A 57,671-nucleotide genomic window follows, 5' to 3' on the forward strand; every position below is an offset into this window, starting at 1 on the left:
CGACGGTCGCCTACCGGAATGGAAATTAGGAATGCGACAAACAGAAACTTCTGGATCATTAACCAGTACTCCGGGACAATTTGTTCCCAACTCCTTAGTGCTGTATCAAAATGGAGAATACGTTTCCCCGAACTTCAAGAGCACGCCCATCTCTAATTTCTTTGCAGGTATTAACAAAACAGATGATGGGTCTCGTTTTGCTGAAAAAGGAGATGCACACCGCGATGTGACTATGGCACGTCTAGCTGAAACCTATCTGGTAAGAGCCGAATGCTATGCGCGTTTGCAACAATATGGTAATGCGATGAATGACATCAATACCGTACGCGCAAGAGCTGCCTGGAAATCTGGTGAAAACAGATCATACTATGTAGATGGGTCTGTTGCATTTGAAAACAACAGTTTGAATACCGGTTCTGCAGCTCAAAACTACATAAACTCTAATTTGAATATCAATACCTATTATTTATCCAATCCGGATATTGATGTAACGACCGAGGCTTCCGATTTAAGTTTAACCTCATTCCCTGACAATTTACCAGATGAAGATGAGGCTGTTTTAAATGCTCTAGGTGTTTCAGGCACTTACGACCGCGCTTTGCATTTTATTCTTAACGAACGTACCCGTGAACTGCTCGGTGAGTGGCAACGTTGGGAAACGCTTTCTAGAACAGGAACCCTTATACAACGCGCAAGAGCTTTCAATAAAGAAGCTACAAATATTACCGAAAACAAACATGAATTGCGTCCTATACCGCAATCTTTTATTGATGGACTGCTCAATGAAGATGGATCTAACTTATCTGCTGAGATGAAAGCAGATTGGCAAAATCCCGGATATTAATACGGTACACTAATGCAAGTCTTATTAAACAGCCAACCTCTTAAAAAGGTTGGCTGTTTTTTTATATGCACCCGTTATCCCTGGCCTCAGATACCCCGATGTTGTTAAGGAAGTATTAACCCATTCAAAACATACGTTCTAGCCTAAAAAAAATGATACTTTTGCCCTCCCTAAATCGTTCAATTTGAATACACAAGATTTTAAGCGTGCTAAAGTATTAGCGGATCTTGATCTGGATTATCAAGAACTCAAAAGTGATTTTCAGGATTTAAGCATATTAGCTGCTAAAGTAGCCGGTACTGAGCTTTCTGAAGTAAATTTCATCGATAATTATACCCAATGGACGGTTGCCGGGTCGGCAGGCGAATTCAGTCAAAAACCCCGGGAAGCCTCTATTTGTAATATTACTATAACCGAAGATCATCAATTTGAATCACGGGTAGATCTGGATCTCAGATTTAAAGACTCCAGCTATGTTCAAAAAGAAGGCTATAAATACTATTATGGTATTCCCCTTAAACTTAATGATGAAATAGCCATAGGAACACTCTGTATTGGGGGAAAAACCATTGAAGACTTAAGTGAAAATCAGGTTGAGCAATTGCATTTGATCGCCAAACAAATCGAGAGCCAAATCCTTTTAAAACAAAAGCTACGCCTTGCACAAAAACAAGCTTTAGAAGAGCGGAAATTAAAAAGACGTTTAGCTCACGATGTTAGGAGTCCGTTAAGTGGTATTGCTCAACTCATTGAACTTACCGATCACTCCAAAGAACATCATGAAGAACTTATAGACATCCTAAATCTCATTGCCTCCAGTACCACTAGCGTGTTACAGCTTGTTGAGGATATATTAAGTGTTGACACAAATAAGTCTCCTTCAAATTTCGAAAGTGACTCTTTTTTCACATTAGAAAGTCTTACCCAAAAGCTGATAGATCTTTACAGTCCGCAGGCGCAGGCTAAAGACATTGAATTGAATTATGAATTTCAGCCCAATGCCTTAAAATTTTCGAGAAACAACTTACTTCCGATGATCGGTAATTTGATTTCTAATTCCATTAAGTTCACAGAAACCGGAGGTCAAATAGACTTAAAATTAGAAATTGAACATACGCAAAACACTAACAATTTAAATGTACTAGTCTCTGATACGGGTATTGGTATGTCTGCACAACAAGTAGATGACATTATCCATAAACAAGTAACACAACGAACGGGTACATCTGGAGAAAAAGGCTACGGTATAGGTTTGGTATTTGTCAAGCAACTCTGCGAGGAATTAGCAGGTAATTTTACTGTTGAGTCTAAACCTGAGGAAGGGACCCGAGTTAAATTAAATATTCCTTTAAAACAGTAAATTACTTCGGGACAAGCATTTCTGTCGACAAAGGCAGGCGCATGAAGCATTAAACGGAACCAGACCTTATTAGAACCAGACCCGTCTCAGCATGCAAGTCTCGATTATTCCGTAAACTGAATGTCATTTCGAGAGGTCACCCTGAGTTTGAAGAGGATTCAGTCAGGAATTCACACTTTAAATTCGCAATTAAAAGTTGCAGGTGGCAGTATATTAAATTCAATACCGGCACAGTATATAACCATCTTTCCTAATCGCCCTCATCCCCGCCCTGCTCCCTTGACTCCTTTCCTAAGGGCGGAGCCGGAGTTGGATTGAGAATCAGTTGAAAACACTACAATCCCTATACTTTAAGGGGTAAATGAATTTCCTGCTCTCGGTTCAGAATAACTGCAGGAAGCTCAACAAATAAACAACAGCGAGCTAAAAATTAAACTTAAAACTTCTAGTCATCCTCCTATACCCTTGTTTTGATACGGCAAAGCATGTCTTTGAGCGAGTTGATGCAGCTGGAAACCTAAAATTCACACTTCGAAGACCTTAGAGTACCGCATAAATAGAACGGAGAACGGAGCTGCTTACTTGTTAATTGTTTAAAATTCGTTTATGCCCTTCAATTCCATCCAGATTTGAACTCATAAAACTGCTGACTGAGACTGCAAACTGATTTCTGGTTTTGTATATCCATGTCGCACTTTACACTTCCTTCCTCCCGCTTGAGAAAGCGCATTAAAAAAAGTTTTCGCAGCAAAATTCAAGCATTCAACTACTAAAATTTAAAATTTGTAAGTAAATAATTGCTACTATCGTAAGAAAAACAATACAACCTCTTAAATATCAGGTATACTTAATAAAAAAAACGATATAAAACATAATTTATTCTAAATAATATCATAATATTTGTTTAAATATAATACGTATAAGACCCTTTAAATAAGTAACCTATGCAAACAACACTACCTTTAAAATGTTTTTCTTTCGCATTTAAAAAATCCCAAAGTTAACTCCCCATTTATTGCTATTCTCCTATCCCTGCATATAAGCAGGGTATACTGCTATGGATGATTGACAGACTCACTAACATTTAAAATTCATGAAACAAAAACTACTTTTTTTAATGCTTGTTCTAATTGGCCTAGTTACCAATCAGAGATTAAAAGCACAAACGCTCACTGCCGGCGATATCGCCTTTGTAGGCTATCATACCGACGTAGATGATGGGTTTACGTTTATAACCTTAAAAGACATACCGGCAGGTGAAGTTATTTATTTCACAGATAAAGGTTGGAACGCAACAGATGCTACGTGGTATGCAAATGACGAAGATCATATTGTATGGACTGCACCCGGCGGAGGCCTCTCTATAGGGACAGTAGTCTCAATTATAGAGACATCCCCTGATACCTTTACCGTTTCTCAGGGAACAGCAGTTCTATCAGGGTCAGATACTGCCTTTAGTCTGCTTGGAGGAGACAGTATATTGGCTTATCAATCCTCATCTGGTGCCGAACCGGCAAATCCAACTTTTATTGCCGGAATATACGGAGATGATAACTATGTACACACTCTTGGGTGTGATGATGCCGGTGGTTGGCATGCTTGTGCTACTTGTACTCATATTAGTGGACCCTGTACTACAACAAGTACAAGTACTACGAGCATACCTGCTGGTTTAATAAATGGAGAAAATGCTCTGGCTTTATTCCCTACCTCAGGAGAAAAGGATAATGCTAAGTATACAGGAACACTTACAGGAAGTGTTTCAACTGTAAGAGCAGCAATAAATGACCATACAAACTGGAATAGTAGTGATGACCCTATTAATATAGCTTCTACTGAATATTCTGGTATTAATATTACCCCAGATGCAACATCTTGCGCTCCTGCTGTGGGAATAACTGATTTTACAGGCTTATACACTACATTCACATCATTGGCTACAGGAACCGGTACTGCTACTGCAACGGTAGAATGTTTTGATTTTACTTCTGAAACGGTCAACCCCAGTCATTCTGCAAGAGTAGGTGGCACCTCAGTTAACGGAAATCAACTGCTCATTATACAAGGTACAGGGACTAATGCGAATCTTGCAAGAGCAATTATAAAATCAAGTGATAATAGTGAGTTCTCGTTTAAGTCCATAAAAGTTCAGCCTTTTGGTTCTTTTACAGACTTCGATATAACGTATACGGGTTATAAAGATGATGCTCTGGTTTCTGGTGCAAGCTTTACCCGTAACAACTTGGTTAGCGGAACGATGTATACTGATACGTTTGCTTCTATTCCGGGATTTTCAAATGTGGATGAGATTAGAATAGAGTTTACGGTCACGGGAACTACCTACCAAAATTTCCGGATTGATGATGTTGAAATTGGTTCGGCAGTTTCTGTTTCTGTTCCCGATGTATCCACTTCTGCAGTATCTTCAATAACCTCTTCAGGAGCCACTTTTAGTGGTGAAGTTAGCGCAGACGGAGGAGCAGCAGTTACCGATCGCGGCTTTGTGTATGCTACCACCGCCAATCCGACCACCTCAGATACGAAAGTACAAGATGGTTCGGGAACCGGAACTTTTTCAGAAGCAATCACAGGCCTATCGGCTTCCACTACGTATTATGTACGGGCTTATGCAATTAACAGTACAGGTACGAGCTATGGTAATGAGGTAAGCTTTAACACATTTTCCGCTTTTCAACTTCCTACGCCAACCGTTTCGTTTGACTCCCCATCAGCATTTACCTCTAATTTTAGTACTGCTCAATCAGGCGGACTGGCTTCATATGCGCCTTCCGGAGGTATTAACAATACCGGAACGTTTAATACGGGAGCGATTACCTCAGCTCAGATCTGGACGTTTCACCAACCCTTTTCCCCTACTCTTAATAATTGGAGGATTGGGGCCTTTATGGAAGGAATCTACATAACCGCAATAGGAGTAACTACTAAAAAGGATGCTCAACAAGATAGCGGGCGTCCTACGAATGATGCGATTACCGCGTACAGGCCGCACATCGCTTTGGGAGGAGGTGATACCGACGGTGGAAGTATAGGCATATATAATACCGCAAATCTCACAACCTTGCAAACCGGAGTCAATTTTAACTCCTCATGGAAATATTGGGATATGGAGGTGACCTACTTAGGATCGTCTCAATATAGCGTTACCGCAAGAATTTTTAGTGCAAATTCTAATGGTACCTTAGCTTCAACTACTCCTCTTGTAGAGCAGACCACGACAGTAACCAATGTAGAACTGGCAAGCGCTGCTGAGGCTTATATATTTATCGGACTGGCATCTGTGGATGTTACTTCAATTGATGATTTCTATACCTCAACGTATATACCACCCACCACTTCGTTACCCACTTTAAGTACCGCTTCAGTATCTGATGTCACCACCACAGGAGCCACTTTTAGTGGTGAAGTTACCACTGATGGCGGCGCAGCAGTTACCGATCGCGGCTTTGTATATGCTACCACCGCCAATCCCACAACCTCAGATACGAAAGTACAGGACGGTTCAGGAGCTGGAGCCTTTGCAGAACCCATCACAGGCCTATCGGCTTCCACTACGTATTATGTACGGGCTTATGCAATTAACAGTACAGGTACGAGCTATGGTAATGAGGTGAGTTTTACTACAAATAGTCCTAACACGCCTCCTACAGCTACTTCCGTAACTTTTTCGGGCACCTTACAAGTAGGACAAACGCTTACCGGAAACTATACCTATAGCGACAGCGATAGTGATTCAGAATCAGGTTCTACCTATACATGGTACCGGGCTGATGATGCTTCGGGAAGCAACAAAACGGCTATTAGCGGGGGCACAAACCAAACCTATACCTTGGTCACTGCTGATGAGGGCAAATACATCAGTTTTGAAGTAACACCTAGTGACGGTACCGATGCCGGTACGGCTTCGCAAAGTAGTCCACAAGGGCCGGTAAACCCTCAACAGTTAAGTTCCCAAACCGTTTTTGATTGGGAAACCGCAACTGATAATGGTACTAGTATCACCCAAACAGTTAATGGCATAACTGCTACGGTTACTAATGCATCAACAAACATTGATCTAGTGTATGGTGAAGGTTTTGCTGGATCTTCAGGTGTTGTCATTTATAATCCCAGTCCAAATCAAGATTCATCAATAACGGTGTCTTTTAGCCAAGCTGTAGACTTAAAGAGTATATTTGCGCTTGATGCTGATGCCTCTGTTGGATCTACATGGACTTTTACACCAAATGGAGGAAGTAATTCTCCTGTTTCAGAACCCATTCCTGCAAACTTAGGAAAAACAGTCGATTTAAATTGGACTAACATCAACTCTGTAACGATCACTAGTTCTCAAGGAAATGAATCTTTTGCACTGGATAATGTTACACTTGCATTACCTTGTACCTCCCCAGATGTACCCACAGTAACTGCTACATCTACAACAGTATGTGATGGAAATGTTGCCACCTTAAATATTTCTGGAGATTTAAACGATGCAACAAAATGGTTCATTTATTCAGGGTCTTGCGGCGGCACTTCTTTAGGTTCAACTAATGGATCTACGTTTACGGTGAGTCCTAATGCTCCTAGTACAACCTACTATATAAGAGGAGAGGGTGGTTGTGTTACCCCGGGTACTTGTGGTTCAATAACGATTAATGTTTTGCCACAAGAAGATCCAAGTTTCTCGTATGCAGCAGCTGCATATTGCGTTAATAGCTCCGATCCTACACCGACCATTTCAGGAGTCACTGGAGGAACGTTTTCGAGCTCTACTGGTTTATCAATTAATGCTTCTACCGGAGCTGTAGATCTTTCTGCCTCTACCCCAGGAACCTATACCGTCACGTATACCACACCAGGAACGTGTTCCGATTATTCCAATGTATCTTTGACCATCAACGCGCTGGACAATGCTTCGTTTAGCTATGCGGCTGCTGCATATTGCGTTAATAGCTCCGATCCTACACCAACCGTTTCAGGAGTTTCCGGAGGAACGTTTTCGAGCACTACTGGTTTATCAATTAATGCTTCGACCGGAGCTGTAGATCTTTCTGCATCTACTCCGGGTACCTATACCGTCACGTATACCACATCAGGAACGTGTTCCAATTCTTCCAATGTATCTTTGACCATCAACGCGCTGGACGATGCTTCGTTTAGCTATGCGGCTGCTGCATATTGCGCTGATGATTCAGATCCTACACCGACAATTACTGGAGCTACAGGAGGAACGTTTTCAAGCACTACTGGTTTATCAATTAATACTTCGACCGGAGCTGTAGATCTTTCTGCGTCTACCCCAGGTACCTATACCGTGACCTATACCACATCAGGAACGTGTTCCAATTCCTCTAATGCAAGTATTAAGGTTGCTAACTTAAGTGTATCTGCGAAAGTGGATGCCAACGTAAGCTGTAATGGCGGAGGGAACGGAAACATTACCATTGAACTTACCGGGGGAACATCCCCCTTTGAATATGTCATTAACGGTACTACGTACAGTAACTTTCCTGATCCAACACTCGCCATTTCAGGACTACAGGCAGGCACTTACCCAATCAATGTAACCGATGCCAATGGATGTACCGCTACTACTTCGGTAACCATTACAGAACCCGTGGCACTAACAGCATCCGCCACAGTAGATGCCAATGTAAGCTGTAACGGAGGGAATGATGGAACTGCTACGGCAAGTGGAACAGGAGGAACTGCATCCTACACCTATTTATGGGATGCCAATGCGGGAAATCAGACCACGGCAACCGCAACAGGGCTTGCAGCAGGAACCTATACCGTAACCATTACCGATGCTAACGGATGTACCGATACGGCTTCGGCGACTGTTACAGAACCGGTAACACTAACAGCATCCGCCACAGTGGATGCCAATGTAAGCTGTAACGCAGGGAATGATGGAACTGCTACAGCAAGTGGAACAGGAGGAACTGCATCCTACACCTATTTATGGGATGTCAATGCGGGAAATCAGACCACGGCAACCGCAACAGGGCTTGCAGCAGGAACCTACACCGTAACCATTACCGATGCTAACGGATGTACCGATACGGCTTCGGTAACCATTACAGAACCTATGACACTAACAGCATCCGCCACAGTAGATGCCAATGTAAGCTGTAACGGAGGGAATGATGGAACTGCTACGGCAAGTGGTTCAGGAGGAACTGCATCCTACACCTATTTATGGGCTGCCAATGCGGGAAATCAGACCACGGCAACCGCAACAGGGCTTCCAGCAGGAACCTACACCGTAACCATTACCGACGCTAACGGATGTACCGATACGGCTTCGGCGACTATTACAGAACCGGTAACACTAACAGCATCTGCAACAGTAGATGCCAACGTAAGCTGTAATGGCGGAGGGAACGGAAACATTACCATTGAACTTACCGGGGGAACATCCCCTTTTGAATATGTAATTAACGGTACTACGTACAGTGGTTTTCCTGATCCAACACTTGCCATTTCAGGACTACAGGCAGGCACTTACCCCATCAATGTAACCGATGCCAATGGATGTACCGCTACTACTTCGGTAACCATTACAGAACCCGTGGCACTAACAGCATCCGTCACAGTAGATGCTAATGTAAGCTGTAACGGAGGGAATGATGGAACTGCTACAGCAAGTGGAACAGGAGGAACTGCAGTCTACACCTATCTATGGAATGACACTGATGCGCAGACCACGGCAACCGCGACAGGGCTTCCAGCAGGAACTTACACAGTAACCATTACCGATGCTAACGGATGTACCGATACGGCTTCGGCGACTATTACAGAACCGGTAACACTAACAGCATCCGCCACAGTGGATGCCAATGTAAGCTGTAACGCAGGGGAAAACGGACAGGCTACGGTATCTGCAGTGGGAGGAACAGCCCCCTATACCTACCTATGGGATGACACCGATGCGCAGACAACCGCAACCGCGACAGGACTTCCGGCAGGAACCTATACTGTAACCATAACCGATGCTAACGGATGTACCGATACGGCTTCGGTAACCATTACAGAACCCGTGGCACTAACAGCATCCGCCACAGTAGATGCCAATGTAAGCTGTAACGGAGGGAATGATGGAACTGCTACGGCAAGTGGTTCAGGAGGAACTGCATCCTACACCTATTTATGGGATGCCAATGCGGGAAATCAGACCACGGCAACCGCGACAGGGCTTGCAGCAGGTACCTATACCGTAACCATTACCGATGCTAACGGATGTACCGATACGGCTTCCGCGACTATTACAGAACCGGTAACACTCACTGCATCCGCCACAGTAGATGCCAATGTAAGCTGTAATGGCGGAGGGAACGGAAACATTACCATTGAACTTACCGGGGGAACATCCCCCTTTGAATATGTCATTAACGGTACTACGTACAGTAATTTTCCTGATCCAACACTTGCCATTTCAGCACTACAGGCAGGCACTTACCCCATCAATGTAACCGATGCCAATGGGTGTACCGCTACTACTTCGGTAACCATTACAGAACCCGTGGCACTAACAGCATCCGTCACAGTAGATGCTAATGTAAGCTGTAACGGAGGGAATGATGGAACTGCTACGGCAAGTGGAACAGGAGGAACTGCAGTCTACACCTATCTATGGGATGCCAATGCGGGAAATCAGACCACGGCAACCGCGACAGGGCTTCCAGCAGGAACTTACACAGTAACCATTACCGACGCTAATGGATGTACCGATACGGCTTCGGCAACTATTACAGAACCCGTGACACTCACTGCATCCGCCACAGTGGATGCCAATGTAAGCTGTAATGCAGGGGAAAACGGACAGGCTACGGTATCTGCAGTGGGAGGAACAGCCCCCTATACCTACCTATGGGATGACACCGATGCGCAGACAACCGCAACGGCTACAGGGCTTCCGGCAGGAACCTATACTGTAACCATAACCGATGCTAACGGATGTACCGATACGGCTTCGGCGACTATTACAGAACCCGTGACACTCACTGCATCCGCCACAGTGGATGCCAATGTAAGCTGTAACGGAGGGAATGATGGAACTGCTACCCTAAACTTAACCGGAGGTACGGCGCCATTTGACTATACTCTTAATGGAATTACCTACGAAGATGTACCCGATCCTACATTTACCTTTAACAACATACCAGCAGGTAACCATACCGTATTTATAGCTGATGCCAATGGCTGTACTACTACGGCTTCGGTTGTCATTGAGATTATAGATAACACGGCTCCTTTGGCATTAGCCAAAGACATTGCAGTAACACTTGACGCAAATGGTCAGGCTTCAATCACCGCAAGCGACTTGGACGATGGCTCATCTGATAACTGTGGTGTCGCGTCATTAGTCATTGACCAAACACAATTCTCGTGTGCAACTTTAGGTGAAAATACGGTAACACTTACAGTAACTGATACCAATGGTAATGTAAGTACGGCTACATCAGTGGTAACGGTAAGTGGATGTACACAACAGGGGATCACCCTTGAAGATAAAACCTTCACGTACGACGGCACCGCTCATGTGCTTGCGGTAACTAATCTGCCCGCAGATGCAACGGTGAGTTATACCAATAACGGGAAAATCGATACCGGTATTTATACGGTGGAGGCTGTAGTAACGAGACCCTATCATCTTGACCTGATGTTATCGGGTACACTTACCATTAAAAAAGCAGCTCAAAGCATCACTTTTGCAGCTATTCCTGCAAAACAATTAGAAGCTGATGTCGCTTTTCAGCTAGAAGCTCAGGCAGATTCTGGACTTCCGGTAAGCTATACCTACAGCTACAGCAGTACAGAAGCGCCGGCAGCGGTATCGGAGAGTGGATATGTAACCCTATACAGCTCGGGAGAAGTACAGATCACTGCTATGCAGGAAGGAAATGCCAATTATGAAGCTGCAGCTCCGGTAACCCGTACCCTTAGCATTACCAGTGAAGATGCTTTTGTGTACAAGGTGATCATCAACGGGCAGGAATACGATAATCCAGAGCAGGAGATCTATTACCTGATTGATTGTAACGACGGAACAACCAGCGTTCCTGTTGTGATAGATACCGAAGCCAATGCCTTGGTTAGTCCGGCACGGGAATTTGCTGTCAATACCCCCACCCCGGGAATCTATCGTCAGGATGTACAGGTAACTTCTCAGGACGGTTCTTCACAAGAAACCTATCGTATTGTAGTAGAAAAACGCTTCAATTTTGAGGACATCATCATACAGAAATTCAACAACGTCCTTTTGGTTAACAACAACCCGGAAACCAATGGAGGCTATGAGTTTACGACCTTTGAATGGTACAAGAACGGGAAGTTAGTAGGAACAGGACCGTATTACTCAGCAGGAGATAATGCCAATGATATGCTGGATCCCAATGCGGAGTATAGGGCCAAAATGACCACGGCCGATGGAACCGTACTACAAACCTGTAACACCACCTTAAAAACCCGAAGCGCTTATGGGATCGTACTGGTTCCAAACCCGGTGCCGGCAGGAAGTCAGCTTACCCTAACCGCCAACTTCCCTAAGGAAGAGCTTAAGGATATGGAGATTATGATATTTAGCACAAATGGAGTGCTTTTAAAGCAAACCCGGGTAAGTGGTGCTACAAATCGTATAGACCTGCCCTTTAGTATTGCGTCTGGCGCGTACATCTTTACATGTACCACCACTAAAGGCCGTCGCGAATCGGTAAGCTTTCTTGTTAAATAACCAGTTCATCAACCTTTGACACCATTAAATCAATGAAAAATAAAATAAAGAATCTCAAACCCGTATCGCTGCTCAGGCTCACCCTTCCCCTCATCATTTTGGGGGGCGTGTTTACTGCCAAAGCACAACACAATCAGGAAATCGCTATATATGCACAAGGTCCTTTTTCCAAGCTTAATTATAAGCTTATGGGCACCGAAAGCGATATGGAATCCAGCTTCGGCGTAGGCCTGGGAATTCAATATGCCTATAACCTCTCTCAAAACTGGAGCCTGGGTCTTGCAGCGCAGTATACGTCTTTTGAAGGAAGGGCTTCCATCGCTAATTTACAGGATGCCTATAGCACCACAGATAATGAGGGAGAGGATTTTGAATTTAGGTATACCGCTACAAACTATGTGGAAAAACAACACCTTAAATATGCAACCATCCCCATTAGCATACGCTATATGACCTCCGGAAGAACGGCACGCTTTTACGCTGCTACCGGTTTCAATATAGGTTTTAATATTGGGGCTAAATATGAGGCCGCTGCAGACCGCCTCGCAACCAGCGGATATTACGAGCAGTACAATGTGGAATTGATGGATCCTAAGTTTATGGGCTTTGGTGACTTTGACTATAGCACCGGAAAAACAGAGCTCAAGGTCAAAAACAGTTATGCCCTGCATCTGGAATCAGGAATACGATTCCCTATCGAAAACGGTACCTTTTACCAAGTGGGGGTCTATCTCGATTATGGCCTAAATGACCTCAATGAAGAAAAAGGTACGGAAAATGCGATAGACTACAACACACAAGAGCCTAAAGCTTTTATCCCAAACAGCCTTTTTAAGGCTACCCGTAAAAGTGATGGAATGCCTTATATAGAAGAGGTCAAAACCCTTTCCTTTGGTATCAAAATACAATACGGACTCGGTTTTTAAGTAAACCACTTGTAATCCTAATAAAGCTAAGAAAGCCCACTCCCACGTGGGCTTTTTTTTATTAAACATCCCTGTTCGTGCGCGAGTGCATCGCGTGGAGCTTGACTCTTGACAGCATCCTAGTGAGATGCTGAAACAAGTTTAGCACGACGATTTTAAAAACCCAAAGGGTTAAACGAATCACGATCCTTCGGTTCAGAATAGGCGTGGGAAGCTCCGAAGTACAGGACCGATAGCGACGCGGAGCTGACAAGCCGGTTTTTGGCCCTAAAACGGCTTTTGAAGGGAGTACGGTAAGCGCTATAAGACTCAATTAGGAATCAAGACCAGTTCAAGAAGATTTGATCTCGATTATCGAGTGGAAAATTTCGAAACGAGGGGCTCTTTTCTTTTGGTGAGCCTACTCTGAGCGATAGCCGAAGGGTTTCTTTGGACAAGACAAACCGACTTTAGGAGGTTCACGAGCTCCCGTAGAAATAATAATCACGCGAGCTAAACCGACTTTAGGAGGTTCACGAGCTCCCGTAAAAATAGAAATCACGCGAGTAAAGAAAATGAATGAAACAAGATTAGAAGTAAGTACTACTCAAATCTGCGTTAGGAGATCAATCGACACTTCATCAGAAGATGTAATTTCCATTCATCTCCCTGTTCTTTTGTTTTGATACATCAATAAATACTCAACACAAAAAATATTCAAATCCCTATGCTTTTAACTAAAAAAAGCTATCTAAAAAGATAGCTTTTTTACCAGAACACTAATGGATCTTTGATAACCAATACAATCAAAGTCCAAATGCTTATTATTGTTTTCAAGAGCTAAAGTAGGCCCTTTAAACCGATCTGCAGCGTAACGGAAAATTAAATAGATTAATGAAAAGTTAATTAGGTTAACAACTTACTAACTGAAAATTGATTGAATACATTATTGATGATCTGATTATAAGTCCTGCCCCAGAATCTATTACATTTGAAGGTAGAACCGGGGTACAACCGTATAGAATGCCTGTTCTAAATCTCAACAATCTAAGTATGCTCAAACGAAGAAAGCTATATATTCTTGTTTTTATAATTGCTATAGTAGGGCTGTTTGTGGTACAAGTCCAATTTTTAAGGATTGGTCTAAACTTAGCCAAAGTGCAATTTGATAAGAAAGTAAGCGAAGCAGGTATCTTGATCAAACGAGATCTTGCAAACCGTAATCAGTTGACTTTTTTAATTGAGCAAGCGCTGTTGCAAGACACGCATTTTTTTACCACATCACCCGATAGCATTACCGATGCCTCTCGGCATTTTTTAGATGATTTTATCAAGCACCGGCTTACCGAAACGGGTATTGAAGCTGCTTATTCTTACCGGTTGTACACCCGCGACAGCACCTATTATATGAGTGCTCCACGATCCTTAGATTCTTCTACACAAGTGGTGAAATATCCTTTTGAACTGACTGGATTTTTAGAAAAATCCTTAGGCAAAGCTGTATTGCTTGAATTAGAATTTCCAGATCTAAATACCTATTTCTTTTTTCAGCTAAACGGACTTACCATACCGGGTCTTGTTTTTACTATAGTGATCATTTTAGTTGTCATTTGGGTATTGCGTTCGTTTTATTGGCAACGCAACATCATAACGACCACAAATGATTTTATCAATAATCTCACTCACGAATTAAAGACTCCCGTTTTTTCAATTGGGCTGGCTTCTAAAATACTAGATCAGCAAGTTTCAGCAGAACACAAAATTTTGGTAAATACCATTCGGCAACAAACAGAACGCTTAAAAATTCATATAGAAAAAGTACTCGAACTGGGAAACCTGGAAGCAAACAAAAAAGTCATTCAGTTGAAACCTACAGACTTTAAACCGCATCTTGAAGCAGTATGTCAATCTTTTAAGGCTATAGCCAATTTGGAGAACATTCCGTTTACCTACAAGATCTCCGGAGAAACCTACCCAGTGCTTGCAGCAACAACCCATCTTGAAAATGCTTTGAATAACATTTTAGATAATGCGCGTAAATACGGTAATTTGCAGGAAATAAAACTTCAGGCCGAACGCACCCCTAGCATCTTGAGTATACGTGTTAGCGATCAGGGCCCTGGGATAGAACCTAAAGAAAAAAATAAGATCTTTAAAAAATACTACCGGGGTACCCAACGCACAGCTCAGGTCTCAAGCGGATATGGCCTGGGACTTTCCTATTCCCTAGAAGTTCTTAAGAAACATCGTGGTAAATTAAAACTAGATTCCATACCCGGTGCGGGTACTACCGTAACCTTGATAATACCCTTAACTGATGCATGATAAAAAACACCTGTTACTTGTAGAAGATGATTCTACCCTAGGCTATTTGTTATCTGAATATTTAAAAATGAACGCTTTTTCTGTTACATGGGTCAAAGACGGTAAAACAGCTTTACATGAAATAGATAAGCAACTCCTGGACTTAATTATTCTCGATGTCAAGCTCCCCGATATGGACGGTTTTGAATTAGCGAAACAAATTAAAGGCTTAAACACTAAGGTACCTTTTCTCTTTTTAACGGCGCGATCTTTAAAAATAGATGTACTTAAAGGTTTTGCAGTAGGAGCTGTAGATTATTTAAAAAAACCTATTGATGAAGAAGAACTGGTTGTGCGTATCCAAACCCTCTTAGCACATTTACATCCAATAGCAGAAGAGGTTCGGGAAACAGGCAACGTTCACTTGGGGTCTTATGTACTTCATAGAGAACAGCAAGAATTGAAGAGAGGACATAAGGTTCAAAAACTGACACATAGAGAAACCGACTTACTGGCTTATCTGGCGATTCATAAAAATGAATTGTGTAGCCATAAAGATATCTTGCTTACGCTGTGGGGTAAAAACGACTACTTTAATAAAAAAAGCTTGAATGTATTCATTTCCCACCTTAGAAAATACTTACAGGAAGATCCTACGATACGGATTGAAAACATACACCGCCGTGGATTTATTTTAAAAGAAGAAAAATCATAGTCTCCGTTTGTAGTTGGAGTTTGCAGTTCCTGTTGTGAGATTTTAAACTTTAGATTTTCTATAAAAGACGATAGAACAAAGACGCTTTAATATAGGAAAGTAGCAATACAAATGACATAGAGCTAACCTGCTGTCCCTTTAAACGTACTACACTGAGTGCAATCGAGGTGCAGTCAAGAAGCTTTTGAAAGTGTAGCTTTTCAAGATTTGATCCCGATCATCGAGCGAATAATTTCGAAGAGACAATATGCTTCTTTTGTTACATTTTTCTTGCATTCGACGACCACAGGAAGAGCAATGCAAAGCTAAACTGAGATTCACGAGTTCCGTAAAAACTAAAAAAGACACAGGCTGAAAATGATCGAACGCGTAAACTGACTTTAAGGATCGTCACGCTCTTCTAGCTGATAGTCTAAAATTTTATAACCTAAAGTACCTTGAGGAGATACTGCTTCTACCAGTATAAGCATCGTTCCGGTATTGTCTGGATTGTAAAATTCAACCTCAGCCATACCGGACTCATCGATTTCTAAATTAGGTTCCCAATAAAGGGTACTGCGAAGATCTGGATTATTAGTATGTAAAGTTTGCTGCGTATCATATTTAGGCGTATAAAATGCTTCCGGTTCAGAAAACACCTGTACCCGCTCTTTTATAATTCCCTTAGGACGTTCTGCAGCAAAAAGTCCATTCCCTCCATAGGTATAAATAGCGATCACGTGACCCCAAACCGGAACTTCAAGTGGACTGGCAAAAGGGTGAACTTCTTGATACAGGGACGAGAAGTTTTTTGCATATTCAATAATTTCAAAGCTTTCAATTTCGCTTACCGGCATATAGGGTATGAGATTATAACTCCACTCCGTTACAGGCTGACCATCTACGATAACCAAAGTAGTTTCCGAAAAATTAACCTCGGCCCGAAGTTCACCATTTTTTCTTACTATATTAATCTTATCAGGAAAGTTGAAGAGCAATACACTGTATAGACCATAAGACCATTTTTTCTCTTTTTCCTGAATCGCTTTACCAGCTATTACAACATCTGGCATACCATACACATCTGCAACCTCTTGCCGTTGTGGTGTCATGGTATAACTACTTACCAAAACGGCATCAAGGGCAATATCTTCACCGCCAAAAGGTGCTGCTTCAAGCAGTACGCGTTGCTTTGCTATCTTTTGCTCTGCAGCCTTTACAATAGTGGTATCTACAAGCGCAAATTGTTCTTGCTGCCGCAGCTCGATGCTTGGTTTTTTAGGCCGGCTTAGATACAGATTATAATCTTTATTTTTACCGCTTTGTTTTGAAGTCTGAATCAAAAGATTTTGATATCCGCCAGATAATGCATCTATAGTAAACCCAAAGCGCCCCAGGCTATCTGAAAGTTGCTCTCTTACAAAAAAGCCTTCGTCAAAGCTCATCAGTGTGAGCTTAACCCCGGCAATACGCTTATGCTTATTAAGTGGAGCACTTACCGTTCCAGAAAGAAGAAGCTCAGGCTCCGGTAAAAATTGACGAGATGCATGGATCGTGTCGTATTTATAGCTGGCCCACCCCTGAGTGAGCAGTAATTTGTCAAGTTCTTTTGCCTGAAGCGTATCATTCTTAAAATAAAAACCGGGTTGTTCTACAGTGCCCCGTAATTCTGATTCTAAGAAAAAGTAAGACAATATGTTTGCTCTGGATTCTGCTTCCTTTCCCAATTGATTCTTATCTACAATCAACACTGAAGCTTTTGCTGGTGTAGGATTATCGTTTTCATCGGTCACGTTCAGTTGCAACTTTAATTTCTCCCGTGGCGCATAACGCAGCTTTTCAGTTTCAATAGCTAACTTTAACGCCTTTTGTCCTTTACGGTTAAAGTAAAGTCGTCTTGCCATTTTTGTGCTATGCTTATCCAACAAGGAAATTTCTAAAATACCAAAAGGAAGTTTAGATACGGGGAATAGTGCAGAAAGCATCCCATCACGCAGAGGCTCTTTCAGTTCATATAAGAGCTGTCCCCTACTCCTTACCTGCAGCACTAGCGTATCGTTTGTAAAGGTATTAGAGAACACATTAACCTGCATACCCCCTCCAAGATCATTAACGGAAAGTGTGCTACCTGAAGCCTTCACCTTTGGCAAAGGTATAAGTAAGCTTGAAGTATCTTGCTGTTCAAGTTTTGCAAAATAACTAAGCGTATCACTAAGTGCTTTTAGCCTAAAGCTTCCCATTCCTAAGGCATTACTCTTAAAATCGGCAAGCTTAACGCCGTTTTGATCGATAACAGTTCCTGAAGTCTTTCTGCTCAAACCATCATACCCTATTGCTTTAAACCCTAGCTCTGAAGATATTCCGGCAATTAAATCACCTCCTTCAGGAAAAAACTGTAAGTCAATTTTTGCAGTGTCTAAAGCCACAGTTTGATATCGTTTTTTGCCAGTATCTGTCAAATAACTAATCGTTAGCAAATCACTATCCGCAGCAAGGGGATATTCAAAAACATAAAGATCACCTTCTTTTTTCCTGATGCTTAAGGTATCAAGTTTTCCGTCTAAATTCACAAATACATCCAGCTTGCCACGGTGCAAACGATCTAGCGCTTCAGGATTTAATAAGGTTTTAAGGCTCCGGGAGCCAGTAACTTCGTCTTGTGTAATCTGAGAACGATAGGATCGTGATGATAACAGATTGCCGGACTGAAATACCGGTATGGGTTTTTGAAATATAAAATCTGATTTAAAATTCTGACTCCATCGGGTATATGCACGAAGCTGATAAGTACCTGCTGCCAAATCTGGATTCAGATGTATAGTACCTGCTCCTATACCTTCGTTTAGCTTAGTAAGCTGTGAAACGACCACCTCTCCTCCCGGATTTATTAAATCAACATAGAGCACACCGCTTACATTAGAAGGATAATGAGCTGCTCCGAGTAATACAACAGCTCTAAACCAAATTTTGTTTCCGGTTGTATACACATCAGCATCTGTTTGCAGGTAGATCTTTTCTGCATATTTTAAGTCATCAACCTGCGCAAAAATAGGTGTTATAAACACCACTAATAAAGCAACGTATAACCAAAATTGATGTAGCCTGTGTTTCATATTCTAATTTAAGAATTCTATATCCTCTAAACTAGAGTTGGATCGCTAAGTTCTCGAAAAGAGTCGAACTCCTTTAAAAGATTTAAAGACAGTTTAAACCCTGTAATTACATCATACTTAAGGATGCACGCTCTTTTCCTCTATAGTTTTAACCAAAATTTTCAGATGTCTACTTTGTAACACTAGTAGTTACAAATGGTGGAACCGTATAAACTTCCTGTCTATTATTGAAAACAATCATTCGAATGCTACAGTATAGCGGCTTTTAAACGGACTTTTACTTAACGGATTAACAGAATGCAACTCTATGAGTTTTAATGAACGTAGTCCCTAGAAATTAATTCATCAGAATCTTTATATAGAAGCCGAGCATCCCTGTCTCACTTTTTACCCGTTTTTAAGTGAATTTGAGGTATTTCTTAAGATTGTAGGCAATGGCTGATTACTCGACTAGTATTAAAAATTTTATTGGATATTGCAACCACTCACCTACTTTTAAACAATAAACCAGTGGTTTTGAGACAGATTGCTCTTAAAGACAAAAACATAGGTACAGGTTTATTTTAAAAGTAGAGCCAAACAGTTCAACCCTACCAATACCTTCCAATGAGATTACGTTCAAAATTCGTTCTAGCGCTCTCCTTCTTACTGTTGAGCATCATAACTATACGTGCTCAAGAGTGTACCTGTGCAAAAACTTTTGAGGAGGTTGTGCAGGTTTATGAACATGATTATGCGTTGTTCCCTATTAAAGTTACCCAAACCAATAAAGAACTTTATACGGCCAACAAAGAGGTTTTTAGACAGAAAGCCGCTCGTGTTACAGCAATAGAAGCTTGTCTTCCCATACTGCAACAATGGCTGCAATTCTTTAGGGATGGTCATACTAGCATCAGTTTTACAGACAACAAGGCTGTTAAAGAAACGCGTAAAAGCATCGTGATGGATAAGAGCGCTTTCCTCAAAGAAGTAAACCACATTAAAAAAAAGAAAGCCTTCCAGAATACAGACCTGTTGGGTATATGGAAATATGGTGTTTACGAAGTGGGCATTCTGCCCCAAAAAAATGCTCCTAACCAATTTACAGGGGTGATCTTAAGCAGTACAAATAAGCTTTGGAAGCCGGGAGACATTAAATTTGAACTCAGCCAGGTTTACGGCAATGCGTATGAGGCGGTTTATTATATGGACGATAATAGCGGACGGAAGTTGAAAGTTAACCTTCAAAACCCAGAGCATTTGGAGTTTATCAACTACAACAAGTGGGTAAAGGTAGGACCGGCAAACCCAAATACGATAACCGATACTGCGCAAACAGAGCGCTACAGTGATTTCCATATACGGATGATAGATGGAAAGATCCCCTACATTCGTTTCCCTAATTTCTATGAGAAAGAACCTGCTTTTGTAGATAGCCTGATCCGAGCCCACCATCAGGAATTGGTTGAGGCAGCTTTTTTTATCGTTGATGTACGGGATAACAACGGAGGCAACGATGCGGTTTACAAGCCTCTTTTTCCGTATATTTTATCGGGACCTATTCAAACACCTAATTATGGCATCTGGATCTCTGAAGGAAATATTAACATGTTCCTAAACGGGAGAAAGCCTGAAGAACTGGAAGCGGAAAACAAAGCAGAATACGATTACCTCTCTTCCTTAAAAGGGACTGTATTCTGGCCAGATGGTGCAGCATATGCTAGTACTTCCGTCCCGGATACACTGTTTGCTCCCCATCAAAAAGTAGCTGTTCTTATAAATGAAAAAACCATGAGCTCAGGAGAAACGTTTGTCTACAGGACACGGCAAAGCGAAAAAGTAATTCTTTATGGTCAAAACACGGCGGGTATAATTGACGGGTTCAATGTGCTAACAAAAACAATAAACTGTTTTGAACTGCACTACCCTTCCTCCATACGGGCGCGGGATGTCGCAGAAAACCCCATAGATCCTTACGGGATGCCACCAGATGTTTATGTAGATAAAAACCTAGATGTTTTAAAATTCGCTATCGAACATATGTCGCTGTTAAGCCATAAAAAACAGTAACCTACTTCGGTGCAAGCCGCTCTGCCAACAAAGGCAGGCCCGCTAAGCATTAATCGGTACAATACATTTCAAAACGAGACCCTTCTCATAGCATGCAAGTCTCGATTATTCCGTAAACTGAATGTCATTTGGAGAGTTCACCCTGAGCTTGACGTAGGGCCAGTCGAGAAATCTTTGCCTTATGCAATACTGAATCCAGTTCAGCATCAAACGGCTTAATTTAAAACGAGTGTTTCCCTACGATTGACATCCCCTGTTTTTAACCTAATTCCATCTTTCACAAGTTACCTACTCGGGTAACTTAGGTGCTCGCGTCCTCAGATCTCCAGAAGTCAATGTGTGTAAAAAAGCTTCTAAGGCATGCATCTCTTCCCGAGTGAGATTTAGTTTTTGAAGGATAGGAGAAACCTCAGGAATTAACGAGTCACGAGGCGTTCCCAGATACCGCTTTTGAACCACTTGAGGATTTCCCAGATTATAGAACTCTACCACATCCCGTAAACTGGGAAAATGCCCGTGATGCATCCAAGGGCCGGTGCGGCCTACTTCTCTTAAAGAAGGGGTTCTGAATTTACCAATATCTGCAAGATCACCGGTAATGGCAAACCTTCCGAAGTCTTCATCTTTAGTTCCAAACAACACCTGCCCGTCATTATGGTATTGATTGTCGCTAAAATAACCGCTGTTATGACAATTGATACAGCGTGCTTTGGTACGAAACAAATGCAGCCCCAGCACTTCTTCATCGGTGAATTGGTCTGGTCTGCCATCGATGAAGCGATCAAACTTACTGGTACGGCTAATTAGCGTACGTTCAAAGGTCGCTATAGCTTTTTGAATAAATTCTAAAGAGATGGTATCCTTACCAAAAGCTTCCTTAAACAAAGGTTTGTAGCCAGCTACTTCAGCAATCTTATCTACAGCCAGATTAAGCTGTTCGTTCATTTCTACAGGATCTGCTATAGGAAAACGCGCCTGTTCTTCCAGACTGCTGGCACGCCCATCCCAGAACAACTCGTGCGCGAAAGCAGCATTTATAATGGTCATTGCATTGCGCTTTCCGTTTTGTCGATCATGCCCAAAAGAACGGGTAATATTATCGGTCCACCCCAATTCTGAATTATGGCAGGAAGCACATGCTATTTGTCCGCTCACCGACAACCTGGGATCAAAGAACAATTTTTTCCCCAAGTCTGCTTTTTCTTTAGAATATGGGTTGTCCTCAGGAAAAGGAACCTCCTCCAAATGCCCTATTTCTTTAAAGTTGGTGATGCTGCTGTCTAAATGGGGTGCAGGCCAGGTTTTCGGATCTCCAGTGGCATACACCTTACGGAGTTGGGCGATAGCGGTATATTCTCCTTTCTCAGTTTCCTTACAGGAATTCAAAAGAAGCAGCGCGAGACACAGTATAGATAGCTTTTGCATAATCAATGATTTAAAGAATTAAAGGGTGATCTCTTCTACGCACGAGTTGCCCGGTAAGTCTGCAGGATCTTCATAACCCCTGTCGTTATAGATATAATATTCTGAGGTCACGGTTCCGCCATACAACGCATCATTGGTTACCCGCAATTCAAACTTCATCTCCCAGAGCGTTTCTGAAACCTGACGGTAGCTTCCACTTCCTGAGATCGCCAATTCAAATAGTTCGCCATCTCTGTTAGAGATCGTTAAAAACTGTGGAATCACAGCAACACTTCCTTGGGTAGTATTGGTTCCTCCTTCCGGATAAAATTCAATAGCCGCCTCAATATTAAAGCCCGGTGATGCGGAAGCATCGGTTGCTTCATTAGCAAACCAACGTTGCAAGTTGAACGGATTGGTCGTTCTGCCTGCCAATGATGAACTGAAACCGATACGGTAGGCATCATAATACACATCATCAGCAGGATCTGGTGTAGCATTGTCAGAACCCAAAATCGCATTTGGATGGTCTGCAGCTACCTCAACCGGTACCGCAAAGGCAGTCCAGGACCTCCAGCTGCACGCGCCATCATTATCATGGTCTATCCAGTTTTCGCCACGTACCAGATAGAAGGGATTGCTCGTATCGTAAAAATGAGACGCCGGATTGGTTGCCAGATCACGATCGGTTTGTATGGGTTTGATCACCAAAAGATTGGCATTACCCGAAATGTTATATGCTGGTTGCTGTTGTAAAGTAATAATGGTCTGAAAATTGACATCTGCAGCGCTCAAATCTTCGTTTAGGGTCAACCTATAGCTGATATAATCACTTCCCTGCCCCATACGGGCTAAGGTATACTCAAATCCATTTAAGAAGCTGAAGATCGCCGCTTCATCTACTTCCTCTTCAATATACCCATTAGGGAATTCCACACGAAAATCCACTGTTTCTCCCACCGTACCTGAGAGGTCAATTCTGCTCGTATTCAGCTGGTAGCTAGTGTTTACCTCGCCTAAAGTCACTTCAAAGCGATCGCCTACTGTAGTATCGTTCCAAGCACCCAACTGAATGTTAGGATCCGAAACACCGGTAAGGCTAAAATCTATAGTCTCCCCTACTGTCCAGCGTCGGTTAAAACGCACCTCGATTGTATCGGTAGGTTGTGCTGCCGTAAAGCTCAGTTCTTCGGGTTGCACCTCATAGGCGGTATCAGGCAAACCACTAGTTACACTATAGCTAGCGGTAACCGTCTCCTCAAGGGCGCGCGCACTCAATACCACAGGGATTTTCAAGGTGCGCAACGAGGTATTCTCATACGTTGCTACTGGTAACATATTACCACTAAGCTCTGGGTATTCCAAAGGTTCATTATTGTTGTTGACCAAAAAGTTAAAGCGTAAAGAAGCCGGGAGCTCCTGATTTTGCTGATTGCTCAACTCATCGTCAGTACATCCTAAAATAAGGCTCAATGCCAATAGGAATAGTAGTTTAGTAGCCTTCATTTTGTATCAAGTTTGCATTGAGGTTAATATTGCTTTGCGGGATGGGTAGTACAAAAAAGTTGGAGGGATAGTTCAGAATACAGGTGGTAGCCAGACAGCCGTCGTTGCGGTTCACAGCGCGGCCCATACGTTTTAGGTCAAAAAAGAGTTGGTTCTCAAAAGCGAGTTCGCGTCTGCGTTCTAAAAATAATTCTTCTTCAAGATTATCGATTTGTACTAAAGCCTGTAGCCCTCCACGCTCGCGAATCATATTCAGGTTGCTCAGGGCGGCATCAGTATTATTGAGTTGGTAAGCGGCTTCTGCTGCGATCAGGTATTGCTCGCTTAAGCGTAAGATGGGATTCCCGGGATTCCCCTGAAACTTCCCGGTGAAATAATAGGGGCGGTCTACCAATTGCTCGTTTTCTAAAGTAGATAACTCCTTAACCACAAAAAGAGCTCCACGTATGTCTTCAGGAGCATACAGGTCAAGCAGATCTTGAGAAGCCACATAATCGGCATAGGTATTCGCACTGCTATACCCATACTGTGCAGACCTACTTCCACCAATAGCTCCATCGGCATCTACAGAAACTGAAAGCTCTAACAAGATCTCAGAAACCGGCTGCAAAGGTTCTTCCCAAGACTCCAGATAGCTTTCTTTAGGCGTAAGTGTTACGCCCGAAGTAGCGATCACCTGCGTGGCGTGGGTATATGCATTTTCCCAGGCGCCTTGTTCCAAATAGACACGAGCCAGCAAAGCTTCGGCACTCATAGCTCTAAAATACGAGTACCCGGGGCCTTCTAAAACAGGGGCATCAGGAAATAGGCTTAGCGCATGTTCCAGATCGGCGGTAATAGCAGTATAGGTCTCCTGCAATCCCAAACGCGGTGCATAATCTAAAGCTTCCTGCAGGGTTTCGGTTTTATAGACGATCCCCGGCGTATTGGCTTCAGGATACTTAATATTCTGTGCATACACCTGCAACAAGGCAAAGTGCATCATCGCCCGTACACTCAACGCTTCAGCAGCAATAGCATCCCGGTCTGTAGCACTCAAATAGGCTACCTTGTCGATGTATTCTAACAGCAAGTTGGCCGCAGAGATCGCCGCATAACTGTTGTCGTAAAAGGATTCCATCTCACTCTCTAAAGCGGTATCGTTAAAATTATACACCTGCTGTACATTAGGGGGTACGCTTAGCGCCCCTTGATTGCTTCCCAAAGCATCCGGTGAGAATTTCAAATTTCCTCCTTGCAGATCAGCATATACGGTGTATTGTTCAAAACGCAGAGTGGTTTCCATCGAAGAGTACATCCCTGCAACGGCTTCCAGCATCCCCTCGCGGGTAGCCAACTGCTCCCCAATAGAAATCTGACTTCCCGGTTGTTGTTCTAAAAAGTCACTACAACCTGCTTGCAGTAACAGGAGGAGCATAAGACTCGTGGTATATCTATTTTTTTTCATCATCATGTGTTTAAAAGCTGGTTTTAACTCCTAGTGAAATCGTGCGTGCCTGTGGATAGGTAAAACGGAATTCGCGAATCCCATTACGTCCCGCCGGCGATTTGTCTTTATACCAATAGGCTACATTAGATACATCGAGAAATACTGAAAGTTGGTCTAACGGAACCTTCAATGTACGCACTGGTATAGTATAGGTCAGGTTGATATTACTCAGTTTGATAAACGTAGCGTCGTACAAATATTTACTCATGTTAGCGGCTATAGGGTTGGTATTGCTCACTAAAGGCTGTAAGGCTGCAGTGTCTCCCGGGCCTCTCCAATAATCAAACGCATTCACGGAAAGATTACGGCTCGTTGTAAAATTATACTGCGAGATCAGTTGGTAATCGGCCAAGTACTCCCCGCCTATTTGGTACGATCCTCTCACGCTCAGGCTCAAACTGTTCCCAAATTGAAAACTGGTGCTGAATCCTCCATAAGCATCCGGCTGACTGTCTCCAATGGGTTGCCAGTTGGCTTCGGTATATAAAGAGCGGTAGGTCGCAAGGTCATAAACCTGATCATTATACCGAATCATATCTCTTCCCGTTGCCGGATCGATACCTGCCCAAACCAGTCCCCAGATCGCAGAGGTGCTATAGCCGATACGTTGTGCAAGAGCACGTGCTGCAGTAGAATAATCACTTCCCAGCCCAACCAAATCGGTTACCTCATTCTTAAGGGTCGCAATATTGAAACTCGTATTCCATTTAAGTTTCTTACTATCTACCCATTGCATACGTGCGCTAAACTCCAGCCCGGTGTTGTACATCTGCGCAGCATTGAGTTGCAGACTACTAAACCCACTTTCTGAAGGAATATCACGCGAGGTGATCAGGTCCCTAATATCGTCGTAATAATATTCTGCAGTAAGCTGTAAACGTCCAAACAGGTTGATGTCGAGCCCAGCATTGTACTTGATGTTACGTTCCCAACTCAACTGCGGATTGGGTGCTGCACTAGGCGTTGCTTCCGTCAGACCATTATACCCCGAATTGATGCGGCGGTTGTACAAGCCTAAAGCACGGTACGAACCAATACGCGAATTCCCGGTGCTTCCGTAACTGGTACGCAGTCTTAAAAAATCTAACCAAGCGGTGTCGTTCAAAAAATCTTCTTTTGAAAGTACCCAACTCAATCCGGCACCGCCGTTGTAGGCCACATTGCTGTCGCTACCAAAGACCGAACTCTCATCTCTTCGGAAATTGGCCAGAAAATAATACTTGCCTTTATAGTTATAATTCACCTGCCCGTAAAACGAAACCCGGGAGTTGTTATTGATATCGGCACGGTATGTTTGGTTACTGAAACGCTCATCTACAGCGGTATCCAGATTATCATCCTGTACCGCATCGGCAACCGCATTAATGCTGTCAGGGTTGGTGAACCCGGTTCCTGAAGCATAATCCAGATCGGTTTTTTCCTCACTCAGTTCGAGTCCGCCCAGGATATCAAAACCGTGATCGCCCCATTGTTTTTCATAGAAAACCTGCGTTTGCCAGTTCCAGCGGGTGCTATTACGCCCATTGATTATGCGACGTCCCCAGCGTGGGTAGGTTTCTCCATCAAGCACAAAAGTTCCGTTCCCTCTTCCGCTTTCATTGGCGCCCGAAAAATAACGGTCTTGCTCTTTGTCTTTATAATCTAAACCGAATAGAGACGAAATCTTTAAGCCTTCGATCACCTGATAATTGATGTTAAAGCTTCCCAGGAGGCCGTAACCGGTGTTGTCATTTCGATTTTGTGCAATGGCAGCTAGCGGATTGGCTACGGTGTTTACACCGAGTAATGCAAAAGAACCGTCTTCGTTATACGGACTCAAGCGCGGTACAAAAGCATACCCATAATAGATATTGGGTTGTGTGCGTTGCTGATAGCTGGGAGAAAGGGATAAGCGGAAGTTTAACTTCCCCAAATCATACCCTAAATTGATGTTGGCATTAACCTGTTTATTCTCATTACCCATTTGTGGCTCATCGATATCCAGATAGGTAACGCTGGCCCGGTAATTAAAGCGTTCTGAAGCTCCCGAAGCACTCAGGTTGTATTTAGTATACACCCCGGTAGTGTTTAAGAGATCAAACCAGTTGGTATTTAAACCATTCTCCAAAAGTAAGGTTCCCCCAGTATTGCGTAAAAATTCGTTGCGCAATTGGGTGTATTGCGAGCCGCTCAAATACTGAATTTGATTGATCGCTTCAGAAACTCCCAACTGCGTAGAAAAGCTGTAGCGGGTCTTGCCGCGTTTTCCTTTTTTGGTGGTGATAATGATCACGCCGTTAGCTCCATCGGCACCATAAATACCCACTGCTGCAGCATCTTTCAAAACGTTGATGCTTTCTATATCTCCAGGAGCGATCTTAGCCAACGGATTGGTAAACGATTCTCCGGCAACCCCTCCCCCATCAAAAAACGCATTGTCGATCCCGGTTTCTTCCGTCATGATCACACCGTCAATAATAATGAGCGGCTGGGTAGAGGTTCCCAATAAGGGATTGTTAAGCGGCGTCAACGAACCCTGTCCGCGAATATCGATACGCACCGGTTCACCCACGCCCGAAGTATTCTCTATCAGTACCCCGGCTACCTGCCCTTCCAGCATTTTATCGATGCTTTCTGAAGCCTGCTCTATGGGTATTTCTTTATCGGTCACGGTGACAATACTTCCTACCACTTCCTCCTTTAGCTTTTGAGTACCGTATGAAGAGGTAATCACTACCTGATCCAGTTCGTTTTGCGCTTCTTCCATCTGAATGTCTAATCGGCTGCGTGATCCTAAAGTCACGAGTTGGGTTTCCATTCCCAGATAGTTTACCTCCAGCTGTACGGCATTCAGAGCAACGGCTTGCACCAAGTACTTAAAGTTTCCGGCTGCGTCGGTCATCACTCCCTTTCGGGTATTTACCACAGTAAGCGTAGCGCCAGGCAAGGGATTGCCATAGGTATCGTGTACAGTCCCGGTAATCATTCGGCTTTGCTCTTGATTTTGTAAAGCCGGTTTTTGTTCTAAAATGATAACCTGCTTACCTTTTATCGTATACCGGTAGGGTAATTCGGAAAAAATAGCATCTAATAATTGAACAAGTTCTGTATCTGTAGGTGCTTTTTGTAAACTGGTGTTTAAAGTAATCTTACTGGTATTATATACAAAACGGTAATCTGTTTGTGCCTCTACCAAAGCTATCAGTTGATCCAGACTTTGAGGAACCTGATCTATTTTAACCTTTATTTGTTGTGCTTGAAGCGTTGTAGAAAAACTCATTAAAAGCATTCCAAAAAAGAACAAGTGGTACGGTAGGCTCCATACCCGTAGTTTAGTTTTTATCATTAGCTATAAATTAATGGTTGGTGTTAGGTTTGGTTAGGGTAATATGTTGACCATGGATCTCATACACAAAATCTGTATCCAACTGAAGTACTTGAAGGAGCTGCTCAATGCCTAAATCAAGTTTTACAGTACCGCTAAAGCTTTGCTGCGCCAACTGCGGATAGTGGTTATGAATCTTTACATTATAATGCCGCTCTAGCCTTTTTAAGATTTCCGTACATGGCGTATTATCCAATAACAGCTCACCGTAAATCCAGGCGATTTCTTGCTCTATATTGCCGGCCTTTTTGGTAAACTCCTGGGTGTTTCGGTTATAAGAAGCCAACTCTCCCGGGATCAATACCATACCAGACTTAAGTTTTTTATTTTGATGAAGCCCTACAGCGCCTTCTTCCAATGCGGTCTCAATAAAACCAGATTCTGCATAAGCCTTGACATTAAAGCGGGTGCCCAATACGGCTACAGTTAGAGGACCGGTATGCACCTGAAAAGGTTTTTGAGGGTTTTTAGCTACATCAAAAAAGCCTTCCCCTGTTAAACGTACTTCTCGTGTTGCTCCAGTAAAGACATTAGGAAACTCCAAAGTACTTCCTGCGTTAAGATATACCTGAGAGCCATCGGCTAACAAAACTTTGTAGGTTTTACCATAAGGTACCGTGATGCGTTGGGGCAAAATCTGTGTGCTGTCGGCATCTTTTTCGTATGTTATCTGTTGCGCAGTTGCTTCTGCTACCTGCATACCGTTAGCAGCAGTAATCAAGACCGGTTGCTCTTTTTCTAGGGTATAAGAGTCATCTTGTGATACCTCAAGTACAATGGCATTTTCTGTTTTGGGTTCAAATGCAGATCGCGAAGCATACCAGGTGAGTGCTCCTCCAAGCAACACTAAAAAGACCGCTGCGTATCTCCAAATTTTAGTCCGGCTTTGTTTTGGTTTCAATTGAGGACGTTGATTCTTTAAAAGGCTGGCATCCATCTGAGCTTCTGAAGTAAGCGCCCAGGCTGTTTTCAGTTGTATAAATTCCTGTCTATTTCGAGGAGCTGCTTCAATCCACGCAAACAACACATCGACTTCTGCTTCTGTTGCTTCATTGTTGAAATATTTATAGAGAATAGCTTTATCCATTGTTTTAAATAGCAGGTTTGATCTAAGTACAACTCAGAATCAGCAAACCCTATGTTAAATTGTGATTTTTTTAAGATTAGTCTAGAAAGAGGGCGATCAAAAAGGCAGGAAGGTAGTCTGAAAGTGCCTCTCGAAGGTGATTTAAAGCCCGTGTCATATGGGCTTCTACCGTTTTGATAGATATATTCAACTCGGTTGCAATCTCTGCGTTCTTTTTATACGCTACCCGCTTCATAGTATAGATAATTTGGGTCTGCTCGGGGAGTTGTTCTAAAAAACGCGAAACATTTTCTTGCAGTTCAGTAAGACTCAAACTGTCGTAATCCAATGCATTCAAGACTTCAAGATTCAGATTCTGTTCTTTTTCAGCCAATGCCACATTCCGGTAGTTCCGCACCACCTTCTCATGTTTGAGTACATTAAGACATTTAGACTTGGCTGCAGTATATAAAAAAGAGGGTATCCCTTCAGGCTTTTGAAGATTTTCCCGATTCAACCAAAGATTTATAAAAGCCTCTTGAGCCATGCTTCGGGCTTGCTCCTCGTCATATACAAACTGTTTACAAAAGCCGGTGACAGCAGGATAATAGCGTTCAAAAAAGTGTGTAAAGGCCCGTTCACTTCCTCCCTTCAATTGAGAGAAAAGCAAAGCTTCAGAAGTATGATCAGGTTTAGGGGACATGACAGATAAACTTAACTGCAAATATACTCATTATTTAGAATGAGAATAAATAATAAAGACTTTTGTACACTAGCCTTTCAACGTACAATCAATATTAGTATTTTTTTTTCAACTCCTTGTTTGGGAAATTGGGCATTGCTATTGCCGCTTGAGACTTGAGACTCTTAATATAGCAAAGTAGCCATACAAGACATAAAGAGCTAACGTATTGTCATTTCGAGAATTCACCCTGAGCGATAGCCGAAGGGGTTCTTTGAAAACAGGTGAATTCAATAACCTGTAATCAAGCCTCATCCTGCCGCATCTTATACTCCAACTTCAGGATCAGCTCTTCCAGAAACTTAGTTCTGCTACCCTTTCGGGCTTTGATTTCCCCATACGTTTTATAAACCCCATCCAGCTTAACATTAAAAAAATCCTCAGAGGCCAATACAGCAAAACAGCCTGTTACTTAACGTATTATTAGGAAAGTCGCATACTATGCTAATTGGTACAGCAGTAGTTATCTGATTTTAGAAGACAGTACGTATTGGATTCCATCCTGTTTGCCTTCGCTTGATCCAGCAAATATTGTGAAGTACACTTCAAAAGTGTGTATTTCTTTTCAGACTATTAATTAGCGTCATCCAAATTAATCGCTTGAAGCGCCAAGATCAATCCAACCGTATATAGCTAATTTTTAAACACTTAAACCAAAACCTCAATTTTTAAGATGTATTTCTAAACAATCTTGATGAGGCCCAGTTTTTTTAAGAAAGCTTAAAAAATACGATATAAAACATTTTATCTGATTTATATGTATTTCATCGATTATTTATTGTTATTTTAGTAAAAAATTAAGAACAACCACATTCTTAACCCTAGTCAACCCCAAATAGAGAATACTTATGAAAGTACTGACACCCCTTAAACTCATCTTTCTAATCTTTATATTCAATTTTCAAAATAATTATTCCCAAACTTCAATAGGTTTGGATACACAATTTGTCAATATGGGTGCTTCAGGCGGCAATCTGAAAAGCGATAAGGGTTCTGTTTCTTTCTCAGTAGGCCAAGTGTTTTTTCATTACTTAAATAATTCTCAAACTACTATATTAGCCGGTGTACAACAACCGGTGGCTTCAGAAGTTTTTTTAGGAACTGAAAAACCAGAACATAATGTGAGTATATTAGCATATCCAAACCCCATAACCGATTTTTTAATACTAGAAATTAAAGATTTTAATAATCCTAATATCACGTATACCATTTTTGACCAAAACGGTTCACGCGTACAACACGAAGTAATTAAAACCGGAAAAACTAAAATAGCATGTCAAAGACTTCAAGCTGCTGCCTATTTTGTAATCATAATGAATAATAACAAACTCATAAAAACATTTAAATTACTTAAAACTTAAAAAAAATGAAATGGATTTTGATAGGTATCTTGTCGCTTTTCATCCTGGTGGAAAGCTATTCCCAAACTCCAGAAAAATTAAGTTATCAGGCCATTGTTCGCGATAGCGAAAACAATCTAATCATAGCGTCGGAAGTTGCTATTAAAATCGATATTCTTAGTGGTTCTCCTGAAGGCAATAGTCTCTATCAAGAAACTCACTATACAACAACAAACGAGAATGGTTTAGTCACTTTAGAGATTGGTACCGGTACAATTAGTTGGGGTGGTTTTGATACAATTGATTGGGGGGCTGATTCACATTTTATTAAAACACAAATAGATCCTACAGGCACAGGAAATTATACGTTAACAGGGGTCACCGAGCTTTTGAGTGTACCCTACGCTTTATATGCAAAACAGGCAGAGACCATAACAGGTACAATCTCTGCGTCTCAGGTAGCTGGTTTAAATACCATCACATTCTCTGAAGATACAGCTTCCGTATTTGATGCTTGGGATCAGGATGTTTCTGATGATTTTGACGGTACGTATGCTAAATTGACTGGAACTCCCGAAATTTACACCAAAACTCAGGTAGACAGCATGAAGATCGCCTGGTTAAAAGAAATTGATGAAACATACCTAACCAGATCAAAAATACTGGATTTCAGAGCTTCTAGAACCATTACTCCCGAAGACATAGGTAACACCATATCGTGCACAGCTAGTGCTACACTAACGATTAGTAAAGGTTTTGACACTATGAAAATTGGAGACTTTATAAATTTAGAAGCACATAACGGTTCGGTATTAACCATCGCTACAGACTCAGGTGTAAAACTCAATTATACATCAGAAAGACCGGGGGTATTGAACAGTTATTCTGGCAATGTCAATTTCGGGTTATTGAGAAAGCAGGGGCCAGACTCCTATATAATTTCGGGACAGCAATGAAAAAAATTCTAGGTATTTTACTAGGTATTTCGTACGCAGCAGTTGCCCAAAATTATTATCCACTCCATAATATACCCAAACCGGCAAACACCTATACCTTAAAGGAGTCTTTAAGAACCAGCGCGGGGGTTTATACCGAAGATGGAACATTGCTTCGAACCCTCTGGAGTAATCTTGAAAAAAAAAGTGGAACTCATCGTGTGGTTTGGGATAGATTGGATGATGAAGGAAAACCGGTAAATGACACTACGACTACTATTAAAATTCTTGCTAATAAGGTTAATTACGAATGGAAAGGCATTATAGGCAACACTTCAAATACACATGGAGGAGACTCCATTTTCAATAATGCGCAAGTCATACAGGGCATGATTCAGGTGGGTGAACAACTCTACTATAACTGTGGTTATAATGAACATGATCCTGCTTTTGAAAAGTTTAAAATTAATAATATCAATAAAAATATCCCGGTACTTTCAAGAATTCATTATGGTTTGGAAGTTCCGTATATCTGTGCAGACGAAAAAAGGATTTTTATAGGAGGTTTAGATATCTGGAATGATCAAAAACCGACAATGGTTTTTGCAATCAATATAGCCGATAATGCTCAGTACGATTTTACCCATGGATCTCAATATACCTTAGCTTCCAACCATAAATATAGATCAGTAATCGGTAGGGTTCAAGGCGAAGAATCTCGAATTACAGGAATGGCGGTTCAGAACAATGGTAATTATTTATTCATAGCAAGAGGCAAGCTCAATAGCATTTCGGTATACGACAAAAATACAGGGCGCTTAGTCAACACCTTTACCGACTTTATAAATCCCAGAGAATTGAAAATTATAGGAAATCAACTTTGGTGTATAAACAATAAGATGATTGAGCAGTACACCATTTTAACCAATGGTTTTCTTGATAATCGTAATATTTTCAACAACACCATTAAAGAACCTTTGGCAATGGCTCTAAATAAAACGGGCAAAAATATTGCTATTGCCGACGGCGAAACCAATCAAATAAAAATTTTTAACTCTGCCGGTTCTCTGATCAAAACTTTAGGTATTTCGGGAGGGTATCGTACAAACCCCAATGTATTAGATCATAAATTTATGCTTATCAACCCGGCACAACCTGAGATGAAAACGTTTCTATGCTATCAGGATGATGGGAAGCTGTGGGTGGGGGATACAGGCAATTATAGATCGCTGCGTTTCAATACCGACTATACTTTAGACGATTTTATAATGTACCAGTGCTGGATAAGGTCTATGGGAGTAGACAGAAGTAATCCCACAAGAGTGTTTGCAAATTATCTAGAGTTCTCGGTGGATATCGAAAAAGGGAACTGGAAATTAGTCAAAAATTGGGCCGGTAATTTTAAAATAGAACAAGATGGGGAATACGACCGTCTAAAGTGGGTGAGTACGCTCAGCAATGGGAAAACATATGCTTTTCAACTTGCTACAAATGCCACTCAATGGGAAGTTGTCGAATTAGCAGACACAGGCTTGCGATATACGGGTATTAAAATTAAAAGAAGAACCCCTACAGCGACCCTGCTCCCAAATGGCAACATTCGCTATTTTGACGGTGAATTGGTCGTAAAGCCCAATCAGCCTCCACTCTACTGGAAAGAACGAAGTTTAACCGGTTTTGATCAAAATGACAATCCGGTATGGGGAGATTTAGAAGAAGTAGCCAATACAGGGATCCTGCAACCCAGTGACCCCATTTACAGGGAAACCATTAGCTGGAACTACCCCCCGAGAAATGATACTGAAAGTAACTTAATAATATCTTTTGAAGGAGGTTCAGCAGCACCTGATTATTCTTCTAACAAGTATCATCTGGGTGCAACGAAAAAGGGGGAAACGGGCTTTAAATGGAAAACAGCTGTAGGAACGGCCAGAAATTATTACGGTCCGTATCCCGAAGACGGGCGATACGATATGGGCAATGGGGTGCAATATCCCGGAGGAGTGATTCTGGTAGAAGGTAAAAATATATTTTGGAATTACCACGGTGAGTTTTGGAAACAAATGCAAACTAATATATTCACACACGTTTACGACAACGGCTTAATGGTTGGGAAATTTGGAGTTACCGGTGCAGACATCTTTAAAGGTAAACGCGTATGGGATCAAACCGGTGTACCTGGTATGGCCGGTAACAACCTTAAGGGAGACATTATTTCTTTAAATGGTGATTTATACATATTGCATGGAGATGAAGGTTGGCACGGTGGTATCCACATTTGGAAAATAAGTAACCTAAACAGTATCAAGGAATTTAACATACCCACTGCGAAAAACTAAACTGAGTCAGTTCCTGACTATTGCTACAGGTGCTGTTTCATAACCCCTTCCGCCTCTATAGCTGATCCAATTGAGTTCTTTCAAATCGTTTCATAATCGTATTGATGGCAAGAAAGTTTTGAGCATAATGTAGCGCATTCCCTTTTAATTGTTGATTTTTCTTCTGAATGGCATTGAGAAGACCATCCCGGAAAGCAATGGGATTCTCAGGCTCAACTACAATGCCCATCTGATGATTGGTTACCACATTGTATAAACCTGTTCCGATATTTGCGGTTATCAAAGCCAGGCCACCTACCGATAAAATATTAGTGAGTTTGGAAGGCATTACCAAATCTCCAGCTTTGGCCTTTTGGATAACCAAATGCACATCTGCTATATTTAGAAATGCATTAAAGTTTTCAAGAGGTTGTAAGGGAAAAAAATAAACATTGGTGATGTTCTCTCGTATGGTCATCTCTTGCAAGCGTAAGCGATAAGGTCCTGTACCGCAAATTATAAATTTAATATCAGGATTTGACTGAACTGTTTTTGCTGTACTGAGAATCATTTCAAGCCCCTGCTTTTCACCAATAGCTCCTGAATACAGAATGATTTTATCGTGAGTTTCAAAACCATAGTTGTTCTTAATCTTTTGTATTTCACTTTCCGAAAAGGGATAAAAGAATGCTGTGTTGGTCCAGTTTGGAAAAAAATAAACTTCTTTTTCAGCTTTTTGTTTGATTTTAGATACCATTCCCTCTGAAATACTGCTAATTACATCCGTTTTATTAAAAATATACTTTTCTACCTTTAACAAACTTTTTATAATATTGGGAGATCGAATCATCCCGAGATCCTGTGCTGCTTCTATTTGCAGATCCTGAATGTGATATACCAATTTACCACCTCTCAATTTTTTATAATAAACCCCTAATAATCCCAATTGAAAACATGGGGCCACTGTAATAATAAGTTGAAATTTTTTACGGAATAGTAAGAGACTCAATTGTAAAAAAGCAGTTATAAAAAAAGAAACATCTACCAGTATGCGTTTGATTCCCGAAGGGTTTTCAGGTACATACATAGGGCATCTATATGTGGTTACACTTCCCCCAGAAGGATGATCTGTTCGTTCTTTAGTAAATTTAAATCTTCGCTTTACGTATGGCTCTTGTACCTCCCAATAAGGATAATAGGGGTATGCAGTGATTACGCTGCAATCATAACCTTCCTGCACGAACCAGTCTATCATTTCCCCACTATATTTACCTATTCCAGTAGGCTCAGGACTAAAATTATAGCCTATTAGTAAAATGCGTTTTGCTCGTGTAACCATTTAATTGTTTTTTTTACGCCTGCTATACGGGTATATGGAGCGTCTCCAGTTATTTTATATAAATTACCTAGTGGCAAAATATTATTTGTAGTCATGTTATTTAATCTAAAACTGCTAATAGGGAATTTAATCCCGGTCTTTATCAACAGATCTCCGGTGAGGGCCGCCAATTTTAATATGAAATAAGGAACTTTCCGTATAGGTCCTTTTCCCATAGCTATCGAGATTTCATTTCCCCATTCGGATATCTGTATTGGTGGATCATCCCCTAAATAATAGGTTTGGAATGCACTGGATTCAGAAATTAGTAACTGATGTATTTGATAGGTTGTGTTATCGATAAATCCATAGGTTTTAGTACAAGCTTTACCAAAATCAAAATACTTTTTCTTAGAAACCACTTTAAAAAAATCTATATAGGGTATACCAAACCATGGCCCCCATATAGAGGTTGGTCGTATTAAGGTCCAGACATAATGAGGGTTCTGTATATTTTTCACGAGCTTTTCTCCTGCAACTTTGCTTTCTCCATAAAGCGTATGAGGTTTATACTCGTCGTAACTTTGGGGAATGTAACCGGGTTCACACACATACATCGACGAAGTGAAGAGGATTTTTTTCAATTTTGGAAGAAGCGCTGCCGCCGCTATAATATTTTGAGTTCCTTCCGTATTAGCTCGATAATATTCTGGCTGGGTTCCATCAAGATCAGTAACCGCTGCAAGATGTATTATAGCATCGGGTTGAAACGCCATCAAGCTTGCTTTCAGCGATTCGAAATCTAAAATATCCACCCCTTTCCAATAGGAGCGATGGGTATCTTTAAGTGGCGGTTTTTTATCAAGATTCTGTACTTCGTAGCCCTTAGAAATCAGACAGTCAATTAAGTTTGTTCCAATAAATCCAGATCCGCCTGTAATGCTTATTTTTTTCATAGTATAATTCTGTCTTTAATAGGGAGTGCAGGAGTACCAACACATATTTTTGCCCCGGGTAAGCTTTTTAAAACACTACTCCGCGCCCCTACGATTGTTCCTTTTCCGATGTGTACTCCGGGTGCCAGATAAACGTCATTGGTAAGCCAACATTCATCTTCAATTGTGATGGGCTTAGAAAAAATATCAAATGTCACTTTATCATATTCATGGCCACCCGTGTTAAAATATACTTTATGAGCAATGGCTACGTGCTTTCCTATGGTGATTTCACCTAGATTATAAAGGACACATTCATCGCCTATCCAGGTATGATCACCTACTTTCAATTTCCAGGGATAGGTTATTTTAACGGTAGATCTTATAAGAACATCTTTTCCAATTTCAGCTCCAAAAAGTCGTAATAAAAACCTCCTCCAAGCAAATAAGAACTGAGGCGACCATTTAAATAAGGTTGCATTTACGATCCACCACAGTTGTACGATGTATTTAGAACGCCCTCTAAAAGATGCGGGCAATTGAAATAATTTCAAATTCTGGTAGTTCATAATATTAGGCAGTAGTAGGAATAATAAGATTTAAAAACCTATGCGTAGTAACAGAAACTCTAAAAAGATCTTCGTAGGTTCTTAGTGCATTTGTTTGCATTTGAGACTTGGTTTCTATTGAGCTGGTAATCCACTTCTTTAACAAAAGATAGGTTCCTTCTGGGTCATCATGTTCAGCAAAACCGCCAGCTCCCCTAACGATTTCCTTCCAAATATTTATTTGCTCAGAAATTAAAACGGCTTTTCCACAAGCAAGAGCTTCAACTACCGCAATACCAAAATTTTCTTGATGACTTGGTAAAATAAATGCTTCACACCCATAAAATGCTCCCCATTTTGACAAACCAGTGAGCATTCCGGGAAACAGTACATGTTCCTCAAGATGTTTTTCCCGAACAAGTCGTATGAGTTGAGTTCCGTAATCTGAATCCTTTCCAGGACCGGCAATAATTAATAAAGGTAGGCTTTGATTTGTTTCATTAAATAATCTAGCATAGGCTTTGATCAACAAGTCTACACCCTTTTTCTCATGAATACGACTTAAAAAAAGAAAGTAAGGTTTGTCTTTGGGTACAGGACATAGTGCAGCAAAGGCACCTCGCATAGATGAAGTAAACGCCGGGGGTTGCTCAACTCCCAACCCTACGACAAGTTCTTGCTTGGGAGAATAACCCTTAAAAGAATGATGTGCCAGCTCTAGTTCTTCTTCACAGGTAAATAGTATTCCATCTAAAGTATTTACTACTTTTTTTTCAATTAACGACCAATACAAAATATTTCTCAAGGCTTTGAGTTTTCGTTCGGGTGCTTGTTGAAAATAAGGGTCGAGCATCCCATGCGGCATCAGATAAAAACGAATTTTACAGTCCTGGTCCATACTAAGCTTTTGGCGGTAACAAACATATTGGGGGTATTGCCACAAACCGTGCACAATAACTACATCAAAACGTCTAATATTTGAAGCCAGCCAAGATTTAATTTTTTTAGAGTAACTCCAAGGATTAACAGTTTCTCCCATTTTATGGAGAGGAAAGCTATCCCTAAAATCAATAGCTGCATCAGGAATATCTGTACTCACTACTTCATTGTGTATGTGCTGCTCTTGAAAGCCTTTTATAAGGGTTCGTATAGCCTGACAAACACCTCCTCTTGTAGGATCCATTTTATCTACAACGTGTAAAATTTTCATGCTTTATAATTGGTGACAAGCGTTTGGTATATATTTTCAATTTGGTCTAAGGCTTCCTGAGTATCAAAGCGTTTAGCGTTACGTATTCCCTGTTCAATGAGTTGCTTACGGGAAGAAGCATCTAAATTTAAAATTTCAGTGACTGCCTTTGAAGATTCTTCAGCCCATTTTGCTATACGATCTTGTTGATCAGGCCTTCGGGGTATATAGCGCGCAGCCAAACCACCCACTTCCGTCATCGGGGCCTCGCCAGTAGTTATCACGGGGCAACCTGAGGCCATTGCCTCTGCAATAGGCCATCCAAATCCTTCTGCTAATGAAGGATATATAAGTAGTTGAGCACAAGCATATGACCAATTTACAGCTTCGTCTGAGGCCGTAGTCCAGAAATAAATTGACGAAGCATAAGGTGAATGTTTTGCTGCATATTTTAATAACTCATCGGGTTCGTGTCCGATTAAAAGTAACGGGAATGATTTAGAATCCAGATCACGCCAGGCGTTGTAAATTTCAATAACGCCTATCCGATTTTTGTACCATTGGTTTCCGCCTACGTGAAGTAAAAAACCTTCAGAAAGATCAAGAGGTATCAATTTGTGCAGCTTGCTTAATAAGCGCGTTTTATCTCCAGGTGCAAATGCTTGATTCAAGCCGTTATAAACCACAGAGGAAGAAGCCGGTATTTTAGCTAAAAAACGGTGAAGATCATTTTGAGTTTTCTGAGATACAGATATAAAATTCGAACCTCTCGTATAACCCTTGTGTATAAGGTATTGATAAAAGCTCCCTAAAATACCTGTTTTTTGATTGGGTATTTCGCTTTTAGCAGATTGTTGTGCTAAAAAATCATGACAGTGAATCACATTTATCCTATTTTCAACCAGAGGAACCCAAGGCCCCAAAGCTTGATCACTAAATACAAAGAGCACCTCGTCATCCAGAGCTCTCAACCGCTTTCGGACGGACTTGGGAAAGAAATAGAACTGATCTATATAACCAAAGTATTTTTTTAGACCAGATGTGGGTGCAAGTTTAAAGGCTTTGGGTACAGGAGACCAGACCGAAACCTCGTGCCCCCGCTCTTTCATACCCTCAGCAAGCATTCTGGTAAATCGTGGCATACTCTGATGGTTTAAAAAATCAGGATGTGAAAAAAAAATGAGTTTCATAAATAAAAAATCAACAGATTACTAAGTATCCTCAGAATTAAAAGAAGCCATCAAAAGACCTCCGCTAAATACAGCAAAACCTAAAGCTGTAGGTTGAGCCCATTGCCCTTGAGGTACGTTCAAAAGAACAAAGCTGAGCATAAACCAAGGTAAACTAGAACCTGCTCTTAAAAATTGATAGGACTTCAGTGTCAGACTTAAACAAAACCCCAATCTAATGAGAATAACCAGAGATCCTAATAAGATACCCAGTTCTCCTATTAGTCTTCCCCATTCTCCTTCCGCGATTAAAAAACTTCGTGCTCCTGTAAGTAAGGTACTCCCTACGTTAGTTCCCATCCCCATTCCATAACCCCAAAAGGGCAAGTTAGGATCACTCGTAAATGAGGTGATGAGATCACCAAGATAACGGTCTATAAGAGTTCCCTCTAGACCGCCCTCAATATCACTTGCAGTATCAAAACGCGAAGTAAAGGCCTCTAAAGGTGCCTTCAGAAGTTCAAACTGACTGATCAAAAAGATAAAGCTGCTAAGAACAAGTCCAATAATAAGTATTGTATAGGAAGGTTTAGATTTATCGATAAGCACAGCCACAAGTGCAAAAACTATGGAAATAATAACCGAAAAGAAAAGACCCCGGCTTATAGAAAAAGGGATAGATGCTGTTAAGGCCAAAGTAGCAAAAATCAACAGGATTCTATTAGCCCCCTGATTAAACCAAAAGTAAAGAACAAATACACTTAAAAAACTAAAAAACAAGGTATTACCATTTGTAAAAGAGAACGTACCTGGAGGTCTAAAGTATCCCAATGCTCCGCTAAATCCCGCTCCATCAGGATCTCCACCTACACCCCTATTTATCCACGCAGATTGTGGACTAAAAAACTGTAAGGTAATTATAATAATCATAGGGATTGAAATCCACAACATAACACGCCCAATCCGCATTACATCCTCTGAATTTAACACCCTACCCATTATAAAAATTAAAGGAAAATGAAGAAGTAGAATACGCGCTCCAAAAAGGATTACTGCAACATTTCCGTGTCCAAAAATTAAACCGGTTCCTATTCCTATTAAGGTGACTACTAGCATTGCCTTTAGATACACAGATGGTACAATCTGATTGTTCTTCCAAGCCACTGCAATAAGCCAAACAGCAACGGGATCACGTATGATTAGTAAGGGCGCTGAAAAACCGGGTAAAAACCACTTCCTTAAACCTCCTTCAAAAATCAACAAAATAAAATAAATCCAGATACCTGTTTTTAGCAACTGATGACGATTTTCTAGGGTTGCAGGTATGGGTAAGTTGCTAAAACGTTCCACGAGAATATAAGGAATATAAACTAAATTGAAGGGTTCTGATCAGATGACAGTAAAGTTTGTGAAAGTGCCTCACCATACACACTCCAAGGACGTTTTCTAGCTGTTTCTAGAGCAGCTGCTCCTACACGTTCTACTTCATCTCGGTTTTCAACAAGGTGCATAATACAGGTTTTTATAGCCTGAGCGGAAGCCGCTTCAATAAGCCAACCATTTACACCATCCTCTATTAAATCAGGGCCTGCCGTACGATCTGTAGTTATTACAGGGGTTCCCTGTGACATCGCTTCAGTAATGACCAATCCAAACCCTTCAAATAATGAAGGAAAAACAAGAACATCTTGTTCGCGCATAAGCTTCAATATGGAGTCATGAGGTAAAGAAGGAATCCAGTTATGGTTTAAAAGCGCAGCATTTAAAGCTTTGCAATTGTCAGTAACTTTAGCACCTACTAAAGTAAGTTCTACCAGCCCCCCTAAATTGGAAACCGCTTCAAACAAATAACTCAGCCCCTTTCGTTGGGATAATCCGCCGACAAATAATAATTTCAAAGGTGAATGTTTTGATTTAATTGGACGGTGTTCAGCGATCGGAGGGAAACCATAAGGTATAGTATGAATAGTACACAATTTACCAGGGTACATCCGTAATGTTTTTGCGGTAAAAGTACTGGCTACAAATATTTTAGTAGCTAGATCCAGTTCATGATCCTTTCTTTGGAGTTTGGCTTCAGAATCGTTGAAATTGAGCAGCGTACTTCCCCATTCTGGATTTTTAATTTGTTCCTCTTTTAAGATTTTATGAGCCGCTCTCCAATAACCGATGGGCAAATCGTAAAAGCAAGATATTCCTTTTTTCTTAGCCTCTGTAAACGAAAGCAGTGCGCCATCTTCATAACAGTATACTCCAAGTAATTGAGCGTTATCTTTTTCAATAATGCGCGATACTTTTTGATCTAAATCACGATAAACCGAATCCACACTAAACATACCCTTTTCATGGACCGTTAAGTTTTTAAGCTTGCCTTTCAGGGCTAGTTGTCGGCCCGCTTCTAAAAAAGGGTACATCCGGGTTAGCGATTCTAATGCCGGATGAAAACTTCGACGTTTAAGTTCTCGAAAAACTTTAATTTCCGAAACTTTATCGAGAATGGTGTTTGGAAATACAGCGATTGTTGTATAAAACCTATAAACCAGATTTTTCTTCAAAAAACCTGCGATCGCCTCTCTAACATTGGCATTCGCAGTGGGATGTGATATTATGATTTTCATGGCTCTATTATTTAAAAATGTATCGCCTTCAGTTTTGGGTAAATCCTGGTTTTTAATACAGGTAAATTCAGTAACCTTTTAAAAAAAGCATTCCAGAAGTAACGCTGTCGTTCCAAAAGAATGCCTAGAAAACAACTGATAATTAGAACACCCCAAAAAGCAACCCACATATCTATACGATTATCTAGCTGAAACCCAAAAACAGCTTTCCATAAAATCAGTAAGGGGTGGTGCAAAACATATAGAGGGAATGTCAAATCCCCCATTTTACGTAAACGCACTGCCCACTTCTCAACCTGAGTAGGACTAGGAGTTAAAGGCATAAAAAGCAAGGCTAATCCTATCAAAAATCCTAAGATATAATCGGTTACAAACTGATTTGAATAATACAAGGGAGGTACCCCAAGTTTAAATGGGATGGCTGGTAAAAAGGCGTATAAAAATCCTGCCAAGAATAAACATAGACAAACGAGACTCCAAGATTTGTAGGGTAGCGCAACGCGATGATTCAGCTTATAGGCAAAGCAACCACAAAGCCATATAGGCATCATCAATATTATTTTAGGGCCCGCTATAACACAAGCCAGCCCTATAAACAAATAGGATCTGTACTTCGTATTTTTAAAAAACAATAATCCAAAAATAACATAATACCAAAACTCATAACTCAAAGACCATAACGGTCTGTTTATAGGTGGGGCTGCAGACCAAGTAGCTGATTCACTCAAATAAAAAAATGATAAAATATATCTGGGCCAAGATGCTCCACGAATATATTCAAAAGAAAGTACGGGATCTAGATATACTACCAATGCCTGAATACAAGCGGTAATTAGTAATGCCGGTATCACCATCGAATACAGCCGGCTCAATCTGGCAATGCCATAAGCCAAAGGTCCTTTGTTTTTAGAATGTGTGGAATACGAGATTACAAAACCAGAAAGCACAAAAAATACCACAACGCCTAAATGTCCAATATTTGCTCCTCCGTGCGGGGGGGTGTAAGTATCTGAAAGCCACTGGTCGGAAGCATGTACATATACAACGGCTAAAGCGGCCAATACTCGCAAAAGATCCAGAAAAAGACTGTTATAGGCAGAAAGTTTAGGTTTACTATGCATAACTACTAGTTAGTTTAAAAATTCGATCCTGTAAAAATCAAGAGGTTTTAAAAAATCTTGTAGCGATGATTTGGCCAAATCTGCACGCAGTTTATAATCCTCGTCATTCATTGCTGCTGCTTCACTCATACAGCGCAGCAAGCTGTTTACGTCTCCCGGTTCTGCGACCAAAGCTGCTGCTCCACCTGCCTCCGGGAGACCTCCATCTCGGGTTACTATGGCCGGAACACCAATATTTCGGGCTTCAATTGGTGTAAGACCCAAATCTTCTTTCGTTTTTGCCGGCGCCAGCAGCCATTTTGAGGATGCCAGTAATTTTTCTTTGGTTGCTGCACTTACAAAACCAGGCATACGCACGTTTTCTTCTAATCCCAATTCATAAATTAATTCATTAACCTGAGTTCGCAGTGGGCCATCCCCTAATAGGGTCAATGGATGACGGTGCTTATCAAAAGTGGCTAGCGCATATGCCTTCAGAATCTCCTCGATTCCCTTATTTTCAATCCAGCGACCTAGAAAAATAAAACCGCTTCTATCGGAGGGGGCACAAAAGCCATCGGGAAGTTTAGAAACAGTGGGAAAAGCATCGCTTGTTCGCAACTTTACATTAGGCTCCCAGGTATTCCATACAAAATGGGAATTATACCATCTTTTGTCGGCAAGCTTTGCAGCATATCCCCACAAAATGGTATGGATATTATTGTCTGTTCGTCTCCAATTGTGAATTGTAAGAATGATTTTTTTTGATAATAATTTTGCTGTAAAGATCACATCAGGAGGTGTATTCTGTACGTGTAATATATCAGCCCAAGAGATGATCTTAATAAGTCTTAAAGAACCTCTGTCTACAAAGTCAACGTGTTTACATCCTTTGGATGCTGCCTCGATTAAATGCGATTCAGCATGGGCGTTTTTTACCAGTTTAAAACACAATCTTACTTCATATTCAGACCAATTTGAAGCAGCCTCAGCAATAGTAATCATAAATGCCTCCATCCCTCCATAAACGCCGTGGGTGGGACCAATTATCAATAATTTATTTCGCTTCTTTTTTTCCATAATGATTGTGTGTAAAAAGCTTTAGGATTCTGCCTTTAGCGCATATAATTTATACAGACCATAATAGTAATGAGTGATTACCTGTACTACGGCTATTGCAATATTGAGCAGCAAAACCCCGTATAGCGTAGTTATGTCTAACACCAGCATTGCAATTATTGTAGAAGAAATACTTATTGCTATATACAGAAACGGATTGATGATCCATCCCCTACTGGAATACAGCGCATAGATAATGCCCGATAGCAGATTTAGACTGCTTCCTATTACTGCCAATACCACTTCATCCTCTAAATCACCATACTTAGCGCCTAGGATCCACAAAATTTGAGATGGAAACCAATAGACAACTCCTATAATCCCTAAAAAGAGAACGACTACGAGCAATAGCGCCTGAAGATACCTCCTCTTCAACAAACTAAAATCGGCTTCTAACCGGGCAAAACGAGGTGCTATTAACATGCCAAACAAAACAGAAATAATATTCATAACCATGGCTAACCGACCAAGTGCACCTATTTGAGCGACAGAATCAGTAGAACCAAAAAGCGATAATAACCATACGGTAAGCTGCCCAGACAAACAATAGAAAATGGCTTCAGGCAAAATACGTTTGGTTTTAGCTACCAAGCGAAGTTTTATTTCTGAATCGGACTGTTGTTCCCAGTCTACAGAAGAATTCGTTATTTTCTTTAGTCTGATATTTCCCCAAACCTGAGGAAGAGTTGAAGCTATAATGGCTATATAGGCAAAAGGGAATAAAAATATCAGGAGAATTAATAACACAAGTCGACCTGCATTTATTGCAAGCTGATTTTTTTGAAGTGGTACTACGTGCTGTGTGAGCTTTGGTGCTATCTCTAGAATGCTATTTGAAATTTGAGAAAAAAATGCAGGTATCAATCCAATCATGATTAGTACACTCATCGTCCACGATGCGCCATTGAGTCTTAATAAATAAATAAGTATGGGAATCCCGATGAGTAAACTTACAAGTCCAAAAATCTTTCGCAATTCAAAAGCTGTGACAAAAACCATTCCCATCTTTTTCTTGTCTTTCCAAACCTTCCCTCCCTCAGACATAACACCTATAGGGATTCCTGCATTGGCAAGAGCGATGATAGTACCCAACATCGTATTGGCTAGAGTATATAAAGCATATTCTTCGGTAGATAACAAACGAATTACCAAAATCCCCGAAGCAAGACTTATGAGCATGATAAATACCTGTGCAGTACCGGATATACTAATGAGGCCAGTCCAATGCTGGGAGCGCGCATAAAGAGGATGGCTTTTGATTTGATTAAAAAAAGAGGAATTCAAATAACTAGATTTGTAAAATTATCACAGCCTGATCCACCCCTCTGGATATAGATCATCTAGAGATATACTCGGATCCTTAAACCATTTTTTAGGAGCTATTACGGTTTTGTCTGTATGCGCATTCAGCCAAGCCCCCCACCAACTAAATGTACTATTGGCTATTATATTTGCCTTACACAAACTCATCAATCTTAAATCATCATATGCATTCTCTCCGGTATTAAAATCTATATAATGATGAGGATGGTTTGGGCTAAGGTTTTCTTTTACCCAGGTTATCGTATCTGAAAAAAAGAAAAATGTGGGATGCTCCATTTTTTCACTCAGAAGCTTTATAGCATTTTGATAATACGCTAAAGAGCAAATCTCATAGTGCTCCTGATGTTGCTTTTTCAAATAATCTCCGCGCCTGATATGTACCGCAACAGAATTAGTCGTATTAATAAGCTTGGCCATCTCAAGATTTTTACCTTCCAGTTTAGGACGTATTTGAAATTCATCGCGCAGCAAAGGTCCTATACCCTCAAAATACTTATAGCTTTGCCAAAATCCCCTCAGACACACATCGTTACCCAAATTCTTAAAATGAGGGTCGTATTCAAAAGAGGGTTCAAAATAGGTTTTTTTGGGATAGATTTTTCTCAATATACGGTATATGATAGAGTCCTTAGTCCATGTATACCTTTTCAGCTCCTTCGGAGTTACAAATGTCTCGTTTATATTAAAGTGCTTCAGTTCATATGCATCCTTCACAGAATCTTTTTGATAGTATGCACTACTCAATTTATGTTCTGTGCCATTCTGTACCGCCAGTGCTTTACCCGCTGCATATTGAAAAAGCTGATTTCCGAGTCTGTCAGATAAAACGGTTATTATCATAGTTTACTTTTAGCTAAACACATATACCCAAGTCTTTTTAAACCTGGAATTGTTAATATTTTAGAACGGTACCATTCGCTACAAAATATAGTGAAAGCATCCTTTCGTCTTCCGGTATTTACAGCTTGAGTAATTGCTATAGGAGCACGTTCACGTAAGCGTTGGTGCCGTATAGCTTCACCAAAACGCGTATCAGCTATAAAATTTCGCAAAATTCTGAAGGACTGGTATCCTGAGTCGTCTGTTAAAGAACTAGACATCGAATTGAGAGCCACTCGATATTTAACCAGGTATTGATTTAAAAAATACATTTTATAACCTGCAATACCTATTCTAAGACCAAAATCATACTCACAACCATTTCCCAATTCAGCATCAAAACCATAAGCCCTAAATTGGATCGCTTCCACTATTTCACGTTTCATCAGGTATCCGTTGTTGGGAAACTGTTGTCCCATTCCAGCCTCTAAAGAGGTGAGTACAGTTCCCTCATACGCTGCACTTCTAAAATAAGAGGTGTTAAAATATTCCGATCTGCTGAGGGATACTTCACCTGTTTCAGTCATTATATACTGTTTTCCAAAAGCGATATCTAGATCAGGATCAGCTGCAAAGAGCTTAACCAATGAATCGAGAGCTATAGGTAATAAAGCATCGTCATCATGCAAGAGTAGAATAAGGTCTCCCAGAGCCGTTTCAAAAAGTCTGTTGGTATTACCTATTTGGCCCAAACCCGGTTTATTGTGTAAATAAATGATGGAAATACGGGTTCCGCGTTTGAGTTCTTCAACTGCCTGCGCAGTACGATCATCAGGGGAGTCATCACTAATGATGATTTCAAAAGGTAAGTAGGTTTGGTCCAGACAAGATGCAATAGCTTCAAGTACCAATACAGGTCTTTTAAAAGTGGGGATTAATATTGAAATTTTAAACATACCAGTTATTTAAAAGAATCCGAATTTATTTTTAGTTTAACTTATTCTATTGGTTTTACCATAACCATAGGTTTCTCCGTGTACCATTTTTACATCGTTCAAAACAATAAATGGTGATTTGATTTTTTTGTTGCTATGAATATCTTCTATCGTTTGTAATTCTTTTTTACTGGTAAATTGCTGTCTAACGACAAAAATACAGACATCACTATAAGGTGCTAAGCCATAAGCATCAGCAACTTTACCTATAGGTGCCGTATCGATTAAAACATAGTCGTAATTCGATTTCAATTCTTCGATAAGAACCTGTATCCGATCACTAATCATGAGTTCTCCGGGGTTAGATGCGAGTGTTCCCGCACCAATCACGTCAAAGTTTTCGACATCCGGTACCGGGATAATTATATCATTTAGAGTCAATACCTCCTGACTCAAATAGTCTGTGATCCCCTTCTTGTTCAGGAGCTTAAGATCCTTCATCAACTGCGGTTCTCGCAGATCAAATCCTAACGCGATCACTTTATTTCCCGCCAAAGCCAAGCTTGTTGCCAGATTGATCGTAAAAAAAGTTTTCCCTTCCCCTTTTTTTCCGGAAGTAACTAAAATCACTTTACTTAGGCGTCCTAGTGTGGCAAACTTCAAATTAAATCTAATGAGCCTGAAAAATTCGGCTATCGGAGTATTCCGTTCGGCGGTGGCCACCACAGTGACTCGTTCCTTATTATGAGCTACTTTACCCAATACAGGGGTAGCTGTACAATGAACTATATCTTCTACAGATTGTATGGTATCATTAAGTTTTTGACGGACGTATATGCCCGAAAAAGGTATAAAGATCCCTAATATAAAAGCGCCTAAATACATCGAAGTCTTGTTAGGTCTTACGGGTTTACGAGTTGCTTTAGGTCGCTCGATAATACGAGAATTGGTTACCGGTGCATTGAGAGACAGAGCGGCCTCTTCCCGCTTTTCCAAAAGAAAGGTATAGATATCGTTCTTGGTACTTTGCTGGCGGTTGATTTGAGTGAGTTCACGCTCCGCCAAAGGAACCTTTCTGATCTGGGACTGAAAACGTTGTGAATTAGATCGAATATTCTTTTGTGTGATCAAAAGTCCGTTTTTCACATTGTTCAAAGCTTCAAGAATATTACCTTTAAGAGCATTGATTTCTCCAGTCATACGCACCACTAAAGGATTGGTACTGGGTGTACTTTGCAACATTTGTTGACGCTCAAGTTGAAGATTATTGAATTTTAAAATTAGATTTTGCAGACTGGGGTCCTCGACAACTAAGGTGCTGGGAATCATCTTCAACTCACTTCCAGACTGAATGATATAAGCAGAAATAGAATTCAAAACGTCCAGCTGGTTCTCATAGTTCGCCAGTTGCTTGTTAGAATCTGTAGCACTTTCTAAATACATCTGAGCGTCAGAATTAACATCGGTCAGATCATTACGCTGTTTATATCCTTCAACGCTTTTCTCGGCATCTGAGAGTTCTTCTGTAAGCTGCATCAACCTAGAATCTATGATCTGTATAGTATTTAAAGCCAATTGATTATTAAAAATCACCGCTTCTTCCATGTAAATGGAAATCAAGGTAGTGAGAAGCTCTTCTGCGCGCTCTGGCAGCGGATCTTGTAATGAGATTTTCAATAAACTTCCTCCTTTTTCACTGGTAGGCATTACGGCCAATTTAGAACTGTAATATTCTGAAGCGGCTTGTATATCTGTAAATGAGAAATTCAGCGATGCATTTTTAAATGCATCTACTGGAATGTTTGGGTTGCGATTCACGACAACGCTTCCTTCACCAAGTGCTATGGGCACACCAAATGTATAAGGCACAAATCTTCCATTTTCTGTACTTAGCTCATAAGTTTTTTCTCCGGTAAATTTCAAAACATAATGACCTCCGGGCTTTGGAGGGTTAAGACTATCTACGTCAAGATGAATGGGTAAGTTCTTTTCATAGACCGCTACATCTTTTAAGTTACCTTCTAGAGAATAGCTTGCATAAATGCCAATCCTTTTTAAAGCTTGCTCCATAAGCGCAGAAGACTTTAATATTCCCATTTCATTTACTAAATCACGCGAAGATTTAAACAAACCCAAATCACTGGCTGATTCAATTTCCGAAACCCTGTTAGTCGCGTTACTATCTTTAATCAGAAGCACACTATCTGCCTGGTAAATGGGTATGGCGTGATACCTGAGGTATAAAAAAACACTAGCTGTGGCTATTAAAAGTCCTAAAACAAATAAATACCAGTATTTTAAATAAGAATACAGAATGTGTTTTATATCCTTGGGTTCTTTTTTTAAAGAGACATGCATAGGTGGGTCTTGAGTGAATTACTTATATAAAATAAAAAGTGTAGCGATAGAAATTGCAGAAAGTATTAATGAAATAGTACTGCGCGTTGTACTGGCCTGCTCTTTTCTAGCTTTAATGGGTTCTACGTAAACTACATCATTAGAATCCAGATAAAAATATGGAGAATCTAAAATTTCCGAATTATTTAGGTTCAAACGTATCAATTTACGTTCCCCCTCAGATTGCTTGATGAGCAAAACATTTTCACGTTTCCCGTAAACGGTCATATCCCCTGCCAGCCCTAAAGCTTCGAGAATGCTTATGCTTTCGGTGGGGACAGTGAATGTGGATGGATTGGCTACTTCTCCCAAAACAGTTATCCGAAAATTCAAATACCGAATGCGAACCTTAGGCTCACTGAGATAGTTTTTAAGCATTTGGGTTAGCTGCTGCTGCGCAGCTGATTTTGATTGCCCCCCTAAGGAAACTGTACCCAATACAGGAAAGGTAATTTCCCCGTTCTGATCAATCAAATACCCGTTGTCTGATAAATCTTGCTGTGAATTTGAACCTTCGTAAAATCGGTTAAAAGGCTTATCTGCTTCAGCATTTAAGCTAGTTACCTGAATACTCAACAGATCCCCGGGTTGCAAGACGGGTTCTGCAGGATAACTGCTTCGCTTTGTTTTCGACACATCTTGAGAAGAAGCATCACTAAAATAAATTAAATTCCGAGAACAGGAAGAAAATAATAAGACCAGAAGTATTGAAAAATACATTCGCATAAATAATGAATATTTGATTTAATTAAGTAAGGTTGGGATATCAATAAGCGTTCACTTCACCACGAAGAGAGTTTATAACGGTCAGGTATATAATTCTAATATCAAAGTAGATAGACCATTTCTCTACATAAAAAATGTCTAAGCGTACCCGATTAACAATATCGGCTTTAGTTATAATCTCTCCACGGTAACCTTTAATTTGTGCTAAACCCGTTATTCCGGGTTTCACCCAATGCCTGACCAGATATTTGTCTACAGAGTTTTCATATTGCAACGTGTGATACTGCATATGTGGACGGGGGCCCACAACACTCATGTGACCGAGTAATACATCTATAAACTGTGGTAATTCATCAATACTCGTCTTTCTGAGCAGTTTACCAATTCTAGTAACTCGTACATCATTTTTTACAGCCATAAGGGTATTGGCAGTGCTGCTTTGCGTCATCGTTCTAAATTTATGACACCAAAAAACAGACTTATTAACTCCGTTACGTTGCTGTTTAAAAAACATAGGGCCTGGAGAATCTAATTTTATAAGAAGGCAGAGCAACGGTGTCAGCCAAGAAAGTATAAATACAATAACAATAAGCGAAAACAAAATATCAAAAATGCGCTTGATCAGTTTAGAGTAAGAGCGCTCCAGGGGAAGCATTCGCATATTGAGTACTGGGACGGTATCATAAAGTTCAATAGACATGGCACGTGTAAATACCTCTTTATTGTCAGGTATAATTTTGAGCTTTTTAAAATTGTTATCCGCAAAATGAATTAACTGTTTAAGTTCGATTTCCGATAACTTTGATACCGTACAGTAAATTTGACTAACATGGTTCCCAAGCATATATAGATAAGCATCTTCAAGTGTACCCAGATAGGTAGGGCTTGTAGAAGGCGAAGCATCAAAATATCCCAAATAATTATACCCCATTAGCTTATCATCAAAAACAGCTCTGATTTTCTTAAGATTTTTATCCCTTCCAATTACAATAACATCAACAACATCCCCTCCTTGCTTCCGGTACGCATCCATATAACCATAAAACAAAATTCGGTAGATGGTTAGCAAGGTATAAATGCAGCATAAAACATTTAAAAGGTCTTTCATAGGTATCTGAAGACGCCCAGAATTGATACCAAAAAAAGCGAAATACGATAATGCGTATATTACATACAGGTAAAAAAGTTTCAAGAGATTTGTATGGAAACGCTCTTTACGTGCGGTAGGATAAAAATTTAAGCTATAGGTAATAATCAGCCAGCTGATATTAAAATACAACAGATCTGTAAGGGTTAAACAGTTAAATGCCGTAAAAAACAACAAAGAACTATTTATCACTATCAAGTGTATAAATACCGATAGGATAATGAATAGCGTGCTTTTTTTCATACCAATTCTAAACAGGAAACAAACTTCACACAAGAGTGAGCCACAAACACAAACCAGCTATTGGAAGCATAAAATCTGTATAAAACAATTACAGAAGTGCTGCAAACAACTTACAGTCGGACAGAAAAAGGAGTTTCTGAATCACACGTTGTCTGTTTAAGATACCACGAATACATACGCTTAATACCTTCCTCAAGACTTACCTGAGCGCGCCATCCCAAAGCATGTATTTTTTTGGGGTTTGTTAATTTCCGCATCGTGCCATCCGGATTATTTGAATTGAATACCAAAACTCCTTGAAAATTGATTTGAGATTGTATGAGTCTTGCCAGATCTTTGATCGAAATATCTTCACCGGTTCCGATGTTGATATGGGTATTACGCACTTCGCTTCCGTTCGGGATGACATCGGTAAAATCTCGGTTTTCCATTATAAAAACGCAGGCGTCAGCCATATCTTCACTCCATAAAAATTCACGTCTGGGCTTTCCACTCCCCCAGACCTCTACGTGAACAGGTCCCCCCTCCTGACCTCCCTCAAAGGGTGAGGAACCACTAATACCATATTTTTTTAAAATATTAAGTATGACTGCTTCAGAATCGGTACCATCCACCCCTTCAATCGGCAGCTTATTCAGATCAGCCCTCAGGCTGTCCCAGTCATTTTGCTCCAGCGCTTTTCCCAGATGCATTTTGCGCATCAAGGCCGGAAGCACGTGAGACTTCTCCAGATCAAAGTTATCATTAGGGCCATACAAGTTGGTAGGCATCACCGAAATAAAGTTGGTTCCGTATTGCAGATTATAGCTCTCACACATCTTGATCCCGGCGATTTTAGCAATAGCATAGGGTTCATTAGTATATTCTAACGTATCAGTCAACAAATACTCCTCTTTCATGGGTTGCGGGCAGTTCTTGGGATAAATACATGTACTGCCTAAAAACAAGAGCTTTTTTACCCCAGCTTTATAAGCCTGATGAATGACATTGTTTTGGATCATCAAATTCTCATAAATAAAATCCGCTCGATAGGTGTTGTTAGCGATAATCCCCCCCACCTTGGCTGCTGCTAAAAATACGCACTCGGGTTGCTCCGTCTCAAAAAAGGAAGTAACAGCCGCAGTATCGCGTAAGTCTAATTCACTGCGCTTCCGGTATACGAGATTGGTATAACCTTTAGCCTCCAGATTTTTTACAATTGCAGAGCCCACCAAACCTCGATGGCCCGCGACAAATATTTTTGAATCTTTATGCATCTAGATCAATTTATAAACTTTAGAAAAATACCACGACCAAATCCCATTTCCAGTCTAATTTAAGATTTAAATTAGCGCAAGCTTCTTATTCAAAATAATTATAAATAGCATACCCTCCGTTTTGAAGGTGCTTATCTTTCTTCATTAAATTCAAATCACTTGTCACCATCTCTTTAACCAAATCTTTCAGTTCGTATTCGGGCTTCCAGCCCAACTTATTGAAAGCCTTAGAAGCATCTCCAATTAACAAATCTACCTCGGTTGGTCTAAAATACATAGGATCAACCGCTAATACTTCTTTGCCTAATTCCAATTGATAATCAGGATGGGAACAGTATTTAATATAAGCTTTCTCATTAACACCTTCACCTTCAAAAGCGAGTTCAATACCTAGCTCTGCAAAAGACATGCGCACAAAATCCCGCACAGGAGTTGTAGTTCCAGTGGCAATGACCCAATCTTCAGGTACTTCGGCTTGTAAGATCATCCACATCATCCGTACATAATCTTTAGCATGTCCCCAATCGCGTTTCGCATCCAGATTCCCTAAATAAAGTTTTTCTTGCAGTCCTAATGCTATTCTTGCGGCTGCACGGGTAATTTTACGTGTTACGAAGGTTTCCCCTCGTAAGGGCGATTCATGATTGAATAAGATTCCATTGCACGCGTACATCCCATAAGCCTCTCTATAGTTTACGGTAATCCAATACGCATACATCTTAGCAACCGCATAGGGAGATCTCGGATAAAAAGGAGTGGTTTCAGACTGTGGCACCTCCTGTACTTTGCCATAAAGTTCTGATGTTGAAGCCTGATAGATTTTTGTTTTATGCTCCATCTTCAATAACCGCACAGCATCTAATATCCGCAGGGTACCCAACCCATCGGCATTACCCGTATATTCCGGCGTTTCAAAAGATACCTGCACATGACTCATTGCTGCCAGGTTATAAATTTCATCAGGCTGGATTTCCTGGATCAAACGAATCAGATTGGTACTATCCGTCATATCCCCGTAATGCAAAATAAAATTTCGGTCTTTAATATGAGGATCCTGATACAAATGATCAATACGATCGGTATTGAATAAAGAAGACCTGCGCTTCATACCATGTACTTCATACCCTTTGTTCAATAGAAATTCACTTAAATAAGCGCCATCCTGTCCGGTTACACCGGTTATAAATGCTTTTTTCATGAGTTAACAGTTTATTGGTTCCATAGCTTCGCATCTTGAGTCCCAGTTCGGGATCAATCTCCAGCTAATATTTTAACAATTCGGTTTAAATAAGTGTATTGAATTCAACTGTTTATTAAGCCAACTAAATGTATAAGGGGGCTATAGGCATTCCAACAATTAACTGTTAATTTATTTAAGGTTTCATCGAGAAAATCGAACATTTCACAGCACTACATCGAATTCGTTAAATTTTATTTAATAATTTTAACACTTAACTGAGTATTTTCTGTTGATAAATAATTGATAATAAGAATATTTAATTTCATTAAGATTCAATAATCGAGAATAAAAGCACCTATACATTTATACAAGCATCATCACGTAAAAAAGCCAACTTGCAACAGAAAAATAGAGTACTTCAATACCGTTTTTAGTGTTTCACTAGTAAAAGAGTTTAGATGTAAAAGAATAACCTCTACATCCTGCAGGTTCCTGCTTTACGAAACTATAGGTAAGCAAGGAGTATTAAATAATATAGCGGTTCCAGTAGTCAAAATACGTAGCTACCACAGGGCTTTTCCAAATGATCGTACCACAACAAGTCTAATTCAAAATACTCTATAATTTAAAACGGATAAGAATAGGTGCTTATCTGTTTAAAAAAATCCATTTAACACCACAGCCGCTATGCCCCGATTTTTTAGAATGATTTCAATAATCTACTTCTTAAAAGCAAATCGTTGTTTTGCTTAGTATATGCACAACTACAGTATTACGAAAGCAGCAGCACGATGCTACTTTTTAATGAGTGAAAAATATAAGTAAATATCCCTCTCGCACTAAAATATTGTATTTCATCGATTATTATTGCACAACATCCCATAAATCAATTTATTTCCTTAAATTAGATTCACAAGTCTTTAGTAATATTAATTCTAAGCATATGCACGTTATACCCGAAAAAAGAGTCTCAGAACTTGAAGATGTTAAGCAGTTTGCGTTATTAGAGGAATTTGAAACGGCAGACCGGTATATCAAAGCAGGTTTTAGCGAACTTCAAAACAACACTTTTGATACTGATCTTTATAGATTTCCTTTTGAACTGGTTGCACAGGGATTAGAGCGATTTATGAAAGCATACCTGTGTATAGCTCATTATCATACTTACCAAAAACTGCCCGACCCTGATTATTTTCAGCTCTTAGGTCAAGACTTAGAAACTTTATTCGAAGAAATCTTAGATACCTATTATTTCAGTTTTGATAAAAAACAGTACCAATTGGATATCGAATTTTTAAAAAACAGTTTAGAGCTTAAAGGCCTGATCAAGATCTTATCAAGTTATGGCCAATTGTCACGTGATGAAAACTTTAAAGTAGTCTTAGGCAATACTACAACTAAACTAAAACCCTCAGAATTATGGTTTGATTACCGTAACAGATTCCTTAAGCAACACAAAAACGAACAATCTGAATTTAGGGAATTGAGTTACGAAGCCCATAAAAAATTGACCCAACACTGTATCATTCTGATCGAAAAATTGTGTGCTGCCCTTTCCCGGCAATTTATATTTAAACGACTCGGTGAAAAAGGATTACAATTAGCTTCAACAATGGTATTTGAATACGGTATGCTGTATCCTCAAGATTATGGCAAAAAAAATTACGGGTGTTCTCCAGAAGAACCTCTTTTAAAACCGCAGGATAAACTGCCTTCTAAATTGATGCGCTTCTTCAAATCTAATGAATAAAATTTATGAGAATTGAGTACACTACATCGGGGCAGGCCAGCGGAACAATACATTTCAGAACGAGAAATGTCCAATAGATTGTAAGTATTGATTATCCCAAAAGCTGAATGTCATTTCGAGAGTTCACCCTGAGCGATAGCCGAAGGATATTTTTAATAAGACCTGTATTCAAGAACATGCAATCAAGTCTCATCCTGCCGCATATTATATTCCAATTTCAGGATCAACTTTTCCAGAAACTTAGTTCTGCTCCCCTTTCGGGCTTTGATTTCCACATACGTTTTATAAACCACATCCAGTTTCACATTAAAAAAATCCTCAAAAGAGGCCACTATCGTACTCAGGTCAGACAAGCCGTGGTTTAAATATTGGGAGGCGTATAACGCATAAATGAGCTCGACTAAGGCGGTTTTTGAACCCGACCAGAGCATCATATGATGCTTCTGAGGTAAATAGACAGCTTCACTGTGCGGGTTTAAGGTCTTAAGTACATCTCGTAGGTAATGAATAAGCCAGTACATCGCCTGCACTTGAGCCCAGAGCATATCGTGCGAACTGCTGAACTCAGCATAGTCATAATGGTACAGCATCGGGGTTATGGGATAATTCTGCTGCGCATGGCGCGTAAAGAACTGATGATCCAGATAGGTATGTTCTTCTTCCATATACCGTACAAAATGCATATTGCGGTTAAAGAACTTATCGATCTTACGCAACTCCTTTTTATAAA

General features: G+C 40.6%; 37 protein-coding genes (2 of these 37 running past the window's edge). 11 read left to right on the forward strand and 26 right to left on the reverse strand.

Annotated elements, in window-relative coordinates:
• The 6 genes from DSM02_RS03695 to DSM02_RS03720 form a co-directional block, all read left to right on the forward strand.
• Window positions 1–844, forward strand: the 3' portion of a protein-coding gene (locus DSM02_RS03695) for a RagB/SusD family nutrient uptake outer membrane protein (protein ID WP_128764401.1). 1,259 nt of this gene lie to the left of the window's left edge; the window shows 844 of its 2,103 coding nt (coding positions 1,260–2,103); the start codon falls outside the window, past its left edge; it ends in the stop codon at window positions 842–844.
• Between the two features lie 184 nt (window positions 845–1,028).
• Entirely contained in the window at window positions 1,029–2,204 is a 1,176-nt protein-coding gene (locus DSM02_RS03700) for a GAF domain-containing sensor histidine kinase (RefSeq protein WP_128764402.1), read from the forward strand.
• Between the two features lie 1,093 nt (window positions 2,205–3,297).
• Entirely contained in the window at window positions 3,298–11,940 is an 8,643-nt protein-coding gene (locus DSM02_RS03705; protein WP_128764403.1) for a SprB repeat-containing protein, read from the forward strand.
• A gap of 32 nt (window positions 11,941–11,972) precedes the next feature.
• The gene (locus DSM02_RS03710; RefSeq protein WP_128764404.1) at window positions 11,973–12,866 is read left to right on the forward strand and encodes an outer membrane beta-barrel protein; all 894 of its coding nucleotides are present in this window, start codon (window positions 11,973–11,975) and stop codon (window positions 12,864–12,866) included.
• 912 nt (window positions 12,867–13,778) lie between these two features.
• On the forward strand, window positions 13,779–15,170 hold the full coding sequence (locus DSM02_RS03715; RefSeq protein WP_240673974.1) for a sensor histidine kinase: 1,392 nt from the start codon (window positions 13,779–13,781) through the stop codon (window positions 15,168–15,170).
• On the forward strand, window positions 15,163–15,864 hold the full coding sequence (locus DSM02_RS03720) for a response regulator transcription factor (protein WP_164918225.1): 702 nt from the start codon (window positions 15,163–15,165) through the stop codon (window positions 15,862–15,864). The genes DSM02_RS03715 and DSM02_RS03720 overlap by 8 nt, the downstream gene beginning before the upstream one ends.
• A 380-nt stretch (window positions 15,865–16,244) precedes the next feature.
• Here the strand turns inward: DSM02_RS03720 and DSM02_RS03725 are convergent, their stop codons facing one another.
• Entirely contained in the window at window positions 16,245–18,956 is a 2,712-nt protein-coding gene (locus DSM02_RS03725) for a hypothetical protein (protein WP_128764406.1), read from the reverse strand.
• Between the two features lie 606 nt (window positions 18,957–19,562).
• On the opposite strand from DSM02_RS03725, the gene DSM02_RS03730 reads away from it, so the two are divergent.
• Entirely contained in the window at window positions 19,563–21,005 is a 1,443-nt protein-coding gene (locus DSM02_RS03730) for a S41 family peptidase (protein WP_128764407.1), read from the forward strand.
• 288 nt (window positions 21,006–21,293) lie between these two features.
• On the opposite strand, the gene DSM02_RS03735 is transcribed toward DSM02_RS03730, so the two are convergent.
• From DSM02_RS03735 to DSM02_RS03765, 7 genes are all read right to left on the reverse strand, one after another.
• Window positions 21,294–22,430 carry a cytochrome-c peroxidase gene (locus DSM02_RS03735; protein ID WP_128764408.1) on the reverse strand — a complete coding sequence of 379 codons (1,137 nt, stop codon included), beginning with the start codon at window positions 22,428–22,430 and terminating at the stop codon, window positions 21,294–21,296.
• Window positions 22,431–22,448: 18 nt separating this feature from the next.
• Window positions 22,449–23,915, reverse strand: coding sequence for a hypothetical protein (locus DSM02_RS03740; protein ID WP_128764409.1), 1,467 nt, complete (start codon window positions 23,913–23,915; stop codon window positions 22,449–22,451).
• Complete coding sequence (locus DSM02_RS03745) at window positions 23,902–25,362, reverse strand: RagB/SusD family nutrient uptake outer membrane protein (protein ID WP_164918226.1); 1,461 nt, start codon at window positions 25,360–25,362, stop codon at window positions 23,902–23,904. The genes DSM02_RS03740 and DSM02_RS03745 overlap by 14 nt, the downstream gene beginning before the upstream one ends.
• Window positions 25,363–25,372: 10 nt before the next feature.
• Window positions 25,373–28,729, reverse strand: coding sequence for a SusC/RagA family TonB-linked outer membrane protein (locus tag DSM02_RS03750; protein ID WP_128764411.1), 3,357 nt, complete (start codon window positions 28,727–28,729; stop codon window positions 25,373–25,375).
• Between the two features lie 10 nt (window positions 28,730–28,739).
• Window positions 28,740–29,855 (reverse strand): FecR family protein, encoded by a 1,116-nt coding sequence (locus tag DSM02_RS03755; protein ID WP_128764412.1) that lies wholly within the window; start codon window positions 29,853–29,855, stop codon window positions 28,740–28,742.
• 76 nt (window positions 29,856–29,931) lie between these two features.
• A complete protein-coding gene (locus DSM02_RS03760) occupies window positions 29,932–30,537 on the reverse strand; it encodes an RNA polymerase sigma-70 factor (RefSeq protein WP_128764413.1) in 606 nt (201 codons plus the stop codon).
• Window positions 30,538–30,820: 283 nt separating this feature from the next.
• Window positions 30,821–30,967, reverse strand: coding sequence for an RteC domain-containing protein (locus tag DSM02_RS03765; protein ID WP_128763320.1), 147 nt, complete (start codon window positions 30,965–30,967; stop codon window positions 30,821–30,823).
• 457 nt (window positions 30,968–31,424) lie between these two features.
• Here DSM02_RS03765 and DSM02_RS03770 point away from each other — a divergent pair, with 457 nt between their 5' ends.
• From DSM02_RS03770 to DSM02_RS03780, 3 genes are read left to right on the forward strand one after another with little or no spacing between them, the layout of a single operon-like run.
• Window positions 31,425–31,937 carry a T9SS type A sorting domain-containing protein gene (locus DSM02_RS03770; RefSeq protein ID WP_128764414.1) on the forward strand — a complete coding sequence of 171 codons (513 nt, stop codon included), beginning with the start codon at window positions 31,425–31,427 and terminating at the stop codon, window positions 31,935–31,937.
• Between the two features lie 5 nt (window positions 31,938–31,942).
• Window positions 31,943–32,872: a hypothetical protein gene (locus DSM02_RS03775; protein WP_128764415.1), complete on the forward strand. Its 930-nt coding sequence runs from the start codon at window positions 31,943–31,945 to the stop codon at window positions 32,870–32,872.
• A complete protein-coding gene (locus DSM02_RS03780; protein ID WP_128764416.1) occupies window positions 32,869–35,190 on the forward strand; it encodes a hypothetical protein in 2,322 nt (773 codons plus the stop codon). Before DSM02_RS03775 ends, DSM02_RS03780 begins: the two co-directional genes overlap by 4 nt.
• A 55-nt stretch (window positions 35,191–35,245) precedes the next feature.
• Here DSM02_RS03780 and DSM02_RS03785 read toward each other — a convergent pair whose 3' ends face one another.
• From DSM02_RS03785 to gmd, 17 genes are all read right to left on the reverse strand, one after another.
• The gene (locus DSM02_RS03785) at window positions 35,246–36,508 is read right to left on the reverse strand and encodes a WcaI family glycosyltransferase (RefSeq protein ID WP_128763324.1); all 1,263 of its coding nucleotides are present in this window, start codon (window positions 36,506–36,508) and stop codon (window positions 35,246–35,248) included.
• Window positions 36,478–37,443 carry an NAD-dependent epimerase/dehydratase family protein gene (locus DSM02_RS03790; RefSeq protein WP_128764417.1) on the reverse strand — a complete coding sequence of 322 codons (966 nt, stop codon included), beginning with the start codon at window positions 37,441–37,443 and terminating at the stop codon, window positions 36,478–36,480. The genes DSM02_RS03785 and DSM02_RS03790 overlap by 31 nt, the downstream gene beginning before the upstream one ends.
• Entirely contained in the window at window positions 37,440–37,991 is a 552-nt protein-coding gene (locus tag DSM02_RS03795) for a WcaF family extracellular polysaccharide biosynthesis acetyltransferase (protein ID WP_128763326.1), read from the reverse strand. Before DSM02_RS03795 ends, DSM02_RS03790 begins: the two co-directional genes overlap by 4 nt.
• Window positions 37,992–37,995: 4 nt before the next feature.
• Window positions 37,996–39,180, reverse strand: coding sequence for a glycosyltransferase (locus DSM02_RS03800; RefSeq protein ID WP_128764418.1), 1,185 nt, complete (start codon window positions 39,178–39,180; stop codon window positions 37,996–37,998).
• A complete protein-coding gene (locus DSM02_RS03805) occupies window positions 39,177–40,301 on the reverse strand; it encodes a glycosyltransferase (protein ID WP_205875081.1) in 1,125 nt (374 codons plus the stop codon). Before DSM02_RS03805 ends, DSM02_RS03800 begins: the two co-directional genes overlap by 4 nt.
• 69 nt (window positions 40,302–40,370) lie before the next feature.
• Window positions 40,371–41,624 carry a hypothetical protein gene (locus DSM02_RS03810; protein ID WP_205875083.1) on the reverse strand — a complete coding sequence of 418 codons (1,254 nt, stop codon included), beginning with the start codon at window positions 41,622–41,624 and terminating at the stop codon, window positions 40,371–40,373.
• Window positions 41,625–41,698: 74 nt separating this feature from the next.
• Window positions 41,699–42,946, reverse strand: coding sequence for a glycosyltransferase family 4 protein (locus DSM02_RS03815; protein ID WP_128764420.1), 1,248 nt, complete (start codon window positions 42,944–42,946; stop codon window positions 41,699–41,701).
• Window positions 42,947–42,957: 11 nt separating this feature from the next.
• Window positions 42,958–44,067, reverse strand: coding sequence for an acyltransferase family protein (locus DSM02_RS03820; RefSeq protein WP_128764421.1), 1,110 nt, complete (start codon window positions 44,065–44,067; stop codon window positions 42,958–42,960).
• Between the two features lie 9 nt (window positions 44,068–44,076).
• Complete coding sequence (locus tag DSM02_RS03825) at window positions 44,077–45,126, reverse strand: glycosyltransferase family 4 protein (protein WP_128764422.1); 1,050 nt, start codon at window positions 45,124–45,126, stop codon at window positions 44,077–44,079.
• 21 nt (window positions 45,127–45,147) lie between these two features.
• Window positions 45,148–46,449, reverse strand: coding sequence for an MATE family efflux transporter (locus DSM02_RS03830; protein ID WP_128764423.1), 1,302 nt, complete (start codon window positions 46,447–46,449; stop codon window positions 45,148–45,150).
• 21 nt (window positions 46,450–46,470) lie between these two features.
• The gene (locus tag DSM02_RS03835) at window positions 46,471–47,328 is read right to left on the reverse strand and encodes an alpha-1,2-fucosyltransferase (RefSeq protein WP_128764424.1); all 858 of its coding nucleotides are present in this window, start codon (window positions 47,326–47,328) and stop codon (window positions 46,471–46,473) included.
• Window positions 47,325–48,263, reverse strand: a complete 939-nt coding sequence (locus tag DSM02_RS03840; protein ID WP_128764425.1) for a glycosyltransferase family 2 protein — start codon at window positions 48,261–48,263, stop codon at window positions 47,325–47,327. The genes DSM02_RS03835 and DSM02_RS03840 overlap by 4 nt, the downstream gene beginning before the upstream one ends.
• A 36-nt stretch (window positions 48,264–48,299) precedes the next feature.
• A complete protein-coding gene (locus tag DSM02_RS03845) occupies window positions 48,300–50,600 on the reverse strand; it encodes a GumC family protein (protein WP_128764426.1) in 2,301 nt (766 codons plus the stop codon).
• A gap of 18 nt (window positions 50,601–50,618) precedes the next feature.
• On the reverse strand, window positions 50,619–51,275 hold the full coding sequence (locus DSM02_RS03850; RefSeq protein WP_205875085.1) for a polysaccharide biosynthesis/export family protein: 657 nt from the start codon (window positions 51,273–51,275) through the stop codon (window positions 50,619–50,621).
• A 130-nt stretch (window positions 51,276–51,405) separates the two neighbouring features.
• A complete protein-coding gene (locus tag DSM02_RS03855; RefSeq protein WP_128764428.1) occupies window positions 51,406–52,755 on the reverse strand; it encodes an exopolysaccharide biosynthesis polyprenyl glycosylphosphotransferase in 1,350 nt (449 codons plus the stop codon).
• A gap of 110 nt (window positions 52,756–52,865) precedes the next feature.
• Window positions 52,866–54,011, reverse strand: a complete 1,146-nt coding sequence (locus DSM02_RS03860; RefSeq protein WP_128764429.1) for a GDP-L-fucose synthase family protein — start codon at window positions 54,009–54,011, stop codon at window positions 52,866–52,868.
• Window positions 54,012–54,096: 85 nt separating this feature from the next.
• Window positions 54,097–55,209: a GDP-mannose 4,6-dehydratase gene (gene gmd / locus DSM02_RS03865; protein WP_128764430.1), complete on the reverse strand. Its 1,113-nt coding sequence runs from the start codon at window positions 55,207–55,209 to the stop codon at window positions 54,097–54,099.
• Between the two features lie 925 nt (window positions 55,210–56,134).
• Between gmd and DSM02_RS03870 the strand changes: the two genes are divergently transcribed.
• Window positions 56,135–56,941 carry a hypothetical protein gene (locus DSM02_RS03870; protein ID WP_128764431.1) on the forward strand — a complete coding sequence of 269 codons (807 nt, stop codon included), beginning with the start codon at window positions 56,135–56,137 and terminating at the stop codon, window positions 56,939–56,941.
• Window positions 56,942–57,123: 182 nt separating this feature from the next.
• Here the strand turns inward: DSM02_RS03870 and DSM02_RS03875 are convergent, their stop codons facing one another.
• Window positions 57,124–57,671, reverse strand: partial view of an RteC domain-containing protein gene (locus DSM02_RS03875; protein ID WP_240673975.1) — the 3' portion only. Its footprint extends 55 nt past the window's final position; 548 of the gene's 603 nt are visible here — the last part of the coding sequence; its start codon lies beyond the right edge, outside the window — the gene reads right to left on this strand; its stop codon occupies window positions 57,124–57,126.

This window comes from Leeuwenhoekiella polynyae (assembly GCF_004104075.1).
Classification (GTDB): domain Bacteria; phylum Bacteroidota; class Bacteroidia; order Flavobacteriales; family Flavobacteriaceae; genus Leeuwenhoekiella; species Leeuwenhoekiella polynyae.

Bases quoted from the DNA above. Each gene is read 5' to 3' on its own strand.
- DSM02_RS03705 (WP_128764403.1), top strand. From the start codon at position 3,298: ATGAAACAAAAACTACTTTTTTTAATGCTTGTTCTAATTGGCCTAGTT.
- DSM02_RS03710 (WP_128764404.1), top strand. From the start codon at position 11,973: ATGAAAAATAAAATAAAGAATCTCAAACCCGTATCGCTGCTCAGGCTC.
- DSM02_RS03720 (WP_164918225.1), top strand. From the start codon at position 15,163: ATGCATGATAAAAAACACCTGTTACTTGTAGAAGATGATTCTACCCTA.
- DSM02_RS03725 (WP_128764406.1), bottom strand. From the start codon at position 18,956: ATGAAACACAGGCTACATCAATTTTGGTTATACGTTGCTTTATTAGTG.
- DSM02_RS03730 (WP_128764407.1), top strand. From the start codon at position 19,563: ATGAGATTACGTTCAAAATTCGTTCTAGCGCTCTCCTTCTTACTGTTG.
- DSM02_RS03735 (WP_128764408.1), bottom strand. From the start codon at position 22,430: ATGCAAAAGCTATCTATACTGTGTCTCGCGCTGCTTCTTTTGAATTCC.
- DSM02_RS03740 (WP_128764409.1), bottom strand. From the start codon at position 23,915: ATGAAGGCTACTAAACTACTATTCCTATTGGCATTGAGCCTTATTTTA.
- DSM02_RS03745 (WP_164918226.1), bottom strand. From the start codon at position 25,362: ATGAAAAAAAATAGATATACCACGAGTCTTATGCTCCTCCTGTTACTG.
- DSM02_RS03750 (WP_128764411.1), bottom strand. From the start codon at position 28,729: ATGATAAAAACTAAACTACGGGTATGGAGCCTACCGTACCACTTGTTC.
- DSM02_RS03755 (WP_128764412.1), bottom strand. From the start codon at position 29,855: ATGGATAAAGCTATTCTCTATAAATATTTCAACAATGAAGCAACAGAA.
- DSM02_RS03760 (WP_128764413.1), bottom strand. From the start codon at position 30,537: ATGTCCCCTAAACCTGATCATACTTCTGAAGCTTTGCTTTTCTCTCAA.
- DSM02_RS03770 (WP_128764414.1), top strand. From the start codon at position 31,425: ATGAAAGTACTGACACCCCTTAAACTCATCTTTCTAATCTTTATATTC.
- DSM02_RS03775 (WP_128764415.1), top strand. From the start codon at position 31,943: ATGAAATGGATTTTGATAGGTATCTTGTCGCTTTTCATCCTGGTGGAA.
- DSM02_RS03780 (WP_128764416.1), top strand. From the start codon at position 32,869: ATGAAAAAAATTCTAGGTATTTTACTAGGTATTTCGTACGCAGCAGTT.
- DSM02_RS03785 (WP_128763324.1), bottom strand. From the start codon at position 36,508: ATGGTTACACGAGCAAAACGCATTTTACTAATAGGCTATAATTTTAGT.
- DSM02_RS03790 (WP_128764417.1), bottom strand. From the start codon at position 37,443: ATGAAAAAAATAAGCATTACAGGCGGATCTGGATTTATTGGAACAAAC.
- DSM02_RS03795 (WP_128763326.1), bottom strand. From the start codon at position 37,991: ATGAACTACCAGAATTTGAAATTATTTCAATTGCCCGCATCTTTTAGA.
- DSM02_RS03800 (WP_128764418.1), bottom strand. From the start codon at position 39,180: ATGAAAATTTTACACGTTGTAGATAAAATGGATCCTACAAGAGGAGGT.
- DSM02_RS03805 (WP_205875081.1), bottom strand. From the start codon at position 40,301: ATGCCACGATTTACCAGAATGCTTGCTGAGGGTATGAAAGAGCGGGGG.
- DSM02_RS03815 (WP_128764420.1), bottom strand. From the start codon at position 42,946: ATGAAAATCATAATATCACATCCCACTGCGAATGCCAATGTTAGAGAG.
- DSM02_RS03820 (WP_128764421.1), bottom strand. From the start codon at position 44,067: ATGCATAGTAAACCTAAACTTTCTGCCTATAACAGTCTTTTTCTGGAT.
- DSM02_RS03825 (WP_128764422.1), bottom strand. From the start codon at position 45,126: ATGGAAAAAAAGAAGCGAAATAAATTATTGATAATTGGTCCCACCCAC.
- DSM02_RS03835 (WP_128764424.1), bottom strand. From the start codon at position 47,328: ATGATAATAACCGTTTTATCTGACAGACTCGGAAATCAGCTTTTTCAA.
- DSM02_RS03840 (WP_128764425.1), bottom strand. From the start codon at position 48,263: ATGTTTAAAATTTCAATATTAATCCCCACTTTTAAAAGACCTGTATTG.
- DSM02_RS03845 (WP_128764426.1), bottom strand. From the start codon at position 50,600: ATGCATGTCTCTTTAAAAAAAGAACCCAAGGATATAAAACACATTCTG.
- DSM02_RS03855 (WP_128764428.1), bottom strand. From the start codon at position 52,755: ATGAAAAAAAGCACGCTATTCATTATCCTATCGGTATTTATACACTTG.
- DSM02_RS03860 (WP_128764429.1), bottom strand. From the start codon at position 54,011: ATGCATAAAGATTCAAAAATATTTGTCGCGGGCCATCGAGGTTTGGTG.
- gmd (WP_128764430.1), bottom strand. From the start codon at position 55,209: ATGAAAAAAGCATTTATAACCGGTGTAACCGGACAGGATGGCGCTTAT.
- DSM02_RS03870 (WP_128764431.1), top strand. From the start codon at position 56,135: ATGCACGTTATACCCGAAAAAAGAGTCTCAGAACTTGAAGATGTTAAG.